The sequence below is a fragment of the uncultured Polaribacter sp. genome (genome assembly GCF_947500975.1).
Taxonomy (GTDB): Bacteria; Bacteroidota; Bacteroidia; order Flavobacteriales; family Flavobacteriaceae; genus Polaribacter.
On sequence record NZ_CANMUE010000007.1, the window covers coordinates 1 to 57,671 of the forward strand.

The following is a 57,671-nucleotide window of genomic DNA, read 5'->3' on the forward strand; positions in this document are numbered from 1 at the left end:
TCGTTACCATCACAATTGTCATCAAAGCCATTATTCGCAATTTCAGTAGCGTTAGGATTTATGTTTGCGTTGGTATCGTCACAATCTGTATTATCTGAAACATAACCTGTAGGCTGAGATTCTGCATCCATGGTTTGATTAGGATTTCCAAAACCGTCACCATCAGCATCTTGATAGAAAGTGGTGGTGATTAATTCGTTACCATCACAATTGTCATCAAAGCCATTATTCGCAATTTCAGTAGCGTTAGGATTTATGTTTGCGTTGGTATCGTCACAATCTGTATCAGCATAGCTGCCATCACCATCCTCATCTATTTGAGAATTGGCACAACCTGTTTCGTTAACTGTTTCTCCTTGGGGTGTGTCAGGACATTGGTCTAAGCTGTTTGGTACGCCGTCATTATCAGTATCCCCATCCAAAGTGTACGTATAACAAGTAGAAGTATCTGTACATCCGTTTGAAGTAACTACTTTAACGGCATAATTCCCTTCTGATTCCGGACTATAGCTTTGCGATGTTGCTCCTGTTAGTGCTGCATTATTGTTATCACAATCAATCCATTGGTAAGAAACAGCATCACTATAATCTGTACTAAGCGTATTTTCAGATTCTGTGATTGTTTGTGTGATTTCTAGGGTTTCAAAGGTGTAATTATTTCTATATTGATTTCTACCTATTGCCATTGCTTCATCAGTATCTAAGGCGGTAACCCCTCTTGTTAACCCGTTGTTAAAAGCAACCATTAGTTCGTATTGAAAAACATCTAAAGTGTTAATATCTTCTTCTTTTAACTCTAAATCAAAATATCCATCTTCATCTGTTTCAATAGCAAAGGATTTATTCCAATAGCCACCAGCGTCTGAGATACTGTTATGTCCGAAGCGAACCACAACATGATGGAAGTCTACTTCTTCTGTTACAACTTTTCCTCTCAGATGAGCTATTCCGGTAGAACAATCTACTGTAAATAAATCATTATCCCCCATAATTTTTTCTATTCGTAAATTTTTGTTACGAACTTCTCTATAATCATAAGCTTCTCCTCTAAAAATTGGATGATAGGCTAATATTGCTGCAGTATAATCAGAAAGTCTTACATCGGCTGTTGTAATACCTACAACTTTCTCATAAGTGCTATTTATAGGTCCCATCATAGTGTTAAATTCTGTATTGTCTCTTTTTGGACCTACATGAGCAATTGTTAAGGCGTGACCAAGTTCGTGGTGGATAGCCTTTAAATTTATATCCGAATGATAATCTGTTTCTGCTATATGACTATTAAAATCTATAGCACCAACGGCATCTTTTAATTGAAATTTCATTGATCCATTATTGGCATTACCACCACCAGTAAAACCGCCGCCATCTAAAAAATGTACAATGGCAAAAACACTATTTAATGTTGTTAGATCTGTGTATTTTTCTATAGCTAATTCTCTACCAGTTGTAGTAATACCATCTCCACTATCAATAGCTTCCATAGTGTCTGTAGAAGTTACATGGTAAATTAATATTTCTCCATCTGTATTTCTTGCAAACATATTAGTATTTGCAAGGGTATATCCTTTTGTTGTAAGCTGATTTACATAAAAATTTTCTATATACTGCCCAATATCTTTAAGCCTATTTATATGATCTTGTGTAACCGTAACATCTGAAGGATCTATTACAACTATTCTTACTCTTGGTTCGCTAATGGGGGTACTGTCTTCAGTATCGTTGTTAACTATTTGAGAATATAATGAGTTTTGAAAACTTAAAGTTAATAGAAATATAATATAGATCTTTTTCATAATTAATTGAATTTATTGAGTTGTATTATCTTTAGATAAGATATTAGGGTGTTGTAAATATAAAAGATTTAAGATTTTCAAAAAAATAATTTTGGTTGTTTTATATTCTTAAAATAGTATCTTTTAAACTTTTGTAAAGGAGTAACATAATACTTATAAAGTAAATATTAATCCAAGATTATTTAAGAGATCTTTTTATTTCTATGTTTTATAAATTTAATATGAAATTAAGAAGTTATAGAATAGAGGGTATTAATTTTTAAAACTAGATAACTTTTTTGTATAAGTAAAGTGGTGTTGTTTTAGTAGTAGACAATAACTAATAAAGAAAGTTAGTTAGAATTTTTACAAATGAGAATAAAGTCGAAATAAAGTTTATTTAGCATTTTTCGCTTTTATTTTTCTATTACTTAATATGTTTTTCATACTTCTCTTTGGTATTTACATAACCAATTTCATAGTAATTATTATTGTCTTTAGACCAAGATGAATTCAGAATTTTATCAGGACTTTTAGGGTAACTTTTAGTTGGGAGTATTTCAAATGATTTTAAATCAATATTTTCAATTAAATGATGATGATAAAATATGTTTTTACCATCTGTAGAATAATTTCTGTTTATTATTTTAAAAGTATTTGGTTTTGCTTTAACTATTTTTTTGCCATGTAAATAAACGTTGCGGTCATCTTTAGCATAGCCCAATCCTAAACTTTGTAATAAATGAGGGTTTTTACAAGGTTTTATTTTTACCGCGTGTTGTGTTGAAGTAGATTCGTCAAAATAGTAAGCAAATTGGTTGTCTATTGCATATCCACATTTAGATCCATCAATTTCAGATGAAAATAGACTTGGCATTAAGCCTTTATCAAGAACTTTAAAGGTTTTTGGATTTTCAACTTTAGCTTTTCCGTAAAGAGTTAAAATAATATTATCATTTCCGGAAAAGAGAATATTATGTATTTTAAAATTTGTACTTGTGATACCTCTAACAAGTCGCCCATCTTTAAAAACTTTTTTTGAATTGATAGCATAATTTTTATTTAATACTTGATAATCGATTACTTTCCCTTTTAAGATAGAAATTGCATTTTCATATGCTCTGCTATAAGTACTATAATAGAATATTACATCTTTAGAAGCATAATAATTGGATGGTGTATTTTCTTTTGATTTTATGTTGTAGTATTCATTAAAGTCCACTTTTATTTTTTCGATAATACTTGTTCCAAAATCATTTCCAATACCAATATTTAATTTAAAATCAACAGAAACGATTCCTTTTTTATTTTTAATAAAGCATAATTCTATAGGTTGGTTATAGTTATAGAAAATAGTTTTATTAGGTTCTAAGATATTATCAGATTTATATTTCTCAAAGCTTTCTTTACCAGATGTACTTTCTTTAAAATTTTCATTAAAATGAGGCGTATAAGAAAAGAGTCTTGGTATAATAATTTTATTAGAAGTGTTATTTTCTATTGCTATCTGAATTTTTAAACTTTCAAATGGTTTTAACTTCTTATTTTTTATAGAGATATTGATTTTCATTTTTGTAATGTTATTTATCAAATATATTGCGAAGTTTTTGAGTAAAGAATGAATCAAATAATAAAATATACATGTTGTTATGGTAAGTTATTTTTCCCCATTAATATCATCTTTGGTTTTTAAAATTCCGTCTTTTCCTTTAGAAAGTAGTAAATAATCTTTTCCATTTTCTAACTGTTCATAATAAAATTCATTTTTCCAATAGTCCATAGTTATATTTTTTCTTAAAGGATTATTACGAATTATAGTATTCAGTTTTTCGGGATAAACTCCGAATATTTTTTTTTCATCTTCAAGAATCTGTTTGATTTTAGCAATTTTTTTCTTTGTTATTAACTCTTCATTATTAGAATGGAATAAATTTCCAAACAATATTCTAACAGTCAAAATTAAGATTAGAAATATTCCTAAAAACTTCAAATAAGGATGAATAATTACCTTTTTTGGTAGATTATTTTCCTTTTCAAATTTTCTCCTAGCTTTTTTCTTTTTCCAGAATTTCAATTCATAAAAAATATCAGTAATTGAAAGAAAAAAATCTAATATATTTTCTATCATTGGATTAGGTTTCTAATTTTACATAATTAGTAATGCTTTTATCTTGTTATAATTCCAATTCCTGACCACTTTTCAATATTGTTTTTGGCATTTTCAAAGTAATTTTTAAAGTCTTTTTCAAATTTAGACTGAGTTAAATCTCCAAGTTTATTGACATATTTTAGACAATCATGAAAAAGCTTTACTTCGTCTTTATGTGCTGGTTCAAAATTATTCCATTCTTGATGTCGTTTGTCAAACTGAGCATCCCAGGCATTAAAAATTAAATTATATTGATGATTTTCAGCATCTTCATCATAGATATTCTTTTTGTCAATTTCCAATGGTTTTCTTCCTCCAAACTTAGGGTTTGGTGATCGAAGTGCTGTAAAACTCATTTTTTCTTTTTTATTCATTTCTAAAATAATCAAACCAGGATTCCATTCAACAATCCAATATAAATTTTCATTAAATAAAATATAGCTAGATTTTGCAAGAGTATGTAATAAAGCTGAAAAGCCCTCTATATATTTTATCTCGTTTATGGGCTTTAAATTAGACAAAATATAATCTTTAAAGTATTTTTTATCAAGTATAGAAACTTGAGCCGTTAGTGGATTATTCTCTTTATCCCAAATAATATATTTCATTCTTCTTTTTTAATATTAACTGACTTATTATTGATATTTTTGGTTTTAATAACTTATACTAAGTCGTTAGCTAAATTAGATTTTTCCAATCAGAAAGACAAATAGATATCACAACCTTGATTTAAACAAAAAAAACCTCACTAAAAGTGAGGTTTTAATATTGTAAAATAAATTTAAATTATTTTTTTGCTTCAGCTTTATCAACAATAATTCTGTTTTCTCTGTTTGCAAGTTCCCAAGCAGTATGAAAAATTAAACGCGTTCTGTTTTCTAATAAATCATATTCAATTTTATCAGGTGTATCACTTGGTTGATGATAATCATCATGTGTACCATTAAAATAGAAAATTACAGGGATATTATTTTTTGCAAAGTTGTAATGATCAGATCTGTAGTAAAAACGATTAGGATCGTTTTCATCATTATAGGTATAATCTAATTCTACATTTGTGTATTTAGTATTTACCGCTTCAGAAATTTCGTGTAATTCTGTACTTAATTTATCACTACCAATTAAATAAATATAGTTTCTATCTCCTTCTTTTCTTTTAGGATCTGTTCTACCAATCATATCAACATTAAGGTCTGCAATTGTATTTGCTAATGGAAAAATAGGATCTATATCTGTATAATACTTAGAGCCTAACAATCCTTTTTCTTCACCAGTAACATGTAAAAATAAGATAGAGCGTTTTGGTGTATGCCCATTTTTAGCAGCCATTTGAAAAGCTTCAGCAATTTCTAATATTGCTACAGTACCAGAACCATCATCATCTGCACCGTTATAAACTTTACCATCTTTAATACCTTCATGGTCTAAATGTGCTGAGATTACTAAAATTTCATCAGGCTTTTCTGACCCTTTGATAAATGCAGCTACATTTTCAGAACTTAAATCTTTAGCACTTTCAGTATAAGTAAAGTTTAGGTTTGTTTTAATTATTTTAGAATCTTCATCAGAATCTATATTAGAGTATATTGCTTTTGCAACTGAGTTATTTACAAAAAAGTAATACATTTTTTCACCTGCATCTTTATCATTTTTTAAAGATATTCTACCAGAACTTTTTCCATAATAATTAGCAAACATATTATACATATTTGTGTCATAAAATAAAATTGCTTTAGCTCCTTTATCCATAGCCACTTTTCTTTTAGCACCATATTGTTGTCTTGTAGACCATTTACTAGCTTCTTTAGTTCCTGTAGCAGTATATGTATCACCATCTTTAGGTTCACCTGCTTTAATTAAAACTATTTTTCCTTTAACATCAATATTTTTGTAATTAGAGTATTTATCAGTTTCAATACCATAACTTACAAACGCAATTTCACTTTCACTAACAACTCCATTTTTTGCACTAGCAATAGAAACAAAATCTTTAACACCATTAAAATTAGCACCATTAACAGACATACTAAGTTCTGGTGCAGCAGCTTTAATTAATTCAACATTTTGAAAATAATTATTATCTGGTAATGCTGAAGGAATTTTTAACGATTTATATTCATTCATTAAATATTCCACAGCCATTTTTTGACCTTTTTCTCCAGTTTCTCTACCTTCAAATTTATCTGAAGCGTAAGTGTATAAATGCTCACTTAATTCTGCAGAAGTAATAGTGGCAGCATATTTTGCAGCTTGATCTACATTTGCATCTTCTTTAGATGTATTTTTACTAGTTCCGCAAGCTATAAAAACTAATGCGCTAGCTACATAAAGTATTTTTTTCATGAATTAATATGTATTAAAATTTTGATTTGAATTAACATCAAATGTAACAAAAAGTTACACTAGCTTCAAATTTAATTTTAGTTGATAACAAATTGTTGTAAAGTTTTATTAAAGTAAACCAGTTCATTTGGAAATAATTTCTCAAAAATTTCTTGATTAATAAGTTCTTTTGTAGTTCCAGAATAGATTTTTTTATCAGTCATAACAACTATTTCATCAGAAAGTTTAATAGATAAATTTACTTCATGTGTAGAAATAATTATTGTTTTAGAAGTCTCTTTAACTAATTTTTTTAATAAAGAAAATATTTTAATAGTGTGGTGTAAATCTAAATGAGCAGTAGGTTCATCTAAAATAATAATATCTGTGTCTTGAGCCAAAGCTCTTGCAATTAAAACCCGTTGTAATTGTCCATCACTTAATTCGTAAAAAAGTTTGTTTTTTAAATGCTGAATTTCTGTTTGTTTAATAGCCCAATTTACTTTTTCAATATCATCATTAGATAAAGTGTCAATCCAGTTTGTGTATGGTTGTCTACCAAGAGCAATAATTTCAAAGACAGTTAATTGACTCTCAGGAAGTTTTTCGGTTAAAACCAGACTTAAAGAAGAGGCTAACTCTTTATTTGTATATGTTTCTAAATTTTTTTGATTGATAAAAATGTTACCTTTTAATGAATTTTGAACTTTAGAAATTGTTCTTAATAAAGTTGATTTTCCAATACCATTTTTGCCTAAAACTGTTACTAATTTTCCTTTATTGATGGATAAATTAATGTTAGAAAAAATAATATTTTCTACCTTTTTAGATTGATAACCTATTGCTAGATTTTCAGTTTTAAGAACGATATTTTTAGGCTCTAGTTCGATTTTTTTTATATTTTTTTAATTTTTAATCTTTTTATACAAACACTTTCTTTTTTCTAATTAACAACCAAATAACAACTGGTGCACCAAATAAAGAGGTTATTGCATTTATTGGTAGCGTAAATTCACTTGTTGGGAGTTGTGCAATAACATCGCAAATTAATAAAATTATTGCGCCAAAAATGGCAACTCCTGGTATTAATATTTTATGATTTGAGGTAGAAAAAACTAATCTTGTAATATGAGGTACAGCCAAACCTATAAAAGCAATTGGGCCAGAAAAAGAGGTAATAACACCTGTTAATAAACTGGTAATTAATAAAATAATGTTTCTACTTTTTTTAATATTGATACCTAAACTTTTCGCATAATTTTCTCCTAATAAATAACTGTTTAAGGGTTTTATGATAGATAAAGTTGATATGATTCCAATGCAATAAATAATAATAAAAACAAGTAATTCATTCCAGCTTAAATTACCTAAACTTCCAAAACTCCAAAATAAATATTGTTTAATTTGAGTAGCTTCAGAAAAATAAGATAAAACACTTATGATTGCTGATGTTAAACTACCAAACATCAAACCAATAATTAAAATTGACATGGTATTTTTAACTCTATTTGCAGCAATAATTACAGCAGATAATACTAAAAAAGCACCTAAACTTGCTGCAATTGGCAAAGACCAATTAGATATTAAATTAGTTGCTAATAAACCTCCAAAAACAGAAGAGCCTAAAATTAAAATAGCAACACCTAAACTTGCCCCAGAAGAAATACCCAAAACAAATGGACCAGCTAAAGGATTTTTAAATAAAGTTTGCATTAATAAACCACAAATTGATAATCCTGAGCCCACTAACACTGCTGTAATTGCCTTTGGTAATCTAAAATTTAGAATAATAGTTTCCCAACTTTCTTTTGAGGATGTGCCTCCAGTTATGGTGTTTATTATTTCTTTAAGAGGAATATTTACAGAACCGAAACTAATGTTCACAAAAAACAAAACAACTAGTAAAATTGATAAAAAAATAAAGTGTTTTGTGTATGATTTGTTTTCCATTCTGTCATTCCAGCCAAGGCAAGAATTTATTTTTGTTTATAATTCTTCAAAAATTCAACTAATTTCTGAATTGCAATGCCTCTATGAGAAATTTTATTTTTTTCTTCTGAAGTCATTTCGGAAAAAGAGATATTATATCCTTCAGGTTTAAAAATAGGGTCGTAACCAAAACCTTTTTCACCTTGCTTTTTAGTAAGAATTTCACCTTTACAAATTCCTTCAAAAATAAATTGTTTGTCATTTAAATTTAAACAAATTGCAGTTCTAAATTGTGCTTTTCTATTTGTTTTATTTTTTAATTCAGACAATAGTTTTTGTATATTCTTTTCAGAATTAGAAGGTTCGCCAGCAAAACGTGCAGAATAAACTCCAGGCTTTCCATCTAAGATTTCTACTTCTAAACCAGTATCATCTGTAAAACAATTGTAGTTAAATTTGTTTGTTATATAATTTGCTTTCAATTTTGCATTTCCTTCTAAAGTAGTTTCTGTTTCATCAATTTCATCAAAACAATTAATGTCTTTTAAACTCAGTAATTCTATTGAGTTTGTTAGCATTTCTTGTACTTCTTTGAGTTTGTTAAGATTGTTGGTTGCAAAAACGAGTTTCATTAAAATAAATTGATTTTTAACAAATGTAATCATTTTATTAATTTGGTTCTATAGTTTAGATTATATATAAAACCATAAATATGATGTAAATTGCAAAAAAATAAAAAACTCTAAATCTATTGTTATTATTGATTTGTCGTGGAAATGTCGGGTTAAAATAGCCTCAAAAAATTTGCTAACTTAATTAACTAGTTTAACATTGTATGGAATTTAAAAATCAGCATATTATGAAACAACCAGAATTAGGGTTAAAAATATTGTCTCTTAGAAAGCAAAAAGGATTTACACAAGAAGAATTAGTACAACAATGCAATATTAATGTTCGTACAATTCAAAGAATAGAAGCTGGAGATGTTTCACCAAGAAGTTATACAATAAAAACAATTTTAGAGGTTTTAGGTTTTGATTATGAAGAAATTTTTCAAAAAAAATATACTCCAGGAAAATTTGATACAATTTTATGCATCAACAAAAATAATATATACAAGCAATTAACTATTGCTATGGTATTTGGAATTATTTATTTTTTATCTGGATTTTTTGAAATTGGTGTTGATTTATTAAGTTTGGAAAAAAGTAGTTCTACTTTTAAAAGTATTTACATTGCTATTAAAACTATTTCCTTTTGTGCATTATTTTTATTTTTTAGAGGTTTTGCTATTGTTGGCGGTATTTATAACAACTATTTAATGCAAATTACTTCGTTTTTAATTATAGTTTTTACATTGTTTTTTTCTGTTTTAGACATTACTTCACTGTATGTTTGGGAAGATTTCTTGGGTATTTTTGGAATGTCTAAACTAATTGCTTTTGGTGTTTTAAGTATTATTATTGGAATTGCAATAAAACGTCTTGTAGATTATGGAGATTTAGCAAAATGGACAGGGATAATAGAAATTATTACAGGTGTTTGTTTATTGATGATTATTTCATCTCCAATTGCAGTTGTATCTCAATTTATTGTTGAGATTTTTGAAGTAATTTTATTATACAAAATAGCCACACAAATTAAAAATACAACGTCTTAATTACTCGTGATGATAAGGCTCATTTTTTAAAATTGTAAAGCCTCTATAAAGTTGTTCTACAATAAAAAGACGAATCATTTGATGCGAAAAAGTCATTTTTGATAGCGAAATTTCCCCTATTGATTTTTTATAAACAGCATCAGAAAAACCATAAGGTCCACCAATAACTAGTACTAATTGTTTAATTCCAGAATTCATTTTTTTTTGTAAATAATTAGAAAACTCAATAGAAGTATAATGCTTCCCTTTATCGTCTAACAAAACCAACTGATCTGTATTTTGAAGTTTCGCTAAAATTAAATTACCTTCTTTTTCTTTTTGTTGAATTTCGCTTAAATTCTTTACGTTTTTAATATCCGGAATAATTTCTAATTCAAACTTAATATAATGTCTTAAACGGTTTTGATATTCTTCAATCAATTTGATTAAGTTTTTATTATCCGTTTTTCCAATAGCGAGTAATTTAATTTTCATGGCTCAAAATTACGAATTATCAATTTAGGATAAAGAATTAATTGCTGTAATTCATACTTCGTAATTCATAATTAAAATACTATTTTTACATCAGAATAAAGAGAAATATGATATCAAAAGAACAATTTGAAAAAGAATTAGAGTTAATTATTGCCAATGCAATTAGAGAAGATATTGGAGATGGAGATCATACATCACTTTCTTGTATTCCTAATGAGGCTGTTGGAAAAGCAAAATTGTTGGTAAAAGATGAAGGAATTATTGCTGGAGTAGAATTTGCAAAACAAGTTTTTAGCTATGTTGATAAAGATTTACAAGTAGAAACTTTTATAAATGATGGTGATAAAGTAAAATACGGAGATATTGTTTTTCATGTTTCTGGTAAATCGCAATCTATTTTGATGGCAGAACGTTTGGTTTTAAATGCGATGCAAAGAATGAGTGCAATTGCAACCAAAACTGCTTTTTTTGCAGATTTGTTAAAAGGAACAAAAACCAAAGTTTTAGATACCAGAAAAACTACGCCAGGAATTAGAGCATTAGAAAAATGGGCGGTAAAAATTGGAGGAGGAGTAAACCATAGATTTGCTTTGTATGATATGGTTATGATTAAAGATAATCACATAGATTTTGCTGGTGGTATTACCGCAGCAATTACAAAAACTAAGCAATATTTAGCAGAAAAAAAACTAGATATTAAGATAATTGTAGAGGCAAGAAGTTTAGAAGAAATTAAAGAAATTCTTTCTAATAAAGGTGTTTACAGAATTTTAATTGATAATTTTAATTATGAAGATACTAAAAAAGCAGTTGCTTTAATTGGTGATACTTGTTTAACAGAATCTTCTGGTGGAATAAACGAAAAAACAATTAGAAAATATGCAGAATGTGGTGTCGATTTTATTTCTTCTGGTGCATTAACACACTCTGTATATAATTTAGATTTGAGTTTAAAAGCGGTTGATTAATGTCTAACAATTACTTTGATAGCGAAGAGTATTCAAAAATTGATTTTACTAAAGCAAAAATCAAAAAAGGAGAATATGATAATTGTACCTTTAGAAATTGTAATTTTGAAAACGTACATGCATCAAATATTCAGTTTTTAGAATGTGAATTTTTAGATTGTAATTTTAGCAATACTATTGTAAAAGATTCCGCTTTTAAAGATGTTAGTTTTATCGATTGTAAAATGATAGGTGTAAAGTTCAATGAAGTAAACCCATTTTTATTGCAGATGAGTTTTAAAGATTGCCAACTTAATTTTTCGTCTTTCTATCAATTAAAAATTCCAAAAACAAAATTTATAAACTGTAATTTAGAAGAAGTAGATTTTACAGAATCAGTTTTAACAGGTTCATTATTTGATAATTGCAATTTAAAGAACACTGTTTTTGATCAAACAAATATTGAAAAATCAGATTTTGAAACTTCGATTAATTTTAAAATTAATCCAGAAGAAAATAAGATAAAAGGAGCCAAATTTAGTAAAAATAATGTGTTAGGGCTTTTATCACAATATAAAATTGTTGTTGAATAATGTCAAAAGAAATAGAAGACAAACTTAATAAAATACCAATTATAAACATTTTGGTAGCTTTAGGAAAGAAAATTAAAATTCCTGGTTTAGAAGGCATGTCTTTGTATGATGTTGTAGAAATGTATATTTTAGGTATTGTAAAAGGTGCACTAACAACTAGAGCCGGAGGTATTGCCTTTAGTTTTTTTATGGCAGTTTTTCCATTTTTGTTATTCATTTTAACACTAATACCGTATATACATATTGATGGTTTTCAAGAAGGACTATTCTCATTTATTAAAGAAATTTTACCACCACAAACCTTTGAAGCTGTAAACGTTGTTATTGGTGATATCATTAACAATCAATATGGTGGGTTACTATCTTTTGGTTTTTTATTATCTATTTTTTTAATGACCAATGGTGTAAATGCAATTTTTAGTGGATTCGAATATTCTTATCATATTAAAGAGTTAAGAAATGCGTTTAAAAGTTATTTTGTTTCTTTAGGAGTTTCACTTTTAATGTCATTTTTTTTAATAATTACTGTTATTTTAATTCTTTTTTATCAAGTTGCACTAACAAAAATTGACGATTTAGGTTGGCTACAAACAGATGATTTAAACCTCTTTTATTATGGCCGTTTTTTAATTTTTTTAGTCATGATTTTTACCATTGTTTCTTTACTATTTAGGTATGGAACCAAACAAGGTAAAGAAACTAAATTCTTTTCTGCTGGCGCAATTTTAACTACTGTTGTATCATTATTTACATTTTATTTATTTGGAATTTATGTAACTAAATTTGCACAATACAATCAACTATATGGTTCAATTGGTACGCTTTTAATATTAATGTTATTTGTATGGTTAAATGCAATAATTCTTTTATTAGGTTTTGAATTAAATGCCTCATTATATTCTTTAAAGAGCATAAATAAAACCGATTTAACACCTGAAAATTTATAAGTTTTTCACGATATTTGCACTCGTAGAGCAATTTTGTTTTTCAGGTATTTGAAAAACAATATTGTGTAAAGTATGTCATTGCGAGTAACGAAATATTTTTTTGAGTTCTTATTTTAAGAGATTGCTTCGTTCCTCTAAGTGACAGTAAGAAATTAAACGTTTAAAACTCATAATTCATAATTATTTATATGAAACCAAGCATTCCAAAAGGAACAAGAGATTTTTCGCCAACAGAAGTAGCAAATCGTACTTATATTATGAATACGATTAAAACTGCGTTTGAAACTTTCGGATTTCAACCCATAGAAACTCCAAGTTTTGAAAATTCATCAACCTTAATGGGAAAATATGGTGATGAAGGAGATCGTTTGATTTTTAAAATTTTAAATTCTGGAGATTATTTATCTAAAGCTGATGATAAACTATTAGCTGAAAAAGATAGTTTAAAAGTAACTTCTCAAATTTCAGAAAAAGCACTTCGTTACGATTTAACAGTACCTTTTGCAAGATATGTTGTACAACATCAAAATGAAATTACGTTTCCATTTAAACGCTATCAAATTCAGCCAGTTTGGAGAGCAGATAGGCCGCAAAAAGGACGTTTTAGAGAGTTTTTTCAATGTGACGCAGATGTTGTGGGTAGCAAGTCTTTATGGCAAGAAGTTGAGTTTATAAAATTATATGACACTGTTTTTAGTCAGTTAGGTTTAGTTGGTACAACTATCAAAATAAATAACAGAAAAATATTATCTGGAATTGCAGAAGTTATTGGTGCTCAAGACAAACTTATCGATTTTACAGTAGCTTTAGATAAGTTAGATAAAATTGGGAAAGAGAAAGTAGAAACAGAAATGTTATCTAAAGGAATTACTAAAGAAGCCATACAAAAAGTACAACCTTTATTTTCTTTTGACGGAACAAATGAAGAGAATTTAGATGCTTTGGCCAACATGTTACAAACTTCTGAAGAAGGATCAAAAGGTGTAGAAGAGTTGCGATTTGTAATTAATTCAATTACAGAATTAGGTTTACAATCTGCTAATTTAGAAGTTGATGTTACTTTAGCAAGAGGTCTAAATTATTATACAGGTGCTATTTTTGAAGTAGCTGCGCCAAAAGGTGTAAAAATGGGTTCTATTGGTGGCGGTGGAAGATATGATGATTTAACAGGAATCTTTGGTTTAAAAGATGTTTCTGGTGTTGGAATTTCTTTTGGATTAGACAGAATTTATTTGGTCTTAGAAGAGTTAGGGTTGTTTAAATCTGTTAATTTACCAAAGCCCAAAGTAGTGTTTGTTAACTTTGGAGAAACGGAGGCTTTATACTGTATGAAAGCAATTTCTGAATTGAGAAAGCACAATATTAAATCAGAATTATTTCCTGATGCCGCAAAAATGAAAAAACAAATGAATTACGCTAACAAACGCGAAATTGAATTTGTAGTACTTGTAGGTTCTAGAGAAATTGAAAATAATGAGTTTACTTTAAAGAATATGATTTCTGGAGAGCAAATAAATTGCTCTTTATTAGAATTAGTAAATCAATTAGATAAATAATACTTAAATAAGTTTAATCTATTTATAAATTATAATAATACATTACAAACACGTAAATTTGCGTTTTATAATATAGTTTGAAATGTTTGAATTAAGCAGCAAAATGAATGACGAAAGAATTGAAGAAATAGGAGAAAACCACGTTGGTACATCTGCCAAGACTCCATTAAGAGCCGATGCTTTTGATATTTCTGACGAAGAAAAAATAAAAAGAATCCAAGAAAGTGTTAAAGATATTTTAGACACTTTAGGAATGGATTTAACAGATGATAGTTTACAAGGAACTCCAAAAAGAGTTGCTAAAGCTTTTGTAAATGAAATATTTATGGGATTAAATCCTAAAAATATGCCAAAAGCATCAACATTTGACAATAATTACAATTATGGTGAAATGTTGGTAGAAAAAAACATAGTTGTGTATTCTACTTGTGAGCATCATTTATTGCCAATTATTGGAAGAGCACATGTGGCTTATATTTCTGATGGTAAAGTAATTGGTTTATCTAAAATGAATAGAATTGTTGAGTATTTTGCAAAAAGACCTCAAGTTCAAGAGCGTTTAACAATGCAAGTTGTACAGGCAATGCAAGAAGCTTTAGGTACGCAAGATGTTGCATGTGTTATTGATGCAAAACATTTATGTGTAAATTCTAGAGGTATAAAAGATATTGAAAGTTCTACTGTTACTGCAGAGTTTGGTGGTAAATTTAAAGAGAAAGATACCAAAAGAGAATTTTTAGATTATCTAAAAATGGATACAGATTTCGATTAATATACCCTTAGTTTATTATTTGAAGTGTAAAATATATTTTATAAAATCGAGCTTTTGCTCGATTTTTGTTTTTAGTAAAATTTATATTAATAATCAATTAAATATATTTTTATACAACATTAGTTTTTCTATATTTGATATTGATGAAAAATATCAAAATCATAGAATGTCCAAGAGATGCAATGCAAGGAATAAAATCTCATTTTATTTCTACAGAAAAGAAGGCATTGTACATTAATTCTCTTTTAAAAGTAGGTTTTGATACTATAGATTTTGGAAGTTTTGTATCACCCAAAGCAATTCCTCAAATGAGAGATACTGCAGCTGTTTTATCAAAGTTAGATTTGTCTAAAACAGAAAGTAAACTATTAGCAATTATAGCAAATACAAGAGGTGCAAATGACGCTTCTCAGTTTGAAGAAATTGATTATTTAGGATATCCTTTTTCAATTTCAGAAAATTTTCAAATGAGAAATACTCACAAAACAATTTCTGAATCTTTAGAAACTTTAGAAGAAATTTTAAATATTGCTGATAAAACTAATAAAGAAGTAGTTGCATATTTATCTATGGGCTTTGGAAATCCTTATGGAGACCCCTGGAATGTTGATATTGTTGGGAATTGGACAGAAAAACTATCAAAAATGGGGGTGAAAATTTTATCACTTTCAGATACTATTGGTAGTTCAACTCCAGAAGTTATTGATTATTTATTTTCTAACTTAATTTCTAAATATCCAGAAATTGAATTCGGTGCTCATTTACACACAACACCAAATAAATGGCATGAAAAAGTAGATGCTGCTTATAAAGCTGGTTGTTTACGTTTTGATGGTGCCATTAAAGGTTATGGTGGTTGTCCAATGGCAAAAGATGAATTAACAGGTAATATGCCAACAGAAAAGTTAATAAGCTATTTTACAGCTCAAAAAGCAAATACAAATATTAAACCTATGAGTTTTGAAAGTGCTTATAATAAGGCTTTAGAGGTTTTTTAATAAACAACATTAGAGTTAAAACATTTTATGTTATTTTTAGAGTATTTTTTATAATTATAGAATTGCTTTTTTCATTTTTTTATTATGTGTAATAAATTTAATTATTTAAACAAAACTATTTACTTTTATCAGAAATATTTTAAAAATGAATAGCTTTAAAGTTTGTATTTGTATTCTGTCAATTTCTTTTTTATTTTCTTGTAAAAAGGATGATGGAAAAATAGATTTCACTTTTTTACAATTAAATGATGTTTATGAAATAGCACCTATTCAAGGTGGAGAATTTGGAGGAATGGCAAGAGTGGAAACTGTTCACAAAGAATTATTAAAAGAAAACAAGAATACCATGCTTTTTTTGGCTGGCGATTTTTTAAATCCGTCTTTATTAGGAACATTAAAAGTTGATGGAGAAAGAGTTCGTGGAAAACAAATGGTAGAAGTAATGAATGCAATGAATTTTGATGCAGTAGCTTTTGGAAACCATGAGTTTGATGTTTCGCAAAACGATTTGCAAAAAAGATTAAATGAAAGTAATTTTTCGTGGATTTCATCTAATGTAAAACTAAAAACAAAAGAGAAAGCTATTCCTTTTTATAAAGAGGTAAATGGGGTTATTATGCCTTTAAAAGAAACCTTTATCAAAGAGATTTCTGATGAAGATGGTACTAAAATTAAGGTAGGTTTTATTAGTGTTTGTATACCATCAAATCCAAAAGATTATGTAGAGTATGGTAATATGTTTGTAAAGGCAAGAGCGGCTTATGCTGCTATAAAAGATTCTGTAGATGTTGTTTTTGGGTTAACACATGTAAAGATCACTAATGATAAAAGGATTGCAAAATTAATTCCAAATTTGCCTTTAATTATGGGTGGGCATGAGCATACTAATTCTTTAGATAAAGTTGGAGATGTTATTATTGCAAAAGCAGATGCCAATGCTAAAACGGTGTTTATTCATAAAATTTCTTATGACAAAAAAAATAAAAAAACAATTGTAAAATCAGAATTAAAAGAAATAAATTCATCTATAAAGTCAGATGAAAAAGTGAGTAAAATTGTAGATAAATGGCAAAATATTTTATCAACAAAAATTAAAGATATCATAGCAAATCCTTATGAAATTATTTACACAGTTAAAATTCCTTTAGATGGAAGAGATACACCAATTAGGAGTAAACAAACTAATTTAGGAACAATAATTACAAAATCGATGTCTTTTGGTTTTGGAGATGAAGTGGATTGTGCAATTGTTAATGGAGGTTCAATTAGGATTGATGATCAATTAGAGGGAGAAATTAATGCGGTTGATATTTTTAGAGTTTTGCCATATGGCGGATCAATAGTAAAAGTAGAAATTAAAGGAAGATTATTAAAAAGAGTTTTAGATTATGGTTTTTTAGCAGGTGGAACAGGAGCTTATTTACAGCGCTTTAATGCTGATAAAGTAGGAGAGAAGTGGATGATAAAAAGTAAGGAATTAGACTTGAAAAAAAATTATAAAGTAGCTTTTTCTGATTATTTACTTAAAGGGTTTGATATCCCTTTTTTATCGCAAGAAAATAAAGAAGTTATATCTGTTTATAACCCAAAAGAAAATGAGTTAGCTTTTGATATTAGAAAAGCAGTTGTTGAGTATTTAAAAACACAATAAAAAAAAGCTTCACAATTTTGTGAAGCTTTTTTATAAATTTTATTTTCTATCTTTCTTTGCGTTTTCTTCCAAATCCACCAGACCTTCTTTCTCCACCGCTAGAGTTTCTATCTGGTCTATCAGAACTTCTTTCAGTTCTTCTTCTTCCTCCACCGTCACTTCTTCTAGATGAACCTTCAGAACTTCTACGCCTTCCAAATCCACCATCTTTTTTACCGAAAGGTTTTCTTCCGCCTCTTCTTCCTCCACCAGAACGCTCCTTTTTAGTAATTTCAATATTTACTGAACGACCACTAAAATCTGGCTGATTATCAGCAAAAGCAGTTAAGGTTTTTTCTTCAAAATTTTTGTCAATTTCAAAGAAAGAAAAAGTATCTAATATATCTATTGAGCCAATTTCAACTTTATCTCCAATATTTTGTTCGTTAATTAAGCCAATTAATTTACCAGGGTTCAAGTTATCTTTTCTACCAATATTGATAAAGAAACGAGTCATGTTTTCGTCTGTAGCTCTTGATCTTGAAGTTTCTCTACCTAAATCATTTAAATCTTTAGAGTTTTCATAATACTTAAGCATTGTGTTAAATTCTAAAGAAACAAATTTTTTGATTAATTCCTCTCTGTCTAAAGATGCTAACTTTTCGTAAATGCTAGGTAAAAATTCTTGCATTTCAGATTCATTTACTTCTGTATTTTGAACCTTATCAATTAAATTCATTAACTGATTTTGAACAATTTCTTTACCAGAAGGAACTTTACCTTCAATAAATTTCTTTTTAATAATTCTTTCTATCTGGCGTAATTTTCCTTTCTCTTTACCATTTACTAAAACAATAGAAACTCCTTTATTACCAGCTCTACCAGTTCTACCACTTCTGTGAGTGTAGTTTTCTATTTGGTCTGGTAACTTATGGTTTAATACGTGTGTTAATTCAGTAACATCTAATCCACGAGCAGCAACATCAGTAGCTACTAATATTTTAATTGTTTTTTTTCTGAATTTACCCATTACAGAATCACGTTGTCCTTGTGATAAATCTCCATGTAAAGAATCTGCACTATAACCGTCTCTAATTAAGTTGTCTGCAACTTCTTGTGTTTCTCTACGAGTTCTACAAAATATGATTGCATAAATATTTGGATTTAAATCTGCAATTCTTTTTAATGCAGGGTAACGTGTTCTTTCTGTAACTGAATAATACTCATGATTTACATTTTCTGAACCAGAATTTTTTTCACCAGAAGTAATTTCAACTGGTTTTGTCATATAGTTTCTTGCTATTGCTTCAACTTCTCTTGGAAATGTAGCAGAAAACAATAATGTTTGTTTTGTTTCTGGTGTAGCTTCTAAAACTTTATCAAGTTCATCTTTGAAACCCATATTTAACATTTCATCAGCTTCGTCTAAAACTAACCATTGAACGTTACCTAATTTTAAAGCTCTTCTTTTAATTAAATCTACAGTTCTACCTGGAGTTCCAACTACAATTTGAGAACCTCTTTTTAAAGATCTAATTTGATCCTCCATACTAGACCCCCCATAAACTGTAGTTACTTTTATACTTGGTAAATACTTACAAAAATCTTTTATATTGTTACCAATTTGTACAGCTAACTCTCTTGTTGGAGATAATATAATTGCTTGTACGTTTCCATTCTTTTCATCTAAAAGTTCTAATATTGGCAAACTAAAAGCAGCAGTTTTACCTGTACCAGTTTGCGCAAACGCCTTTAAATCGTCTGTTGAAGAAATAATTTGTGGAATTGCTTTTTCTTGAATAACAGTAGGTTTTTCGTAACCTAAATCCGTTAATGCTTTGTTAATAGGTTCTTTTAAACCTAATTCTAAAAATGTTGACATTACTGTGTTTTTGTAGATTCACAGAAAGCCCACCTGCAAATCAAATTATTAATTTCGACTTGATTTTAAATAAGTTAGACTCAAAATTAAAATCGCGCAAAGGTACATTAAATTAAATGAACTAAATTGTAAAATTAATTTATTTAATTTTTTGAAGTTCTTTAATGAAGTGATGAAGGTTACGTGATGAAATTGATGCATATCCATTTTCTACAACACCATTTTTATTTAATAAAATTACTCGCTGTATTTTACTTGTTAAAAAATTATGAGCAATACTATTTGAGTCTAGATAAAATTGATTTTTTATATCTAATTTATGAATTCTTTCAGCTTTATTTTTATCAATATTAATGAGAATAATTTTTAGTTTTGGGTATTTTAATGACAAAAATTTTATTCTAGACGAAATATAGTTAACTGGAATATACTCTGAGTTCCAAAAGAAAATTAATGAATTTTTATCCTTAGTAATAGTTTTTATTGATTTTTTAGAATTGGTAAAGTCAATAACATTAAAATCTTGCAGATCTTTATTTTTTTGGATTAAATTTGTGTCATTCATCAATTTTTTAACAAGACTTTTATCATCCTTATTTGAACTAAGTTCAAAGAATTTTTCAAAAGTTTTTAAATTAATTTCACAACTAGATTTTCTAAAAAAATGACTAATTAAAGTTTGTTTTAAAAAGGCATTTTTTGTGTGTTTAGATTTAATTTTAGAATCTATAATATTCATTAAGTCTATTGTGAAGTCTGATGAATATTTATTGTCTGTAGGAGTGTGACCTAAAGAATAAGTTTTATTATAAAGAAAGTTTCTAATGTATTGAGAGTAAGGTGGGTAATACATTAAAGAGTCATTGTTAATATTAATGTTTTTTCTATAATTATAAAAAGTATTATTTATTTTCGGAAACTCTTTTTTATCAGAATTATTTACATAAAGTATTGGATATTTCTCTATTCTAGCATAAGTAGGATAAGTTAACGCAACTTTTAAAATATTTTTAAAACCATTAGTTTCATCCAAATGAGATTCAACATAATCATTATATCTTTTTAACTTTCTGTTGGTAATTGAATCTGTTTTGTTTTTAAAACTTAAAGGTTTTAATTTATTGTATTTATTAAAAATTTTATTTTCTTTTTCATTTTCTAAGAAACAATCAATTAAAACATTATTTCTTTCTGCACCTTTACCCGCAAAAACCAAAGATTCATCAAAATCCCAAGTATTTAAGCGTAACATTAAACTATCTAGCGGTTCTAAATAAATATATTGATTTTCATTACCATGAATAAAATAATATAAACCTTCATTTAAATTATCAACTTTGCCAATAAATTTATTTTTAGCATCTAAGAAAAAAGTATCAATTACTTTTTCCATAGAATATAAAACTACATGGTTTGTTTTAGGATTTATTATTCTACCTCCAAAATAAGTGCTCTTATTTTCAGTATTTTTTTCACAACTAATTATAGAGATAATAAGTAAAAGAAGAAAAAAGTGTTTTTTTATTAGCATAAATATATTTAGTGTAGTGCTAACTACAAATTTAAGTATTCAATATTGCTGTTATTGTTAATAGGTTGTTAAAAAATGCACTTAAATTTTATATAATAATAGGTTCGTATTTTTTTAAAACCCAATTCAAATCTAGTTAAATAAAAGAAATCTATTTACTACTTTTGCACAAATTTAAATTTCAATTATGTTATCAGTTTCTAACCTATCAGTTCAATTTGGAAAACGAGTTTTATTTGATGAAGTAAACACAAAATTTCAGCAAGGCAATTGTTATGGAATTATTGGTGCAAATGGTGCAGGAAAATCTACTTTTCTTAAAATCATATCAGGTAAACAAGAACCAACATCTGGGCAGGTTCACTTAGAACCTGGAAAAAGAATGTCTGTTCTTACTCAAGATCATTATGCTTTTGATGAATTTCCTGTATTGGAAACTGTTGTAATGGGTAACAAAGATTTGTTTAAAATTAAAAAACAAATAGATGATTTGTATGCAGATTATACAGATGAAAATGCTGATAAAATTGGTGAACTTCAAATAATTTTTGAAGAGATGAATGGTTGGAATGCCGATTCGGATGCTGCTGCAATGCTATCAAACTTAGGTATTTCTGAAGATTTACATTATACTTTAATGAAAGATTTAGATGGTAAACAAAAAGTACGTGTGTTAATTGCGCAAGCTCTTTTTGGTAATCCTGATGTTTTAATTATGGATGAGCCAACCAATGATTTAGATTTTGAAACAATTGCTTGGTTAGAAAATTTTATTGCTAATTTTGATAATTGTGTAATTGTCGTTTCACATGATAGACACTTTTTAGATGCAGTTTGTACACATATTTCTGATATTGATTTTGGTAAAATAAATCATTATTCTGGTAATTATACTTTCTGGTATGAATCTAGTCAATTAGCAGCAAAACAGAGAGCACAACAAAACAAAAAAGCAGAAGATAAAAAGAAAGAATTAGAAGATTTTATTCGTCGTTTTTCAGCCAATGTTGCAAAATCTAAACAGGCTACTTCTCGTAAAAAAATGATTGATAAATTAAATGTTGAAGATATTAAACCTTCTAGTAGACGTTACCCTGCAATTATTTTTGATAGAGATAGAGAAGCTGGAGATCAAATTTTAAATATAGAAGGTTTAAGTAAAGAGTTTGAAGGAGAAAAATTATTTAATGATGTTCATATCAATTTAAATAAAGGAGATAAAGTTGCTATAATTTCTAGAAACTCGAGAGCCATTACCGCTTTTTATCAGATTATAACAGGTAATGAAAAAGCTGATTCAGGTAAATTTTCTTGGGGAGTTACTACAACGCAATCTTATTTACCCCTTGATAATTCGTCATTTTTTCAAGACGGAGAATTAAATTTAGTAGACTGGTTAAGACAATATGCGCAAACTGAAGAAGAACGTGAAGAAGTTTTTTTACGTGGATTTTTAGGGAAAATGATTTTTTCTGGAGAGGAAGCTTTAAAGAAGAGTAACGTTTTATCTGGTGGAGAAAAAGTACGTTGTATGCTTTCTAGAATGATGATGAAAAGAGCAAATATTTTAATTTTAGATGAGCCAACAAATCACTTAGACTTAGAATCTATTCAGTCTTTAAATAACTCATTAATCAATTTTAAAGGAACAGTATTATTATCAACTCACGATCATGAGTTTGCACAAACTGTTGCTAACAGAATTATAGAATTAACACCAAAGGGAGTTATTGATAGATATGCTACTTTTGACGATTATTTAACAGATCCCAAAATAAAAGAATTACGTGATAAAATGTATTCTTAGAAATAAATATTAATTTACTTCATAAAGAAAAACCTCTAAATTTTTAAATTTAGAGGTTTTTCTTTATCAGAATTTTTAATTAGTTAGTTTTGTGTATTCTAAATTAATTTTATCCTTTATTCAAAGGGCTAATAATTTTTACATCAGAAAAAGAAATTGCACCTCTAACAACACCATCAATAGTTTTCTTTAAAGCTTCTAAAAGTTGCATTTTTAATTGAGATTTATGATAAATTAAACTCACTTCTCTTGCAGGTGGAGGGTTTGTAAACTCACGTAAATGTTTTTTGTCAGTTTCATTTAAATCCAACGTGTGTAAATAAGGTAGAAGCGTCATTCCTAAACCTTCTTTAGATAATTTTATAAGTGTATTAAAACTTCCACTTTCTAACTGAAACCCTTTTTTGTTGTCAATTTTATGCGTTCTACATAAATTTATAACGCTATCTTTAAAACAATGTCCATCTTCTAACAACAAAATATCATCCATTTCTAGTTCATCAACAGTAATGTTTTGCTGTTTGTATAATCTATGATTTTGCGGAATTAATCCAACAAAAGGTTCATAGTATAAAGGTCTTTCTTTGATAGATTCATTTTCTAAAGGAGTAGCTGCAAGGGCAGCATCTATATGACCGTCAGTTAATTTTCTTACAATTTCTTCTGTAGTTAATTCTTCAATAATCAACTTTACTTTTGGGTATTTTTTTGTGAAATTTTGTAAGAACATTGGTAGTAAAGTTGGCATTACTGTAGGGATAATTCCTAACTTAAATTCGCCTCCAATAAAACCTTTTTGTTGATGAACGATGTCTAATATTCTGTTACTTTCATCAACAATAACTTTAGCTTGTTCTACTATTTTTTTTCCAACCTCTGTTAATTCAATCGGTTTTTTAGAACGATTAAACACTTTTACGCTTAACTCATCTTCAAGTTTTTGAATTTGCATGCTTAAAGTAGGTTGAGTTACAAAACTATGTTCAGCAGCAACCGTAAAATTTTGATATTCTGCTACTGAAAGCACATATTTTAATTGAGTAATTGTCATTAATAATAATTTTGATAAAGATAATAAAAGCCATCAGTATAATTGATAGTTTGTTTTTGTAAAATGAAAATATTTTTTTAATTTAAAAAAAAAGAATATCCAATTTCTAAACCTAAATTATTATATCCGTCATTAGGTTTTTGAAAATCTAAATTAGATACATGACCAAAGTTTGTTCCAATATATAAATAGTTGTATTTAAGTATTTTATATGAAAATCCTACAGAAAAATTTTCAATAAAAGTAAAGCCTTTAGCCAAGCGTTCACTTCTTGTATCAATGTAAGAAAATCCTAAACTTATTGTACCTTGTATATCAAGTTTTTTAGATATTTTTCTTTTTGCTGCAAAACCGAATTCAATAGCAAGTAAACTCATGTTTTTTACTTGCGTAAACTCAGCTCTTTTCTCCAAATAATTTTCGTCTTCGGGTGTTACAAATTGTTCGTTAATTAATTGATGTTTCAAAAACTGAATTTGTGGCTGAACAATCAATTCAAAATCAATTTTTTTAAAAGAACCAAGTTTGTAAAACGCTTGTAATTTATAAGTATTTGTAGAATAGGTATAATCTGGGTCATCAAAAACAAAGTTTTCATTAATGCCATAATTGTATAAAAAACCAATTTTAATAGGTTTTATAATATTCTTTTTTTCGTTTTGAGAAAATATAGATAAACAAATTATAAGAAAAATAAATAGGCTAAACTTCTTTTTCATGAATAGTCTTAGCTAAACATTTTAGATACTTTTTCAGCTTTTCTATTTTCTGAATAGTCATAAAAACCTTCACCAGATTTTACGCCTAATTTACCAGCCATTACCATGTTTACTAATAACGGGCAAGGTGCGTATTTAGGGTTCTTAAAGCCATCATACATAACATTTAAAATAGATAAACAAACATCTAAACCAATAAAATCAGCTAATTGTAAAGGCCCCATTGGATGTGCCATTCCTAACTTCATTACAGTATCAATTTCTGTAACTCCAGCAACACCATTATATAAAGTTTCAATAGATTCGTTTATCATTGGCATTAAAATTCTATTGGCAACAAAACCTGGGTAATCATTTACTTCAACTGGAATTTTATTAATTTTTTTAGATAAATCAACCGTAATATTCATCACTTCATCAGACGTGTTGTAACCTCTAATAATTTCAACCAACTTCATAATTGGCACAGGATTCATAAAATGCATTCCAATTACTTTTTCTGGCCTGTTGGTTACAGCGGCAATTTGAGTAATAGAAATTGATGATGTATTTGTGGACAAAATTGTGTTTTCTGGGCAAACTTCATCCAATTCTTTAAAAATTTTAGATTTTAAAACTGCATTTTCAGTAGCAGCCTCCACAACTAAATCTGCATTTTTTACACCCTCTTTTATAGACGTAAAAGTGGTAATATTTGCTAAAGTATTTGTTTTATCTGTCTCAGAAATTTTTTCTTTAGCAACCATTCTATCTAAATTTTTGATAATAGTTGCCATTCCTTTTTCAAGAGAAACTTCAGAAATATCAATTAATTGAACCTTGTAATTAAATTGCGCAAATGTATGTGCAATTCCGTTTCCCATAGTTCCAGCACCAATTACAGCTATATTTTTCATAAATATTTATTTAAATTATTTGGGCGTTTTAACAGGCTTTCACAACTCGCTTTTTTACGAAAAGTAAAAAGAACTCAAACAAATTATTCAATCCCTAACGCACTTATTTATAAGACTTGTTTTTAATCTAAAACTGAAAGTCAGTTTTTAAAACTTTTTTAACTTTAAAACTCTGTTACTTTAATTTAGAAACAATCCATTATTTGTTGAGCAACTCTTAAGTTTTCAGTTCCTTGTGTTAAAGTTACAACAGGTGTTGTATTATTGTTAATAGCATCAGCAAAAGATTCTAATTCATCTAAAATTGCATTGTTATTTTCAACTTCAGGATTATCAAAATAAATTTGTTTTTTCACACCCTCAGCATTTTGTAAAATCATAGCAAATTCATCAGGATTTTCAGGAACATCTTTCATCCTAACAATCTCAGATTTTTTTTCCAACATATCTACAGAAACATAAGCATCTTTCTGAAAAAACCGAGATTTACGCATGTTTTTCATAGAAATTCTACTAGCAGTTAAGTTGGCAACACAACCATTTTCAAATTCAATTCTAGCATTTGTAATATCTGGAGTTTCAGAAATTATAGCTACACCATTAGCATGTACGCTTTTTACTTTAGAGTTTACTACAGAAAGTATAATATCTATATCATGAATCATTAAATCTAAAACCACAGGTACATCTGTTCCTCTTGGATTAAACTCAGCTAATCTGTGGCATTCAATAAACATAGGATTGTTAATTTTATCTTTTACCGCTGTAAAGGCAGGATTAAATCTTTCTACGTGACCAACTTGCCCTTTTACATGAAATTGACTTGCCAAAGTTCTAATAGCTTCTGCTTCTAAAACTGTTTTGGTTATTGGTTTTTCAATAAAAATATGACATCCCTTTTGGATTGCGTTTTTAGCACATTCAAAATGAGATAGAGTAGGTGTTACAATATCAATAACTTCAACATCATTAATTAATGCATCAATAGTTGGGTAATTTTTATAACCATATTCTTTAGCAACTATATTTGCGTTTTCAGTATTTGGATCATAAAAACCAACTAATTCGTATTTTTGTGATTGTTCTAATAAACGTAAATGAATTTTTCCTAGATGGCCTGCACCTAAAACCCCAACTTTTAGCATAAATTATTGTTTTAAAGTATTTTCTGATTCTTTAAATCAGTTAAAACAAAGATACAATTTTATGAGAATGTAAATAGATTTATTACTATTTTTAGGTTTTATAAAAGAGACTATTTTTGAAAGACACCGTAAAACATCAAGGACTTAGAAATCAATTAGCTACTGTTTTAGAAGCAAAAGGAATTACAGATAAAAATGTATTAAGGGCTATAAAGAAAATTCCTCGTCATTTATTTATTGATAGTAGTTTTGAGTCTCATGCATATCAAGACAAAGCATTTCCTATTGCCGCAGAACAAACTATTTCTCAACCATATACAGTTGCATTTCAATCACAAACATTAGCTATTAAAGGGGGAGATAAAATATTAGAAATAGGTACAGGTTCGGGGTATCAAACAGCAGTTTTATTAGAGTTAAAAGCAGTAGTTTATTCTATTGAAAGACAACGTGAATTGTTTAAAAAAACTTCTTTGTTTTTACCAAAGTTGGGTTATAAACCAAAGAAATTTATCTTTGGTGATGGATATAAAGGTTTACCAGAACAAGCTCCTTTTGATAAAATTATAGTTACTGCAGGTGCTCCTTATGTGCCAAAACCATTGTTGGGGCAATTAAAAATAGGAGGTATGTTATTAATTCCTGTTGGAGATGAAACTCAAATTATGACTCTCTTTATTAGAAAATCTGCCAAAGAATTTGAAAAACACGAATTAGGTGATTTTGCTTTTGTACCAATGCTAGAAGAGAAAAATTAATTTTTATTCAGCCCTAGTCCAATAGGCAGTTTTACCAAGTAAAGCAAAACCAATATAGCCTCTAATTTTTAGTTTTTTATCACCTTCTAATTTGATAAAACATTTATAAACTTTACCATTTCTAGGGTCTAATATTTTTCCTCCAGACCATTCATCATTATCTTTTTCTAATCCAGTTAAGATATTCAAACCTAAAATTGGTTTGTTTTTATTTTTTCCTTCACATAAATTACAAACTGCATTTTTTCTTTCAGAATCTTTAATTTCAATAATTTTTGCATACGCTTTTCCATCTTTTTTATAGACTTCAATTACTGAGTCAATTTCACCAGTTACATCGTCTGTGGAATGCCACTTTCCAAAAATATCTTGCGCACTAATTGAAATGGTCAGAAGTAAAAGAGCAGATGTTAAAAGTATTTTTTTCATGTTTTGTATTTTAAAAATTATTTTTTGTTTAGAGAATGTTTCTAAATAATATCAATTAATATAAAATTTAATATGATGTTTGTCTTTCTTTTAAATAATTAAATAACCATATAATTTTTAGTCATATTTAGCATTAAAATTATTTTCCCATTTCCCTTGAACTCTTAAAATTTGTTCAATAACATCTCTTACACAACCTTCACCTCCTTTTTTGTACGAAATGTATTTAGAAATTGCTTGAATTTCTGGGGCTGCATCATTTGGGCAAGAAGGCAAACCTACTAATTCCATTACAGGAAAATCAGGAACATCATCTCCCATATACAACACGTTTTCTGGTTTTAAATTGTATTTTTCAACTAATTCATTGTATTGCTTAATTTTATTATGGGCACCTAAATAAATATCTTTAATACCTAAATTAGCCAAACGTGTTCTTACGCCTTCATTATTTCCTCCAGAAATAATACACACATTTAAACCTCTGTCAACAGCAGTTTTTAAAGCATAACCGTCTTTAATATTCATGTGTCTTATTAATTCTCCATTTGGCATGATTGTAACCATTCCGTTAGTAAGCACTCCGTCTACATCAAAAATTAATGTATTTATATTGGGTAATAATTGTTTATAGCTAATCTCCATTTTGGATTGATTTTGTTAAGATTTTATAAATTTGTTTTTGATTATTATTTAACAAATCTAAGTGGTTTTTTATTGTTTTTTTGTCGTTTCTAGTTGCTGGTCCGGTTTGTGCTTCTTTTGGCGATAAAGTTTTTATTTTATCGGCCGTTTCTTTTATCAAAGGATATAAGATTTCAAACGGAACATTATGTTGATTACAAATATCGTGCCCAATTTTGTATAAATGATTTGTAAAGTTATTTACAAAAACTGCAGCAACATGTAATGTTTTTCTTTGATCAGAATTTATGGCAAATATTTTTTTTCCAACTGATTTTGCTAAATTTTCTAATAGTAAATAATCTTCTTTATTTTCTGCTTCTAAACAAAAAGGAACCTCAGAAAAATGAACTTGCTTATCTTTAGAAAAAGTTTGTAGCATGTAAAAAACACCTTTTCTTTGTGGGTTTTTTAAATCATTTAAGGCAATACTACCAGAAGTATGCACCACAAAACTATTTTTAATTTTTAAAGAAACTTCTGCAATTGCATCATCAGAAACAGCAATAATAGTAACATCTGCTTCCGGAATATTTTTTAACTCTCTAGAGCTTATTTGAGTAACATTCACTTCATCAACGTTTAAGAAAACTTTATATAAATGACTTGCTACTTTTCCTTTTCCTATAAGTAAAACTGATATCATAAAAGCGAAGATATTGCTTTTTTTTAAAGCATTAGAAATGGATTTAGTAATTTAGCAAGAAATGTATTAAGCAAATGAAAGCAACAAAAAAACTAGGAACAAACACAACTTGTGTGCATATTGGAGAAGTAAAAGATGAGAAATTTAAAGGGGCAATTTCTCCTATTTATATGGCTACTTCTTATGCTTTTGATGGAGTTGATGTAAAACGTTATCCACGTTATTTAAACACGCCAAATCAAGAAATGCTTTGCAAAAAAATTGCAGCTTTAGAAAACACAGAAGATGCTTTAATTTTTAGTTCTGGTATGGCAGCAATTTCTGCGGCAATGTTGGCTTTCTTAAAAAGAGGCGATCATGTTATTATTCAGCAAGTAATTTATGGCGGAACTTATAATTTTGTAGTTTCTGAGTTTGATAAATATGGAATAGAATATTCTTTTACAGAAAGTGATAAAGTAGATGATTTTACTTATCTGATTAAAGAAAATACAAAGATTTTATATATTGAAACACCTTCCAATCCACTTTTAGGAATTACAGATATGGCAGCAATTGCTAATATTGCAAAAGACCATAATATCTTAACTATGATTGATAATACATTTGCGTCGCCTATTAATCAAAATCCAATTGATTATGGAATTGATATTATATTACATTCTGCAACAAAATATATGGGTGGGCATTCAGATATTTCTGCAGGAGCAGTTGCAGCTTCTAAAGAACATATTGAGCAAATTTGGAAAACTGCCATAAATTTTGGAGGTAATTTAAGTGAGCAAACTGTTTGGCTGTTAGAAAGAAGTTTAAAAACGTTGAACTTACGTGTAAAAGAACAAACAAAAAATGCTCAAATTATGGCAGAGTATTTTGTGAGCAGTCCTAATTTTGATAAAGTTTATTATCCTGGATTAAAAAGTCATCCGCAGTATAAAATTGCAAAAAAACAAATGAAAGGTTTTGGAGCTATGTTATCATTTGAATTAAAAGAAGGAATAGATGCAATGAAATTTCAAAATAATTTACAACTTATAAAACCCTCTATGAGTTTAGCAGGTGTAGAAAGTACAACTGTAAGCCCAACACAAACTACGCATGCCTTATTAACAGAAGAAGAACGTTTAGAAAGAGGAATTAAGGATGGATTAATTCGTTTTTCAGTTGGAATTGAAGAAACTGAAGATTTAATTGCAGATATTGAACAAGCATTAAAAAGTTTACTTTAAATTAGAGTAATAATTATACGATTCGATAAATAAACTAATACACTTTTAAAAATGAAATTAGATATATTGGCATTTGGAGCGCATCCAGATGATGTAGAACTTGGTTGTGGAGCAACTATTGCAAAAGAAATTTCTTTAGGAAAAAAAGTTGGAATTATAGATTTAACTAGAGGAGAATTAGGAACTAGAGGTTCTGCAGATTTAAGAGATATTGAAGCCGCCAATGCTGCAAATATTTTAGGAGTTTCGGTACGTGAAAATTTAGGTTTTGCTGATGGTTTTTTTGTGAATGATAAAAAGCATCAATTAGAAATTATAAAAATGATTCGTAAATATCAACCAGAAATTGTGTTGTGTAACGCTATTGATGATAGACATATAGATCATGGAAAAGGTAGTACATTAGTTTCCGATGCATGTTTTTTAAGCGGTTTGATGAAAATAGAAACAGAAATAGAAGGGGATACTCAAGAAAAATGGAGACCAAAATTAGTTTATCATTACATACAGTGGAAAAATATTAAACCAGATTTTGTAGTTGATGTTTCTGAATTCATAGAGAAAAAAATGAAAGCGGTTTATGCATATTCTTCTCAGTTTTATGATCCAAACAGTAAAGAGCCAGAAACACCTATAACTAGTAAAAATTTTACAGATAGTGTAGAATATAGGGCTAGAGATCTAGGAAGATTAATAGGTGTAAATTATGCAGAAGGTTTTACCACAGAGCGTTACGTTGCAATTGAAAATTTAGATAAATTAATTTAATTTTTTCTTTCCTAAGAAAAGAAAAAATATTTATATTTGCACCCGCAATTATATGGTGGTTGTAGCTCAGTTGGTTAGAGTATCGGTTTGTGGTACCGAGTGTCGCGGGTTCGAGTCCCGTCTTCCACCCAAAAAACAAAGTCTTTTCAGAAATGAAAAGACTTTTTTTGTATATGTAAACTTCTTATTTTAAGTTGCTTAGTATTTTAATTACTTCATTTTTCTTTCTTACTGAAACAGGAATGTTACTATTGTCATTTAAAATTAAGTAACCTCCGTCAGATTTTATAAATTCTTTTATATATTTTGAATTGATTAAATAACTTTGATGTACTCGTAAAAAGTTATGTTCTTTTAGCATATCAGCATAATACTTTAATGTTTTTGATACTAATATCTTTTTTTTGCTTTTTAAAAAGAATGTTGTGTAATTATTGTCGGATTTACAATAGATTATTTCTGACAATTCTATAACAATAATTTTTTCTGAAGTATATAAAGAAATTTTTTGCTTGTAATTTGTTGTTTTGTTAATAGAGTTCTGTAAAACAGTAAGTTGTTCTTTATTTGGTGTAATTTGTGCTTTTGCTTTTTTGATTGAAATTGCAAGATCCTCGTTAGAATAGGGTTTTAAAATATAATCTATAGCAGCAAATTTAAAAGCTTTAATAGCAAACTCATCACTAGCGGTAACAAAGATAATTTTAGACTGTAAATTTGGTACAATTTCTAAAATATCAAACCCAGTTCCATCTCCTAACATAATGTCTAAAAACAAAATATCTGGTTGTTTTTTTCTTAAAATTTTTGATGCCTCTACAACACTTTTTGCAGTGCCAATAACTTCAATTTCTGGATGATAAGTTTCAATGTCATACACCAACATATTTAATGCTTCTGGAATGTCATCTACTACAATTGATGTAAGTTTTTTCATTTAATAATCTGTTTTTAAAGGTATTTTAAACCAAATTTTTGTGCCTTTTACAATTTTGTTTTCTAATATTTCATTTATCTTAAAAGAGTTTAAACTTGAAATATTTTCAATTCTCTCTTTAGCTATTTTTAAAGCTACAGATTGATGTGCTGTGTTTTCTTTTTGCTTTTTTGATTGATTAATTCCAATACCATCATCAATAACGGTGCACTCTAAAAATTTGTTTTTTACTTCAAAAGAAACTGTTATTTTTCCTTTTTTAAGTGCTTTAAAGCCATGTTTAATACTATTCTCTATAAATGGTTGAATTAACATTGATGGAATTAATATTTCTTCAGGATCTATTGAATTTAAACTTGTAGTGATATCGTAGTTAAAAATTTTTGAACTCATTTTTTGTTCTAACTCAATGTAGTTTTTAAGCGAGTTAATTTCACTATGCAAACTAATTTCTTCTAAACGAGAGTTGTTTAAAATATTTCTAAGAAGTTTTGAAAATGATGATATTGTTGAATTTAATTCTTCTGTTTTACCTGAGTTTCCCAATGCTTTTATACTATTTAAAACATTAAATATAAAATGAGGATTCATTTGTAGTTGTAAAGCTTTTTGCTCTAAAGAAAGTAAATGGTTTTCTGATTGAAGTTTTTCTACTTTAGCTTTGTTTTTTTGATGTATACTTTTAATGTAGCTATCTAAAATGAAATAACCAATAACAAAAAATAATCCGATTAAAGCTAAAATAAATTCTATTTTTTTATAGAATACTTGGTCAATTATAAAGGAAAACGATTTTATATCACTTTTTTTTCCATTAACTGAAGATTGAATTTTAAAATTATATTTACCAGCTTTTAAATTTGCAAATTGAACTTCATTTTTTGTTGACCAAGAAGAAAAATTGTCATTTATTTTATAACGATATAAAATATTTTTAGGGTAAATTAAATTGATGGATTTAAACTTAAATAAAATATTGTTTTCTGATGGAGTAAATTTTACTTTTTTTTTGCTGTATAATAATGAATCAACATTTTGATGATTTACAACTAAGTTTTCAAAAAATATTTTTGAATTATTGTTTTTTTGTTTTTGTGTGTTTTTTAGACTGTATAAACCTTTATTTGTAGCTAACCAAACTGTATTTTCAATATCATTATAAACTTTTATAATTTTATTGGTTGCTATAGCGTTGTATTTGTTTATTTTGTGTTTAAAAGTAAAAGAAGGTAATGATAAAACTTCAATTCCATTATCATAAGAAGCTATCCAAATATCATTTTTAATTTTTTCAATTGATGAAATGTTTTTTAATGTTGAAATTTGTTTTTTTACAATATTATTATCAACTATTTGTAATCCATTATTTTTAGTAGCTACAATTATTTTTTTTTGAAATTTTGTTAAACATACTATATTATCATTTATAATTTTTTTAACTTTAATTGGATTATCTAAATCATTTAAAATCCACAAACCTTTATTTGTAGCAACATAAAAAGAATCATTTAAAAATATAATATCAGTTACTATAGAAAAATCAATCTGAGTATTTAAACGAAGTGGCTTGAGATAATCTTTATTATTTTTATAAATACCCTGAACCGTGGCTACATAAATATTATTTTTATAAGTATAAATTTTATTTACTTTTTTAGTTTCTAAAAATTGCTCATTATCTGTTTTTTTTATTATTAGCCCATTATTAGTCCCTAAAAAAATAGTATTATTTTTTGATAAAACACTGGTAGCTTTTTGCTTATTGATTAAAACGAAATCATTACCATCAAATTTTACAACACCTTTATCAGTTGTAACCCATAAATAGCCAATTTGATCTTGAGTAATATCAATAATTTGATTGCTTGGTAAACCGTTTTCAATTTTATAAAGCTGTAAGCTGTTTTGCTGAGAAAACATATTTACCATTATAAAAAAGAAAAAAATAATAAGATTTTTTCTAAAAATTACCATATTACAAACATACTAATTTAATACATTATTATTTTTTGAAGTTATATAGTTCGTTTAAAACTTAATTACATTTTCTATTTTACCAAAATCTATTTTTTTTAAAAAAAACCTTTAAATTATTCTTAAAAGAAAATTTAAAGGTTTTTGTAAAAATAACTTTGGGGGGAAATTATTTTGCTTTCTTAAATTTAAACCTTTTTTATTCTGAATTTTATATAATGTTGTGAATACTAGTGATTTTGATGTAAACTTTTTTTTTTTTGTTGTTAAACAACATTTTTTATAAAATGCCACTATATTAAGTATTTATATAATGGCATTTATTGAGTTCCCCCCAACTCTAATTTTTATTTCATTGCGTATAACCTTTTGTTTTTGGTGTCTGGTTTAATATGCTTCAGTTTTCCGTAAGGTTTTATTAATGGTTTTAAAACTACTAATCCTGTTGTTTTTCCTTGTATTATTAAAGCACTATTTTTAATTTTCCAACTCCATCTAAATTTTTCTAGTGGAATATTTAGTTTTTTAATTTTGGTATATAATACTTCTTCATTTTCTATAAAATCCATTACTTCTTCTTGTAATTTAAAAGTAGGTATTTCGTTATCAGAATTATGATAATCTAATTCAAACTTTACAGGTATTGTAAATTGAGTTGTATAAGCTTCTCCAATATATCTCTCTGCTTCGTTATGTAACGCATCATACCAATCTATATCTTGTTCTTTAGGGTACTTTTTTGCTATTTCTTTTGATAAATCTATTTTACCAGGAGAGTTAGCTGTAGGATAAAAGACGTAAAAAGGTTTTGCTAAATAATGATTGGTATGCTCTCCACTAAATATTGAATAATATGGAGAGGCAATTACATTGGGCAATTCATCTGTACAAAATGCGTCTTTAAATGCATTCATTAGTTCTATATTTTCTCCTAAGCCATTTGCATGAAAAATAATATTTGAATTGCTATTTACACAATTAGTTAATATTGGTAAGGTTCCTTTAATAATATTTTCTCTTAAAGATTCTGACGTAATTTTTTCACCATTAATAACGGTTTCTAAGTTCATTCCTTTATACGGATTACTTTTATTTACAATATGTATATCTCCATAAATACTATCATTGGCATTTTTATTTAACCAATTTATAATTTCTTCTAATGAATATTGATCTTCAATAATTTTAAATTTTTTTTCATCAAAATAATCTCTTGCATCAGTATAAAATAGTTCGTCAGTTTTATCATAGCCTGTAATAAATACTATTGGCTTTTTTGTTGTAATGTTTTCTGTTGTATTAGTATCAATATTTTTTTTGATTGATAAATTTTTAGCAACTTTTGTAGTGTTTGTTTTTTGTTTATTACAACTAATAAACAAGCTTGTAGTTATTGTTAGTATTGCTGTTAATGCTGTGCTTTTAATTAATGTTTTCATGATTTCTACTTTTTAGGTGTTAATATGTAGTAAAGATAGAAGTGAAGTGGAAGTAAATTTTGGATAGTTTAGAATTCGTTAAAATAGATTTAGAATTCGACAAGTATAAAGTATTTTTTTTTTGAGGTCTAAAAAAAAACACCTTTTCTTAAATAAGAAAAGGTGTTATATACTATAGAATATTGTGGGGAATAATCTATTTTAAATATAATGATTTAAAATTAAAACATTATTTATGCTGTTTTAATTTTATGTTGTGTAATGTTCATTTTTGTTTGTAAAACGACAAAAAATTGTTATTTTTAAATATTAAGAGTAATATTATTAAGTAAAATTTTTATGGCAACATTTTTTTTATTAAAATTAAATCTTTTCTAGATTTAGTTTTTAAATTTAAAACTTATGTCCATACCTTTTTCTGAATCTATGATAGCATCATCTCCAAGTTGGTTTACAAGCCTTAATATTAGATTCATTCCTATAGATTTAGAATAGTCAAAATTTTTTATTAAAAACCCTTTTCCATTATCTTTATAATTGAAATAAAATAAATTATTTTGCTGAATAATAGATATAGTAATTAAGTTAGTATCATTTTTATCAAAAGCATACTTAAAAGTATTAGTAATTAATTCATTAATTATTAAGCCTAAAGTAATTTTTTTATCTACGGTAATGTAAATTCCTTTTGTTACATCAATGTCAAAATTTACATTAATTTCTGGGTTAATTAATGAGCTAACTAAATAGTCTTTTAAAGTAGTTATATAGTTTAATAAATCAATCTCATTATTACCTTTATTTGTATATAGACTATTATGTATTTTAGATAAAACTTTAATTCTATTAATACTATACGTGAAATATTTTTTAGAAGAATTAGTATCCGATATTTTATTTGCTTGTAAAGATAAAACACTACTTACCATTTGTAAATTGTTTTTTACTCTATGGTTTAATTCTTTTAATAAAATTTTATTCTTATTTAAAGAAGTTTCTAGTTCTGTTTTCTGCTTTAAAATTAATTTTTGATTTTTGTTTTTTTCCAGATAATAATATAGAAGTAAGAAAAATGTAATTAAAATAAATACAGAAAGAAAAGACACAACCTTAATTTTAACTGAATTAAAACTTTCTTGCTCTTCTAAATCAGAAATTTTTATTTTACTTGAAATTAAATCATCTTCTAAACTTAAAAAAGATATTAAATCAATTTTTTCTTGTTTACTTTTATTAGTGTAAATAGAATCTGAAAACTTAACATATTTATCAGTAAAATAAAAAAGTGAATCTTTATTGTTATAATACAGATAAAATTTACTTTTTAGTTTGTAGTAGTATTGTTTATAATCTTTTAGTTTATTTATATAAATATTTGCTTTTTCTTTTTGATTAGTTTCTAAATAAGATGTAGCCAAATCATTCCAAACCTTTTCAACACCTGTAAATTTTTTTTCATTATAAAGTATTTCGGATTCTTTTAATTCTTCATAAAACAATGGTATTGCTTCATTATATTTTCCTTTTTTCACATAGCAACTTCCAATATTTCCACTAACTAACCCATGCCAAAAGCTAACGTGATCACTCAAAAAAGTACTATCTATTGCTTTTTGTTTTTTTATTAACTGAAGAGATGTTTTATAATAATATAATGCGGAATCAATTTTTTCATCATACATGTGATAAACACCAAAGTTGTTATATATTTTAGCTTTTTCAAATATATTTTTTTTATCAAACTCCTTGGTTCCGAAAAGGCTGTTTTTCTTATAGTTTTTAAGCGCTAAATCATATAAACCCATTTTAAAATATATGTTATAAAAAAGAATTTGATCTGGATTGCAATTTTTTAGTTTTTCTTTGTTTATAAGTATTAAACCTACGCTATTTCCACTTGTTAAATAACCGTTTTCTAACAGTATTAATAAATGACAAAGGTCATCTTTGTTAATAATTTGTTCATTTTTTTTATAGGATTTTAAACCCAATTTTAAAGCATCCTCAATTCTATTAGCACTTAAATAATAACCAACTAAAATAAAATCTATATAAAAAATTTCATCATTATTTTCATTTGAATATTTTAAGTTTTCAAAATAAGCTGTCCATTTTTTATTGGATATTAATTTTTTATTTTCAAAATGTATAGAATCTATAAAAAAGTAGTGCTTTTCTTTTAAGCTTATTATTCTATCTAATTTAGAAATTTTTTTGTTTAACGTTTCTTTATTGGGTTTAAATATAGAGGTTTGGCTAAATGTATTATTAGAAATAAGTATAAAAAAAAATATACCTACATAAAATTTAATTACAAAGTTTAATATTTTCATTAATTAAGCTCTTTTAATTTTGAATTTAATTATATATTAATTTAAGCACTAATTTAAGTTGTTAAAATAATTAAAACTGTTGTAAAATAAACGTTTTAAGTTATGTTACTTTAATAGTGATTTTAAATATGGTTTAAATTCTTTAGAAACTGATATCTGTGTGTTGTTAATAAAAACATAATTTAAATTAAAAGTATTTACTTTATTGATATTGATAATATATGACTTATTACATTTAAAAAAGTTATTTGGTAAACTTTTAAAAAAGTCTTTTAATGTACTTCTAAGTAAAAATTTTTCATTGTTTTCAGTATGTATTTCTAAATAAATATTATCAGATTTTATAAAGGTAATATCACCAATTTTTACTTTGTAATATAAATTATTTTTCTTTAGATAGAGGTGGTCAACTTGGGTCTTTTTCTCTAATCTATTGTTTGTAAATCCTGTTAAAGCAACCTCAATAGAGGTGTAAATTGTGTTATTATCAAAAGGTTTTACTAAATAAGCTGAAGGAAAAGTATTAGCAGCTTCACTAACAGTATCATCGTCTAAGTTTGAAGATAAAAATATAAATGGGAGGTGTAAATTTAAATTAATGTATTTAGCTAAATCTATACCCGTTTTTTCAGTTGCCAAGTTAATATCAATTAAAACTAAATCAATATTATTGTTATTTGTTAAAGTTTCTACAGCTTTTTCGTAAGAAATAACATTACCCAAAACTCTATACCCAAAACTTTCTATAATTTGTTGTAAATCATCTGCAATTATAACATTGTCTTCAACAATAAGTATGTTAAATTTGTTTGGCATTTTTTGTTTTTTTTATTTAAAATAGATTTTGTTAACCAATTATAATTTTTCTTTTAAGTAAGTTGATGTAAGTGAGGCTTTATTTTTAATTAAATCTTCAGGTATTCCTTCAAACATTAAGTTACCACCTTTTTTTCCGCCTTCTAAACCTAAATCAATAATATAATCTGCACATTTTATCAGTTCTATATTATGTTCAATTACAATAATAGAATGACCTTTTTCTATTAAAGCATTAAATGATTTTAATAATTTCTGAATATCGTGAAAATGTAAACCGGTTGTTGGTTCATCAAAAATAAATAAAGCCTTGTCTTTAGTGTTTCCTTTAACTAAAAAGGACGCTAATTTTATTCTTTGTGCTTCTCCACCAGAAAGTGTAGAAGAAGATTGACCAAGAGTTACATACCCCAAACCAACATCTTGTAGAGGTTTTAGTTTTTGCGCAATTTTTGTTACCAAATTTTCTGAGAAAAACTCTACAGCATCATCAATTGTTAAATTTAAAATATCATCAATAGATTTATCTTCAAATTTAACTTCTAAAACTTCTTTCTTAAATCTTTTTCCATTACAAACGTCGCATTCTAAATGTACATCAGCCATAAATTGCATTTCAATTGTAACTTCACCTTCTCCTTTACAAATTTCACAGCGTCCACCTTCTACATTAAATGAAAAGTGCTTTGGCTTGTAGTTTCTAATTTTTGCTAATTTTTGATTAGAAAATAATGCTCTAATATCATCATAAGCTTTAATATAAGTTACTGGGTTAGAACGTGAAGAACGCCCAATAGGATTTTGATCTATAAATTCTACATGTTTTATATTTTCATAACTTCCTGTAATTTCTGTATGTTGTCCTATTTTATCACCATAACCATTCAATTTTTTCTGCATTGCAGGATATAAAATTTTCTTGACCAACGTACTTTTACCTGAACCAGAAACACCAGTAATTACTGCCAAAGAGTTTAATGGGAAAGTAACATCTATATTTTGTAAATTATGTTCTCTAGCACCAATTATTTTAATATAGTTTTTTGAAGTTCTTCTTTTTTTAGGAACTTCAATTTTTAAATCTTCATTTAAATATTTAGCTGTTAAAGATTCTGATTTTAAAATATCATTAAAATTTCCTTCAGCAACAACATTTCCTCCATATGTACCAGCTTCAGGGCCAATATCAATTATATAGTCGGCCTCTTTCATAATGTCTTCATCATGTTCAACTACAATAACTGTGTTGCCTAAATCTCTTAAATTTTTTAAAACTTCAATTAAACGTTCTGTATCTTTTGGATGTAAACCAATACTAGGTTCATCTAAAATATACATAGATCCAACTAAAGAACTACCTAATGATGTTGCTAAATTTATTCTTTGACTTTCTCCACCAGAAAGTGTGTTTGAAGTTCTATTTATAGTTAAATAACTTAAACCAACATCAGTTAAAAACTGTAAACGATTGTTGATTTCTGTAAGTAAACGTTTTCCAATTTTTTCTTCAAATTTATTTAGTTTAATATTTTTAAAAAATACAGAAAGTTCATCTAACGGAAGTGTAACTAAATCAGAAATTGTTTTTTCGTTTATTTTTACATAATTGGTTTCTTGGCGCAAACGTTTGCCATTACAGGTTGTACATTTTGTTTTTCCTCGATAACGAGAAAGCATAACTCTATTTTGAATTTTATAACTTTTTTCTTCTAAAGTTGTAAAGAAATGGTGAATTCCATTAAAAGATTTGTTTCCATTCCAAACTAGCTCTTTTTGTTTGTCAGAAAGTTCAAACCAAGGTTTGTGAATTGGAATATCAAATTGATATGCAACAGAAATTAAATCTTCTTTATAATGAATATAAGACGGTGTTTTAAATGGAAAAATACAATCTTCAAAAATAGACAAACCTGTATTAGGAATGACTAAATTTTCATCAATACCAATTACATTTCCATATCCTTCACAAGTAGGGCAAGCTCCATAAGGATTATTAAAGCTGAATAAATGTGTGTTGGGTTCTAAAAAAGACATTCCGTCTAAATCAAACTTATTACTAAATTCAGTAACTTTATGATCCGCTAAATTTTCAATGAAACAAATTCCTTTTCCTTCAAAAAAAGCAGTTTGAATTGCATCTGCTAATCTGTTATAAAAATCTTCTTCATTTTTGGTGATAATTCTATCAACAACTAAAAACAAATCTTCGTTTTTAAATTTATCTTGTGGTAAATCGGAAATTCTATAAACAGTATCCTTCCATTTTAAACGCGCATAACCTTGTTGTTCTAAAACTTGTAAAACCGTTTTTAAATCTCGATTTTCATCAATAATAATTGGAGCTAATAATAATAACTTTGTTCGTTCATCAAACTCTTTTACAAAATTAACAACATCAGAAACGGTATCTTTTTTTACTTCTTTGCCAGAAATAGGGGAGAAGGTTCTACCGATTCTTGCATATAGTAATTTTATATAATCATAAATTTCTGTTGATGTACCAACAGTTGATCTCGGATTAGTAGAGTTTACTTTTTGTTCAATAGCAATTGCAGGTGCAATACCTTTTATATAATCTACTTTTGGTTTGTGTAATTTTCCTAAAAACTGACGAGCATAAGAACTTAAACTTTCTACGTATCGCCTTTGTCCTTCAGCGTATAAAGTGTCAAAAGCCAAAGAAGATTTTCCAGAGCCAGAAAGTCCGGTAATAACAACTAACTTATTTCTTGGTATAACAACATTAATGTTTTTTAGATTGTGCAGTTTTGCACCTTTAATAATTATATTTTCTTTGGGGTTTACTGTAGAAATGTCAGTCATAGTTTTTCTGAAAAATAAACTATAAAAATACACTTTTTTTAAATTGTTTGATTAAGAAATTAAAACGATTTGTATTAATTTATTTGTTTGATTCAAAAAAAATATTCATATTTGATGTTCATTAAACGCATAAAATAGAACTTATAGAATAAAATTACTTTTTAAATTTTTAACAAAATAAAAAAGATTGACCAATTTGGTTTTTCATAAAAGGTAATATTATGCGTACAAATTCAATAACTGACAGTGTTCTAGTTAGTGATTATATTAAAGGAAATGAGGCTGCTTTAGCTATTTTAATAAAAAAACACCAACAACGTTTATATAGTTTTATTTATAGTAAAATTAAAGACAAAGATCTTACAGAAGATATTTTTCAGGATACTTTTATTAAAGTAATTAAAACATTAAAAAAAGGAACTTATAATGAAGAAGGTAAGTTTTTACCTTGGGTTATGCGTATTTCTCATAATTTAATTATCGATTATTTTAGAAAAAATAATAGGATGCCAAAATTTAATAATACAGATGAATTTGATATCTTTTCTGTTATTGGTGATGGAAATTTAAATGCTGAAAAAAAAATTATTAAAGAGCAGATTCATGATGATGTTAGAGAATTAGTTAATGAACTTCCAGAAGAACAAAGAGAAGTTTTGGTTATGAGAATTTATAAAGACATGAGTTTTAAAGAAATTAGTGAAAACACAGGTGTAAGTATTAATACAGCTTTAGGTAGAATGAGATATTCATTAATAAATATGCGTAAATTAATTGAAAAACATAAAATTATTTTAATGGATTAACAATATAAGTAAAAAACCTTCGTTACCTATTTATAACCAATATATTAAATAGCGTATATGATGCAACTTTACTCAAAAAAGTCATCTGATTTTCAGATGCAACCTAAAAAAGAAACAGTTCAATTTTTGATTAATTTTTCCAAATCGCTAACTATTGTAAAAACCAAATCAAAAAAATTCATTGAATTGAATTTGAATTAAGAGTGGAAAAAGCTTCAACAAATGTTGAGGCTTTTTTTATGTTTTCAGTTCTGCTAAACTTTTTTTTGTACTTGGTTAATTTATTTACCATTTTTTATAATTTATTATTTTGTCTTTAAAATGTATTGAAATATGATTTATCGATATATTTTTAACTTAATTTAAGTGTTATGTTTAAAATTTTGTTAATTTTATTGTGTTATTTTTATTTTATTATTATATATTTGAAAAATATAAGGTTTGGTAACTTATAAATATAACAGTATTAAAAAGTAAATCCCCCTCATCCCCCTCATTCCCCCTCATTCCCTTTCATTATAATTCATTGTCCCACATTTTAACTAATCATATTTGATTATTTATTTTGAATTAGAGCAATCATTAACAATTAAAATGAATTATAAAATGAAAAAAACATTATTTTTATTAACCTTACTAACCTCTTGGCTTTGTGTCTCGCAAATACAACCTATAGTTTATAATACAACTTTTGACGATTCAGCTTGTGCTTGTACATCATGGATAAATAAAGATATTGCGGATCAGGGAGAATCCTCAACAACAGGTAGTAGTGAGGTTTTAAAGTTTGATGATTTAGAATCGGATGGTATTTATCAAGAAATTGCAATAGAAGCAAACAGTAATTATACATTAAATTTTAGTTATATATTTAGTTCTTTTTCATCAAATATTAATAATCTAGAAATTTATGTTTTAAAAGGTAGTGGGTATGAGTCAGGTTATACACCTGCTTATCCAGCAACAACTGAAACAGATTTGGGTTATAGAACTATTGCAGATGTAGAAACTGCAACAAATCAAATTTCTACCTTATTTTTATCACCTCCAACACATACAAGTGCATCAATAGCTTCATTATCATTTGATACAGGAGCAGAAACAAGTATTGCAATTTTTGTAAGATCTGTTGGTCCTTTTGATGATAATCTTCATGCAGAAGGAACACAATTAGCAAGTAATAAAAATAAAGGTTGGATGAATGGAAATGCTGAGGTTAGAATTGACAATTTTTCTTTAGTAAATAATGGATTAACTGTTTCTTATTTGCCAGTACAACCTACAGTTTATAATACAACTTTTGACGATTCAGCTTGTGCTTGTACATCATGGATAAATAAAGATATTGCGGATCAGGGTGAAACTTCAACAACAGGTAGTAGTGAGGTTTTAAAGTTTGATGATTTAGAATCGGATGGTATTTATCAAGAAATTGCAGTAGAAGCAAACAGTAATTATACATTAAATTTTAGTTACATATTTAGTTCTTTTTCATCAAATATTAATAATCTAGAAATTTATGTTTTAAAAGGGAGTGGGTATGAGTCAGGCTATATACCTGCTTATTCAGCAACAACTGAAACAGATTTGGGTTATAGAACTATTGCAGATGTAGAAACTGCAACAAATCAAATTTCTACCTTACTTTTATCACCTCCAACACATACAAGTGCATCAATAGCTTCATTATCATTTGATACAGGAGCAGAAACAAGTATTGCAATTTTTGTAAGATCTGTTGGTCCTTTTGATGATAATCTTCATGCAGAAGGAACACAATTAGCAAGTAATAAAAATAAAGGTTGGATGAATGGAAATGCTGAGGTTAGAATTGACAATCTTTCTTTGGTAAATAATGGGTATTCAAATAATGTATGGCAAGGTGGTTCATCTGATTGGGCAACAGATTCTAATTGGGGGTTATCAACAATACCAACAGCGTTTAATAGAGTTGTAGTAGCTAATACTGGAACAAATCCAATAATTGACGCTACAACAGGGGTAAGAGCATATAGTTTAAATGTCAATTCAGCAGCGGCATTAAGTATTAATTCTGGCGGTTCTTTAATTGTTACAGATACTTCTGTTGGAGATGTAACTTATAATATTGCAGTGACAGATACAAATTGGCATTTAGCAACTTCACCAGTTTCAGGAGAAGATTATGATGATGCTTGGGTTACTGCTAATTCAATTGCTTCAGGAACTACAAGTGCGGCAAATAGAGGAATTGCTACTTACCAAAATGGAACAGCAGATGCAACAACTGGAAACTGGGTTTATATGCAAGGTGGTGCAAGTGGAACTTTTGATGATGGGGTGGGTTATTCGATATTAAGTAGCTCTGGTGTAGGAAACATTTCTTTTACAGGTAAAGTAAATACCTCAAGTATTACACCAGTTATAAGTCAAAGTGTTAATAATTGGAACCTGATTGGTAATTCGTACACATCTTATTTAGATGTTGCAGCATTTATTACAGTAAATACAACTAATTTTGATAGTTCTTTTCAAGCAGTTTATGTTTGGAACGGAAGTGCTTATGTAGAAACAATTAGTGGTTATGTTCATCCAGGACAAGCATTTTTTGTAAGTGCAAGTTCCACTGGAACAGCAGCTTCTTTTACAATGGAAATGCAAAGTCATCAAACAGGAACTACTTTTCTTAAGAATTCTAATACTGATACTTCTATTGAGTTAAATATAACAGATGGAACAAGTAATAAAATTACTAAAATTAATTATTTAGAAGGAAAAACACTAGGATTAGATCCAGGTTTTGATATTGGGATGTTTACAGGTGTTTCTTCAGATTTAAGTCTTTATACTCAATTGGTAAATGATAATGAAGGAATTGCATTTGCAAGACAAGCATTACCAAATTCTGATATAGAAACCAGTGTTATTCCTTTAGGTATGAAAGCAGCAGCAGGCAAAGAAATTACTTTTTTTGCAGAGTCATTAAATTTACCCACTGGAATTAAAGTGTTTTTAGAAGATAGGTTCGATAACGTTTATACACGTTTAGACGAAGCAAACACTAGCTATAAAATTACTTTAACAGAGGCTGTTGATGGAGTAGGACGTTTTTATTTACATACTTCTTCTAAATCTTCTTTAAGTATTGATAATAATGTAATTATAGATGACATAAGTATTTTTAAATCAGATGCCTCAACTTTAAGAATTGTTGGTTTACAACAAGGAAATATAAGTATAAAATTATTTAATATTCTTGGAAAACAAATGATGAGTTCTTCTTTTTATGCAAATGGGGTTAAAGATTTAGCTTTACCAAATTTAGCAAATGGAGTTTATATTGTTCAGTTAGTAACTGAATCGGGTAAACTGAATAAGAAGATTATTTTAGAATAATAACTAACTTTTAAAAAAGAATTCATCATGAAAAAAGATATAAAAAAATCAGAAGATATTACTCGTAAAGATGCCATCAAAAAAATTGGAAACTATGGTAAGTACGCAGCATTAACTGCTTTGGGTACTTATATGATTCTAAACCCACAAAAAGCTCAAGCAGCTTCACCAGAAGCTCCAGGTACAGGTTTTTAATAAAATAAATTAATATTAAAAATCCGTTTAGAAATTTTCTAAACGGATTTTTTATTTATGTAAAACAAATGAACTTGTATTTTAGTAATAATGTACTATTTGTTTACTAATACCCATTCTCCTTTTTCAATTAAAGGAATAGCTTGTTTAAATTTCACTTCTTTTTCTTCGCCACTCATTACATTTTTAATAGTAACTTTTTCATTTCTACCAATTTTTGGCTGCTCTCTAACAACAGTTTCTATTGGTTCTGATGATTGCTGACGAGAATTTTGAATGGCTTGTTCAGTTGAATTTTGAACGTCAGCTTTACTTGTACTTAAATTTTGTCTTTTTTGTTGACGAGCTTCAGAAATCTGATTAGATTGCTGTGGTAATTCTCCTTTAAATAAGAATGATAATACTTCTTTATTAATTTCATCAACCGTTAATTTGAATAATTCAAAAGCTTCAAACTTATAAATTAATAATGGATCCTTTTGCTCATAAGATGCATTTTGAACTGACTGTTTTAAATCATCCATTTTACGTAAATGATCTTTCCAGTTTTCATCTATAATTGCTAAAGTGATGTTTTTTTCAAAATCAGTAATCAAACTTTTTCCTTCGCTTTCATAAGCATCTTTTAAGTTGGTAACAACTTGTAGAGATTTAATTCCGTCAGTAAAAGGTACCACAATTCTTTCATAACGATCACCTTCGTTTTCGTAAACATCTTTAATAACGGGATATGCTAAAATGGCGTTTCTTTCAATCTTATTTTTATAATGTTCAGAAACAATTTCATATAATTTATCAGTTAATTCTTTTTCTGATAGTTTTTCGAAATCTTCTTGAGAGAAAGGAGAGGTCATTGATGAAAAACGAATCAATTCAAACTCAAAATTTTGAAAATCTTTTACAGATTTGTTGCTGTTAATAATAGATTCGCAAGTATCATAAATCATATTTGCAATATCAACCTGTAAACGTTTACCATCTAAAGCATGACGTCTTCTTTTATAAACAAACTCACGTTGAGCGTTCATAATATCATCATATTCTAACAAACGTTTTCTGATACCAAAGTTGTTTTCTTCTACTTTCTTTTGAGCTCTTTCAATAGATTTAGAAATCATAGAATGCTGAATTACTTCACCTTCTTTTAACCCCATTCTATCCATCATTTTAGCAATTCTATCAGAACCAAATAAACGCATTAAATTATCATCTAAAGCAACGTAAAATTGAGAAGAACCAACATCACCTTGTCTTCCTGCACGTCCTCTAAGTTGTCTATCTACACGTCTAGAATCATGTCTTTCTGTTCCAATAATAGCTAAACCTCCAGCTTCTTTAACTTCGTTAGAAAGTTTAATATCTGTTCCACGTCCAGCCATATTTGTTGCAATTGTAACAACTCCAGGATTACCAGCTTGCGCAACAACGTCTGCTTCACGTTTATGTAATTTTGCATTTAAAATATTATGAGGAATTTTACGCATTTGTAACATTCTACCTAATAATTCTGATATTTCTACTGATGTTGTACCTACTAAAACAGGGCGTTTTTCTTCAACCAATTTTACAATATCATCAATAACTGCGTTGTATTTTTCTCGAGCAGTTTTATAGATTAGATCTTCTTTATCATCTCTTTGAATTGGTTTGTTTGTAGGTATTTCTACCACATCTAACTTGTAGATTTCCCATAATTCACCAGCTTCAGTAATTGCAGTTCCTGTCATTCCAGACAGTTTTCTGTACATTCTAAAGTAATTTTGTAATGTAACTGTTGCAAAAGTTTGAGTGGCGTCTTCAATTTTTACATTTTCTTTTGCTTCAATTGCTTGGTGTAATCCATCAGAATAACGACGACCGTCCATAATACGTCCAGTCTGTTCATCAACAATCATTACTTTATTATCCATCACAACGTATTCAACATCTTTTTCAAAAACAGTATATGCTTTTAAAAGTTGGTTCATTGTGTGAATACGTTCACTTTTTACACTAAAATCTTTGTATAATTCTTCTTTTTGTGAAGTTTTTTCTTCAGTTGTAGCATCTGAACTATCAATTTCACCAATTTTTACACCAATATCTGGTAATACAAAGAAACTATCATTTTTTGTTTTTTCTGATAAATGGGCAATACCTTTATCGGTTAAATCAATTTGATTGTTTTTTTCTTCAATAACAAACCATAAAGCTTCGTCTATCTCTGGCATCAACTTATTGTTGTCTGCCATATAGTAGTTTTCTGTTTTCTGAAGAATTTGTTTGATTCCTTCTTGAGACAAAAATTTAATTAAAGCTTTATTTTTTGGTAAACCTCTATAAACTCTTAGTAATTGAAATCCTCCTTCTTTATCATTACCTGCAGCAATTAATTTTTTAGCTTCTGCCAAAACACCAATTAAGTATTTACTCTGTATTCCTACTAAATCAGAGACTAAAGGTTTTAACTCGTTAAATTCATGTCTGTCTCCTTGTGGAACTGGTCCTGAAATAATTAACGGCGTTCTTGCATCATCAATTAAAACAGAATCTACTTCATCAATAATGGCATAATTAGGAGCTCTTTGAACTAAATCGTCTTTAGAGCTAGCCATATTATCACGTAAATAATCGAAACCAAATTCATTGTTAGTACCATAGGTAATATCTGCATTGTAGGCTTTTCTACGTGCATCTGAATTGGGTTGATGATAATCTATACAATCTGTAGAAAGTCCGTGAAACTCAAAAATAGGAGCCATCCACGCTCTATCACGCTTTGCTAAGTAGTCATTTACAGTTACTAAATGTACGCCTTTACCTGTTAAAGCATTTAGGTATACTGGTAAAGTAGAAACTAAGGTTTTACCTTCACCAGTCATCATTTCTGCAACTTTACCTTGGTGTAAAACAGAACCTCCAATTAATTGAACATTATAATGAATCATGTCCCAAGTAACAGGTTTACCAGCGGCATCCCAAGAATTTGCCCAAAAAGCTTTGTCACCTTCTAAAGTTACATTGTCTCTATCTGCAGATAATTCTCTGTCAAAAGGAGTTGCTGTAACTTCTATTTCATTGTTTTCTACAAAACGTTTTGCTGTTTCTTTAACAACAGCAAAAGCTTCTGGCATGATTTGTAAAAGTGTAGCTTCTGATAATTGATAAGCTTCATCTTTTAAAGTATCAATTTCTGAATAAATATCTTCTTGTCTATCTATATCTGCATTTTTAGCTTCTTCTTCTAAAGAGGAAATTTTATCATCAAGTTCTTTAGTTGCTTCGTTTAATCTTGCTTTAAATTCAAAAGTTTTTGCACGTAATTCATCATGTGAAAGTTTAGAAAACGAAGCTTCAAATTTCTTTACATCATCTACAACGGGTTGTAAATTTTTTAAATCTTTTTGTTGTTTATCACCCACAAAAAGTTTGATAACGGAGTTTAATATGCTCATTATGTGTATGTTTTTAAGCTATTTAGTTAGCTGTATTGTTTTGTTTTATAAGCTAGCTTTATAGGCTAGGAAAAATAGTATTTTCTCAATTAAAAGAAAAACAAAAAAAAAGCCTCTTTAGAGACTTTTTATATTTTAATTATTTAATTTAGTATTCATCCTCATTCCAAAGATAATCATCTTCTGTAGGATAGTCAGGCCAAATTTCAATAATAGAATCATAAGCATCACCTTCGTCTTCAATATCTTGTAGATTTTCAACTACTTCAAGAGGAGATCCTGTTCTAATAGCATAATCTATTAATTCGTCTTTGGTTGCTGGCCAAGGTGCATCTGCTAAATAAGATGCTAATTCTAATGTCCAATACATTTCTTAATGTTTAATTTTGTGCAAAAATAATTTTTTTACGCAATTATGCAAGTCTTTTTTAAGAAATTTCTATTCAATAAATAAAGAACTTACGATTTTTTTTCAGGAACCCATTTAATTTCCTCTACTGATAAGTCTTTAGACAACTTTCGTGCCAATACAAAAAGGTAGTCAGAAAGTCTGTTTAAATATTTTAAGATGTCATTATTAATAGTTTCTAGATCATTTAATTCTACAGAAAGACGTTCTGCTCGTCTGCAAACGCATCTAGCTATGTGACAGAATGACACAGCTTGATGCCCACCAGGCAAAATAAAATGTGTCATCTGAGGTAATTCTTCATCCATTGTATCAATTCCCTTTTCTAAAAATAGGATAGAAACTTTATCAATTTTTGGGATATTTAATCGTTCTTTTCCGCTTTTTAATGTTTTTTTTTCAGGTGGAGTTGCCAACATAGCACCTAGAGTGAACAATTCAGTTTGAATTTGTAATAAAGTATCTTTTATTTCTTGGCTGATTTCTTGATCTTTAATTAATCCAATATACGAGTTTAGCTCATCTACTGTTCCATAGCTTTCTATACGTAAATTGTATTTTTTTACTCTTGTACCACCAAATAAAGCAGTAGTTCCTTTATCGCCAGTTTTTGTATATATTTTCATAATTTATAATTCAATGTTTTGAAATTTAAATTCATAGTTACGATGTTTAAACTCTTATTGTAAAATGCTCTTTTTGTTGTTCTTTTCTGAAGAAAATTAAGCCCAAATAAAACAAATCAATTGTTACTGTAGCTTGATTATTTTTAATGAGTTTTTTCCAAATATTGTATGTTTTTTTGTCTCTATGAATTTTATTAATAACGATAAAATAATTATTTTGATCTTTAAGAAATGGTTTTAAGATTAAGTTGTTTATAAATAGAATTTTACAGTCGCTACTTAAACTTTTACTTAATGTTTTTAAGTCGAAATAAATTTCATCGATATTAAAATAATTAACTATTTTTAAAACGACTTTTTGTTCTTTTTTTGATAGACATTTTAACTCAGTATAATTATTAAGAATATTGTTTTTTACAACTTTTTGATACAATCCTTTCGTTACAAAATCATATACAAAAGGAGAATGTACTCCGTGTTGATTTGTAGATTTTACCAAGAATTTTAAATATGAAATAGCTCTAAAAAACATTAAATTTTATTTCCATTTATATACACCTTATCAATTAAATTAGAACCAAAACTATAAGGTATAAAATTATAAGAAGGTATTTCTTTTGTGATGATAAAATTGGCTAATTTTCCCTTTGTGATACTTCCAACTTTATCTGATAGATTCATTGCAAAAGCAGCATTAATAGTTGCGGCATTTATGGCTTCCTCTGGTGTCATTTTCATTTTAATACAAGCTGTTGCAACTACAAAATTCATGTTTCCAGAAGGTGTAGAGCCAGGGTTATAATCTGTTGCCAATGCCAAAGGTAAATTTGCATCAATAATTTTTCTTGCTGGTGTGTAAGGTATTCCTAAGAAAAAAGAACAGGAGGGAAGTGCAACAGGCATAGTGTTGGAAGTTTGCAAGCTTGTAATATCTTTATCTGTTAAAATTTCTAAATGGTCTACAGATAAAGCTTTATGTTTTGTAGCAATTTGGATTCCTCCAATGGCATTAAACTGATTTACATGAACTTTAGGTGTTAAATTATATTGTTTTGCTGAGCCTAGAATTCTGTCTGTATCTTCCACAGTAAAATATCCTTTTTCACAAAAAACATCTATAAAATCGGCTAGATTTTCGGCAGCAATTTTGGGTAGCATTTTATCAATAATTAAATTAATATACCCTTCTTTATTATTTTTATATTCAGCAGGAACTGCATGAGCACCTAAAAAAGTTGCTTTGATAGGAATTTTATAGTTCTCTTTGAGTTTTTTAATTACTCTTAGTATTTTTAACTCAGCATCAACGGTTAACCCATAACCAGATTTTATTTCTATAGCACCTGTTCCCAAAGCTATTACTTCGTCTAATCTTTTTTTAGATTGATTATATAAATCTTTTTCTAAAGTTTCTTGAAGTTTTTTGGCAGAATTTAAAATTCCACCACCGTTATTAGCAATTTCTTCATAAGATAAACCATTAATTCTATCCACAAATTCTTGTTCTCTATGACCAGCAAAAACAATGTGTGTATGAGAATCGCACCAAGTTGGTAATATTATTTTACCAGAACAGTCTATGATTTTATCAATAGAAAAAGTTGGTGCTTCATTCATCAAACCAAAATCAGCAATTAAATCATTTTTAATTAATAAATAAGCATTTTTTATTGTTGGTAAAATACTCATTTCTTTACCAGAAACTTTATGTAAAGAAGTATCTCTAACTTGAATAAGTTCTTTTATATTGATGAATAATTTGGTCATAAAATGATTAAATTAACTATAACAAACATACATAAATCTATTGAAATGATAACAGAAAACGAATATGCTTCTTATTATAAGTAATACATTCTCTAATACTGATGATTCAGAATCTAGTGATAGTGATTTACCAGTTAAAAATTCAGTCTTTCAAATCTCTATAGGGTATAAGTATTAATCATTATAAATGTAAAATACTAAAAAAAAGCTTGTGATTTTTTCATAAGCTTTTTTTTAGTATAGAAGTATATTTAAATTTTATTTTAAACTTCCAGTCATTTCTTCTGGCTTTACCCATTCATCGTATTGTTCTGGTGTTACATAACCTAAACGAACAGCTTCTTCTTTTAAGGTAGTACCGTTTTCGTGAGCGGTATTTGCAATTTCAGCAGCTTTATAATATCCAATTTTGGTATTTAAAGCAGTAACTAACATTAAAGAATTATTTACTAATTCTGTAATTCTAGTATGATTTGGCTCAATACCGGCAGCACAATTTTCATCAAAAGAAACACATGCATCACCAATTAATTGAGCAGATTGCAATACGTTAGCAGCCATCATAGGTTTAAAAACATTTAGTTCATAATGCCCTTGTGTGCCACCAACTGTAACAGCAACATCATTACCCATAACTTGTGCACAAACCATTGTCATAGCTTCTGCTTGTGTAGGGTTTACTTTTCCTGGCATAATTGAAGAACCAGGTTCGTTTGCAGGTATAATTATTTCTCCTATTCCAGACCTTGGTCCAGAAGCCATCATTCTAATATCGTTTGCAATTTTATTTAAAGAAACGGCTATTTGTTTTAATGCTCCATGAGTTTCTACAAGTGCATCATGTGCAGCTAAAGCTTCAAATTTATTTTGTGCTGTGATAAAAGGTAAATTTGTAAATTCTGCAATATATTTTGCTACTAAAACATCATAACCAGCAGGTGTATTTAAACCTGTACCAACAGCTGTTCCTCCTAAAGCTAATTGAGCTAAGTGTTCTAATGTGTTTTTTAAAGCTTTAATACCAAAGTTTAATTGTGCTACGTAACCAGAAAATTCTTGTCCTAAGGTTAGGGGAGTAGCATCCATTAAATGCGTTCTACCTATTTTTACAACATCACTAAATGCTTCTGATTTTGCTTTTAAAGTATCTCTTAATTGCTCAATACCAGGAATTGTATTTTCTACAATTTTCTTGTAAGCGGCAATATGCATTCCTGTAGGAAATGTATCATTTGATGATTGCGATTTGTTTACATCATCATTTGGTTGGATGGTTTTATCACCTTCACCAATTACTTTACCAGTTATTTCATGGGCTCTATTGGCAATAACTTCATTTACATTCATATTGGATTGTGTACCAGAACCAGTTTGCCAAATTACCAAAGGAAATTGGTCATCTAATTTACCCGCTAAAATTTCGTCACAAACTTGCGCAATTAAATCTCTTTTTTCAGAGGTTAAAACGCCTAATTCACAATTTGTAAACGCTGCTGCTTTTTTAAGATATGCAAAACCATAAACAATTTCTAATGGCATAGAACCAGCTGTGCCAATTTTAAAATTGTTTCTAGAACGCTCAGTTTGAGCACCCCAATATTTATCTGCAGGTACATTTACATTACCCATTGTGTCTTTTTCGATTCTGTATTTTGTCATTTTGAATGTAATTTTTAGTACAACAAATTTACAAAAAGAATGATGAAAAATTTATAAATGATAGTTGAAATATAAGTGGTATAATTATATATTTAGTTTTTTAAAAAACTTTTTATTTTGATAGTATAATTTTAAAAAATAAATATTATTTTCGCATAACGAACAATTACTATTATAAATACAAATTAATGTTAGATTTTTCAGAATTTTCAGGTTTAGTTTTATTCATGTTTATTTTTACAGCTGGTTTTTGGTTGTTAATATTCTTGTTAACTTTTGTAGTGCCTTATTGGATTGGAGGAACAATTTGGGAAAATATGAAATTAAAAAAAGAAGCAAAAAAAGCTGCTCAAGGAAAGTAGTTTCTTAAAATATTATATAAAAAAGGTTCGCTATTTGCGAGCCTTTTTTTATGGGTTTGAGTGAATGCGTTAGGGATTGTAACGGAAATCCTTTTTTATGTTTTTAAATAAGTGTTATTACGAGTTTACGAAGTAATCTTTTTTATAAGTGAGATTATCTCAATACATAAAACGTAAATTTAGTAATAACAGCATATAAAAAAGATTGTATTGGAAAGCCCGTTAAAACGCCCAAATAAAATAGGTAAATTTAAAACTCGCCACCATCATCTTCTCTTTGACCAGAGTTTCTTTTTCTTTGGTTTTTCTTTTGATTGAATCTGTAAGTGAAATTTAATGATATTTGACGCATTCTTCTTTGAAAAGTTTGGTCTGTAATATTTGTAGGGTTTTCTCTACTCGGAGTAAAACCTGTGACTTGATATTTTCTTGAATTAAAAAGGTCACTTACATTTAAAACTAAAGTTCCTTTATCTTTTAAAATATCTTTGCTAAAAGCTAAGTTTAAAGATAAAATTCCTTCAACATCACTTTGAGCTTCATTTCTTGGTCCTCTATAAAAAAGCCTTGTTTGTGATTGTATGTCCCATGGGAGGGTAATCCTAGCATCAAAACGTGTAAACCAAGAATTATTTTTTGCATCAAAGTTCTGTGTAATTGAAGATACTGTATTTGTACTTTGATCTGTAATATTATATGTGTAATCTCCTTTTGTTTCAAACTGAAAAAAGTTAAAACTTCCAGAAAATTTTACTTTTCTATTTAGATTATAATTAGCTGTAAACTCAAAACCAGCTCTGTTTTCTGAAGCTAAATTTATAGGTTGTCTTACCAAAATATTGGTTTCTATTCCATTTATAAATCTAATTTCTTGGCTATTAACTCTTTCAATTGCATTTATTGAATGTTGATAATAGATAGATGAGTTTAAGGTTAATTTATCCCATTTTTTTAAATATCCTAAATCGAAAGAATTTGTATATGTAGGGTCTAAATCTACATTTCCCTTAGAAATTACGGTTTCACTTGCTCTACTTTCAAATGGATTTAAAAATCTAGAACGTGGTCTTCTTAAACGTTTGCTATAACCTAAAGTAAAACTTTGACTTTCAGATAATTCATATCCTAAATTTACTGTTGGAAAAAAATCTGTATATTTTTTCTTGAAGTTTTCATTAGTATTAATAAGATTTACACTAATATTTGTCATTTCTGTTCTTAAACCCAATAGGTAAGAAAACTTGTTTATCTTACTTCCAAATTGTGTATAAAATGCATTTATGTTTTGTGTAAATTCTAAATTATTAGAAGGGTTGTATTCTGCTTCTAAATTAGGTGCAACTACTAAATAATCCGAAGTTAAATCTTGAAAACTTCCACGGTAACCCAATTCAAATTGAGCGTTTTTACCAATAGGTAAAACATAATCTGCTTGAATTAAATTATCTATAGAAAGTTCATTGGTAGCGTTCGTTTCAGGAAAAACATCTGTAATAATTGCTGCCTCATTTTCTTTGCTAGCACTATGTTGTAGGTCTATTGTAAACTTATGACCTTTATCATTAATATTATTTGTATAATTTAAAGAAAACTGAAGTGTTTGATCTACTTCGGTTTCATCTTGTATTCTTGTTGAATTAAACAAATTATTACCTGCATTGTCAAAAGAACTAATATTATTTATTGATACATTTTCTCCATCAGAATCTCTTAAGAAAATTGTACCTGTTATATAGCTTTTTTTGTTGATAAAATACTCTAAACCAACATTTCCGTTAAACCCTTTTCTATTTCTTTGATTATCTCTATTCTCAATTCTTGTGCTATCTAAAATTCCACTTGTTAGGTAAGAAATTGTTGAATTATAAACACCCGGACTTCCACCGTCATTATAACCAAAGTTTGAAAAAAGATTAATTTTTTCTGAACGTGAATTTAAATTTACAGAGATTTGATTGTTTTTTGGAGTTGCAACATTCACATTTACAGACCCATTAAAACCTGTAGCTTTCCCTTTTCTTAATATTATGTTTAAAATACCAGCTGTTCCTTCAGAGTCGTACCTTGCAGATGGAGAGGTTATTACTTCAACTCTTTCAATAGCATCAGAAGGTAATTGTTTTAAAGCATCTGTACTACTTAAACCTACTAATGCTGATGGCTTACCATCAATTAAAATTCTAACATTTTCACTACCTCTTAAACTTACAGTACCTTCAGCATCAACATCAACAGATGGTACATTGTCTAAAACATCAGAAGCTGTTCCTCCTTTTACAGTCATATCTTTACCAACATTGTATATTTTTTTATCTAGCCTTATATCAACTGAAGATTTTTCTGCAATCACAACAATTTCATTTAAACTATCAGAATCTTCTTGTAGTTTAATTGTACCAAAATTTTTGTTAGATATAATTTTTTGTGATGGAAATTCTTTAGTTTTAAAGGAAATAAATTCGACTCTTATTTCATAAGTTCCTTTTGGAGTTTTAATATTGAAATTACCATTTATATCTGTAATTCCACCAGAAACTTTTAAGTTTTTAGTATTTTTTAGAATAATAGTTGCATATTCTAATGGTTGATTTGTATTAGCATCTATTACTTTTCCCGTAATTGAAATATTGCTGGAACTTGATTTTTTTTGTGAAAACAAAAATGTTGCTGATAAAAGACAGCATAAAAGTAGCGTTATTTTTTTTGTCAAAATTTGCAGTTGATTTAGTTCTTTTTTTAGACTACAAAGTTCTTGTTAAGTTTAACTTAAATAAGTTAAAGAAATGTTAAAGAAAAAAGTAAAAAATAATAATCTAAATAATAGTATTAATTTTTTCTGTAGGTCTACCAATTACAGCTTTGTTATTATTGATAATAATTGGTCTTTCTATTAATTTAGGATTTTCAATCATTGCTTTAATAATTTCTGAATCAGTTAATTCTTTGCCTTTATAATTTTCTTTCCAAACTTTCTCGTTTTTTCTAACTAACTCAATAGGAGAGATGCCTAATAATTTAATGATCTCAGTTAATTCTTTTTCCGTAGGAATAGTATCTAAATATTTAACAATCTCAAATTCTTTACCAGAGTTTTCTAAAATTGATAATCCTTGTCTAGATTTTGTACATCTAGGATTGTGATATATTTTTATCATTTTTAATAAAATTTTAAATACTATTAGTTATTCTCTTTTTTCTGTCCGTTTAACATTAAATAAGATTTTAAAAACGGATTGATACTTCCATCCATAACAGCATCTACATTACCCGTTTCATGAGCCGTTCTTACATCTTTCACTAATTTATAAGGATGCATTACATAATTTCTTATTTGACTTCCCCATTCGTTTTTTAACTTCCCAGATTCAATTTCATCTCTTGTAGCTTGTTGTTTTTGCAGCTCAATTTCATACAATTGA

At 27.6% G+C, this 57,671-nt stretch carries 49 protein-coding genes and 1 tRNA gene (1 of these 50 running past the window's edge); 17 read left to right on the forward strand and 33 right to left on the reverse strand.

The window, feature by feature from the left end:
* The 8 genes from Q0733_RS08720 to Q0733_RS08755 all read right to left on the reverse strand — a co-directional run.
* Positions 1-1,796: putative metal-binding motif-containing protein (locus Q0733_RS08720; RefSeq protein ID WP_298781414.1), on the reverse strand; the 1,796-nt coding region annotated here is incomplete at its 3' end.
* A 406-nt stretch (positions 1,797-2,202) separates the two neighbouring features.
* The gene (locus Q0733_RS08725) at positions 2,203-3,345 is read right to left on the reverse strand and encodes a DKNYY domain-containing protein (RefSeq protein WP_298781417.1); all 1,143 of its coding nucleotides are present in this window, start codon (positions 3,343-3,345) and stop codon (positions 2,203-2,205) included.
* A gap of 87 nt (positions 3,346-3,432) precedes the next feature.
* Positions 3,433-3,903, reverse strand: a complete 471-nt coding sequence (locus Q0733_RS08730; RefSeq protein ID WP_298781420.1) for a hypothetical protein — start codon at positions 3,901-3,903, stop codon at positions 3,433-3,435.
* Positions 3,904-3,941: 38 nt separating this feature from the next.
* Positions 3,942-4,532 (reverse strand): hypothetical protein, encoded by a 591-nt coding sequence (locus Q0733_RS08735; protein WP_298781422.1) that lies wholly within the window; start codon positions 4,530-4,532, stop codon positions 3,942-3,944.
* A 178-nt stretch (positions 4,533-4,710) separates the two neighbouring features.
* The gene (locus tag Q0733_RS08740) at positions 4,711-6,267 is read right to left on the reverse strand and encodes a M28 family peptidase (protein ID WP_298781424.1); all 1,557 of its coding nucleotides are present in this window, start codon (positions 6,265-6,267) and stop codon (positions 4,711-4,713) included.
* A 77-nt stretch (positions 6,268-6,344) separates the two neighbouring features.
* Positions 6,345-7,145, reverse strand: a complete 801-nt coding sequence (locus Q0733_RS08745) for an ABC transporter ATP-binding protein (protein ID WP_367276308.1) — start codon at positions 7,143-7,145, stop codon at positions 6,345-6,347.
* A gap of 22 nt (positions 7,146-7,167) precedes the next feature.
* Positions 7,168-8,196: an iron ABC transporter permease gene (locus Q0733_RS08750; protein ID WP_298781426.1), complete on the reverse strand. Its 1,029-nt coding sequence runs from the start codon at positions 8,194-8,196 to the stop codon at positions 7,168-7,170.
* 26 nt (positions 8,197-8,222) lie between these two features.
* Positions 8,223-8,807, reverse strand: coding sequence for a non-canonical purine NTP diphosphatase (locus tag Q0733_RS08755; RefSeq protein WP_298781893.1), 585 nt, complete (start codon positions 8,805-8,807; stop codon positions 8,223-8,225).
* A 227-nt stretch (positions 8,808-9,034) separates the two neighbouring features.
* On the opposite strand from Q0733_RS08755, the gene Q0733_RS08760 reads away from it, so the two are divergent.
* Entirely contained in the window at positions 9,035-9,835 is an 801-nt protein-coding gene (locus Q0733_RS08760) for a helix-turn-helix transcriptional regulator (protein ID WP_298781430.1), read from the forward strand.
* On the opposite strand, the gene rlmH is transcribed toward Q0733_RS08760, so the two are convergent.
* Positions 9,836-10,309: a 23S rRNA (pseudouridine(1915)-N(3))-methyltransferase RlmH gene (rlmH, locus tag Q0733_RS08765; RefSeq protein ID WP_298781432.1), complete on the reverse strand. Its 474-nt coding sequence runs from the start codon at positions 10,307-10,309 to the stop codon at positions 9,836-9,838.
* A 107-nt stretch (positions 10,310-10,416) separates the two neighbouring features.
* Here rlmH and nadC point away from each other — a divergent pair, with 107 nt between their 5' ends.
* From nadC to Q0733_RS08800, 7 genes are all read left to right on the forward strand, one after another.
* The gene (nadC, locus tag Q0733_RS08770; RefSeq protein WP_298781435.1) at positions 10,417-11,277 is read left to right on the forward strand and encodes a carboxylating nicotinate-nucleotide diphosphorylase; all 861 of its coding nucleotides are present in this window, start codon (positions 10,417-10,419) and stop codon (positions 11,275-11,277) included.
* Positions 11,277-11,849: a pentapeptide repeat-containing protein gene (locus Q0733_RS08775; RefSeq protein ID WP_298781438.1), complete on the forward strand. Its 573-nt coding sequence runs from the start codon at positions 11,277-11,279 to the stop codon at positions 11,847-11,849. Before nadC ends, Q0733_RS08775 begins: the two co-directional genes overlap by 1 nt.
* A complete protein-coding gene (locus tag Q0733_RS08780) occupies positions 11,849-12,796 on the forward strand; it encodes a YihY/virulence factor BrkB family protein (RefSeq protein WP_298781440.1) in 948 nt (315 codons plus the stop codon). The genes Q0733_RS08775 and Q0733_RS08780 overlap by 1 nt, the downstream gene beginning before the upstream one ends.
* A 188-nt stretch (positions 12,797-12,984) precedes the next feature.
* Entirely contained in the window at positions 12,985-14,352 is a 1,368-nt protein-coding gene (hisS, locus tag Q0733_RS08785; protein WP_298781442.1) for a histidine--tRNA ligase, read from the forward strand.
* 103 nt (positions 14,353-14,455) lie between these two features.
* Positions 14,456-15,124: a GTP cyclohydrolase I FolE gene (gene folE / locus Q0733_RS08790; RefSeq protein ID WP_298781444.1), complete on the forward strand. Its 669-nt coding sequence runs from the start codon at positions 14,456-14,458 to the stop codon at positions 15,122-15,124.
* Positions 15,125-15,267: 143 nt separating this feature from the next.
* The gene (locus tag Q0733_RS08795) at positions 15,268-16,122 is read left to right on the forward strand and encodes a hydroxymethylglutaryl-CoA lyase (protein WP_298781446.1); all 855 of its coding nucleotides are present in this window, start codon (positions 15,268-15,270) and stop codon (positions 16,120-16,122) included.
* A gap of 145 nt (positions 16,123-16,267) precedes the next feature.
* A complete protein-coding gene (locus Q0733_RS08800; protein WP_298781450.1) occupies positions 16,268-17,773 on the forward strand; it encodes a bifunctional metallophosphatase/5'-nucleotidase in 1,506 nt (501 codons plus the stop codon).
* Between the two features lie 46 nt (positions 17,774-17,819).
* On the opposite strand, the gene Q0733_RS08805 is transcribed toward Q0733_RS08800, so the two are convergent.
* Together Q0733_RS08805 and Q0733_RS08810 are read right to left on the reverse strand one after the other, a co-directional pair.
* The gene (locus tag Q0733_RS08805; RefSeq protein WP_298781453.1) at positions 17,820-19,634 is read right to left on the reverse strand and encodes a DEAD/DEAH box helicase; all 1,815 of its coding nucleotides are present in this window, start codon (positions 19,632-19,634) and stop codon (positions 17,820-17,822) included.
* A gap of 139 nt (positions 19,635-19,773) precedes the next feature.
* Entirely contained in the window at positions 19,774-21,165 is a 1,392-nt protein-coding gene (locus tag Q0733_RS08810) for a hypothetical protein (protein ID WP_298781455.1), read from the reverse strand.
* A gap of 187 nt (positions 21,166-21,352) precedes the next feature.
* On the opposite strand from Q0733_RS08810, the gene Q0733_RS08815 reads away from it, so the two are divergent.
* On the forward strand, positions 21,353-22,972 hold the full coding sequence (locus Q0733_RS08815) for an ABC-F family ATP-binding cassette domain-containing protein (RefSeq protein ID WP_298781458.1): 1,620 nt from the start codon (positions 21,353-21,355) through the stop codon (positions 22,970-22,972).
* Positions 22,973-23,081: 109 nt separating this feature from the next.
* Here the strand turns inward: Q0733_RS08815 and Q0733_RS08820 are convergent, their stop codons facing one another.
* The 4 genes from Q0733_RS08820 to Q0733_RS08835 form a co-directional block, all read right to left on the reverse strand.
* Complete coding sequence (locus Q0733_RS08820; protein ID WP_298781461.1) at positions 23,082-24,023, reverse strand: hydrogen peroxide-inducible genes activator; 942 nt, start codon at positions 24,021-24,023, stop codon at positions 23,082-23,084.
* A gap of 77 nt (positions 24,024-24,100) precedes the next feature.
* A complete protein-coding gene (locus Q0733_RS08825) occupies positions 24,101-24,742 on the reverse strand; it encodes an acyloxyacyl hydrolase (protein WP_298781463.1) in 642 nt (213 codons plus the stop codon).
* A gap of 8 nt (positions 24,743-24,750) precedes the next feature.
* Positions 24,751-25,638, reverse strand: coding sequence for a 3-hydroxyacyl-CoA dehydrogenase family protein (locus Q0733_RS08830; protein WP_298781466.1), 888 nt, complete (start codon positions 25,636-25,638; stop codon positions 24,751-24,753).
* A 185-nt stretch (positions 25,639-25,823) separates the two neighbouring features.
* A complete protein-coding gene (locus Q0733_RS08835) occupies positions 25,824-26,783 on the reverse strand; it encodes a Gfo/Idh/MocA family oxidoreductase (protein WP_298781468.1) in 960 nt (319 codons plus the stop codon).
* A gap of 116 nt (positions 26,784-26,899) precedes the next feature.
* Between Q0733_RS08835 and Q0733_RS08840 the strand changes: the two genes are divergently transcribed.
* A complete protein-coding gene (locus Q0733_RS08840) occupies positions 26,900-27,541 on the forward strand; it encodes a protein-L-isoaspartate(D-aspartate) O-methyltransferase (RefSeq protein WP_298781470.1) in 642 nt (213 codons plus the stop codon).
* 3 nt (positions 27,542-27,544) lie between these two features.
* Here Q0733_RS08840 and Q0733_RS08845 read toward each other — a convergent pair whose 3' ends face one another.
* The 3 genes from Q0733_RS08845 to Q0733_RS08855 all read right to left on the reverse strand — a co-directional run bounded on the left by Q0733_RS08845 (position 27,545) and on the right by Q0733_RS08855 (position 29,300).
* Positions 27,545-27,970 (reverse strand): DUF2147 domain-containing protein, encoded by a 426-nt coding sequence (locus Q0733_RS08845; protein ID WP_298781472.1) that lies wholly within the window; start codon positions 27,968-27,970, stop codon positions 27,545-27,547.
* Between the two features lie 117 nt (positions 27,971-28,087).
* Positions 28,088-28,615, reverse strand: coding sequence for an HAD family hydrolase (locus Q0733_RS08850; RefSeq protein ID WP_298781474.1), 528 nt, complete (start codon positions 28,613-28,615; stop codon positions 28,088-28,090).
* Entirely contained in the window at positions 28,605-29,300 is a 696-nt protein-coding gene (locus Q0733_RS08855) for a Rossmann-like and DUF2520 domain-containing protein (RefSeq protein ID WP_298781476.1), read from the reverse strand. Before Q0733_RS08855 ends, Q0733_RS08850 begins: the two co-directional genes overlap by 11 nt.
* Positions 29,301-29,374: 74 nt before the next feature.
* Between Q0733_RS08855 and Q0733_RS08860 the strand changes: the two genes are divergently transcribed.
* The 3 genes from Q0733_RS08860 (at position 29,375) to Q0733_RS08870 (ending at position 31,427) form a co-directional block, all read left to right on the forward strand.
* The gene (locus tag Q0733_RS08860; RefSeq protein ID WP_298781478.1) at positions 29,375-30,529 is read left to right on the forward strand and encodes a PLP-dependent aspartate aminotransferase family protein; all 1,155 of its coding nucleotides are present in this window, start codon (positions 29,375-29,377) and stop codon (positions 30,527-30,529) included.
* A 51-nt stretch (positions 30,530-30,580) separates the two neighbouring features.
* Positions 30,581-31,297 carry a bacillithiol biosynthesis deacetylase BshB1 gene (bshB1, locus tag Q0733_RS08865; protein WP_298781480.1) on the forward strand — a complete coding sequence of 239 codons (717 nt, stop codon included), beginning with the start codon at positions 30,581-30,583 and terminating at the stop codon, positions 31,295-31,297.
* Positions 31,298-31,351: 54 nt separating this feature from the next.
* Positions 31,352-31,427, forward strand: a tRNA-His gene (locus Q0733_RS08870).
* 54 nt (positions 31,428-31,481) lie between these two features.
* Here the strand turns inward: Q0733_RS08870 and Q0733_RS08875 are convergent.
* The 6 genes from Q0733_RS08875 to uvrA all read right to left on the reverse strand — a co-directional run bounded on the left by Q0733_RS08875 (position 31,482) and on the right by uvrA (position 41,619).
* The gene (locus Q0733_RS08875; RefSeq protein ID WP_298781482.1) at positions 31,482-32,234 is read right to left on the reverse strand and encodes a LytTR family DNA-binding domain-containing protein; all 753 of its coding nucleotides are present in this window, start codon (positions 32,232-32,234) and stop codon (positions 31,482-31,484) included.
* Positions 32,235-34,154 carry a sensor histidine kinase gene (locus tag Q0733_RS08880; protein ID WP_298781485.1) on the reverse strand — a complete coding sequence of 640 codons (1,920 nt, stop codon included), beginning with the start codon at positions 34,152-34,154 and terminating at the stop codon, positions 32,235-32,237.
* Positions 34,155-34,555: 401 nt separating this feature from the next.
* Complete coding sequence (locus Q0733_RS08885) at positions 34,556-35,647, reverse strand: hypothetical protein (protein WP_298781487.1); 1,092 nt, start codon at positions 35,645-35,647, stop codon at positions 34,556-34,558.
* Positions 35,648-36,027: 380 nt separating this feature from the next.
* On the reverse strand, positions 36,028-37,980 hold the full coding sequence (locus Q0733_RS08890) for a histidine kinase dimerization/phosphoacceptor domain -containing protein (protein WP_298781490.1): 1,953 nt from the start codon (positions 37,978-37,980) through the stop codon (positions 36,028-36,030).
* A 105-nt stretch (positions 37,981-38,085) separates the two neighbouring features.
* Positions 38,086-38,796: a LytTR family transcriptional regulator DNA-binding domain-containing protein gene (locus Q0733_RS08895; protein WP_298781492.1), complete on the reverse strand. Its 711-nt coding sequence runs from the start codon at positions 38,794-38,796 to the stop codon at positions 38,086-38,088.
* A gap of 39 nt (positions 38,797-38,835) precedes the next feature.
* Positions 38,836-41,619 carry an excinuclease ABC subunit UvrA gene (uvrA, locus tag Q0733_RS08900; protein WP_298781494.1) on the reverse strand — a complete coding sequence of 928 codons (2,784 nt, stop codon included), beginning with the start codon at positions 41,617-41,619 and terminating at the stop codon, positions 38,836-38,838.
* A gap of 221 nt (positions 41,620-41,840) precedes the next feature.
* Between uvrA and Q0733_RS08905 the strand changes: the two genes are divergently transcribed.
* The 3 genes from Q0733_RS08905 to Q0733_RS08915 all read left to right on the forward strand — a co-directional run bounded on the left by Q0733_RS08905 (position 41,841) and on the right by Q0733_RS08915 (position 45,995).
* Positions 41,841-42,425, forward strand: coding sequence for a sigma-70 family RNA polymerase sigma factor (locus Q0733_RS08905; protein WP_298781497.1), 585 nt, complete (start codon positions 41,841-41,843; stop codon positions 42,423-42,425).
* A 606-nt stretch (positions 42,426-43,031) separates the two neighbouring features.
* Entirely contained in the window at positions 43,032-45,800 is a 2,769-nt protein-coding gene (locus tag Q0733_RS08910; RefSeq protein ID WP_298781499.1) for a T9SS type A sorting domain-containing protein, read from the forward strand.
* Positions 45,801-45,827: 27 nt separating this feature from the next.
* Positions 45,828-45,995: a hypothetical protein gene (locus tag Q0733_RS08915; RefSeq protein ID WP_298781501.1), complete on the forward strand. Its 168-nt coding sequence runs from the start codon at positions 45,828-45,830 to the stop codon at positions 45,993-45,995.
* Between the two features lie 95 nt (positions 45,996-46,090).
* On the opposite strand, the gene secA is transcribed toward Q0733_RS08915, so the two are convergent.
* The 6 genes from secA to fumC all read right to left on the reverse strand — a co-directional run bounded on the left by secA (position 46,091) and on the right by fumC (position 53,890).
* Positions 46,091-49,429 carry a preprotein translocase subunit SecA gene (gene secA / locus Q0733_RS08920; RefSeq protein WP_298781504.1) on the reverse strand — a complete coding sequence of 1,113 codons (3,339 nt, stop codon included), beginning with the start codon at positions 49,427-49,429 and terminating at the stop codon, positions 46,091-46,093.
* Between the two features lie 148 nt (positions 49,430-49,577).
* The gene (locus Q0733_RS08925) at positions 49,578-49,799 is read right to left on the reverse strand and encodes a DUF2795 domain-containing protein (protein WP_077809574.1); all 222 of its coding nucleotides are present in this window, start codon (positions 49,797-49,799) and stop codon (positions 49,578-49,580) included.
* An 89-nt stretch (positions 49,800-49,888) separates the two neighbouring features.
* Positions 49,889-50,464 (reverse strand): cob(I)yrinic acid a,c-diamide adenosyltransferase, encoded by a 576-nt coding sequence (locus Q0733_RS08930; protein ID WP_298781521.1) that lies wholly within the window; start codon positions 50,462-50,464, stop codon positions 49,889-49,891.
* Positions 50,465-50,510: 46 nt separating this feature from the next.
* A complete protein-coding gene (locus Q0733_RS08935; protein ID WP_298781524.1) occupies positions 50,511-50,996 on the reverse strand; it encodes a hypothetical protein in 486 nt (161 codons plus the stop codon).
* Positions 50,996-52,231, reverse strand: coding sequence for an imidazolonepropionase (hutI, locus tag Q0733_RS08940; RefSeq protein WP_298781526.1), 1,236 nt, complete (start codon positions 52,229-52,231; stop codon positions 50,996-50,998). Before hutI ends, Q0733_RS08935 begins: the two co-directional genes overlap by 1 nt.
* 258 nt (positions 52,232-52,489) lie before the next feature.
* The gene (gene fumC, locus Q0733_RS08945; protein ID WP_298781529.1) at positions 52,490-53,890 is read right to left on the reverse strand and encodes a class II fumarate hydratase; all 1,401 of its coding nucleotides are present in this window, start codon (positions 53,888-53,890) and stop codon (positions 52,490-52,492) included.
* Between the two features lie 188 nt (positions 53,891-54,078).
* Here fumC and Q0733_RS08950 point away from each other — a divergent pair, with 188 nt between their 5' ends.
* A complete protein-coding gene (locus Q0733_RS08950; RefSeq protein ID WP_298781531.1) occupies positions 54,079-54,252 on the forward strand; it encodes a hypothetical protein in 174 nt (57 codons plus the stop codon).
* A gap of 250 nt (positions 54,253-54,502) precedes the next feature.
* On the opposite strand, the gene Q0733_RS08955 is transcribed toward Q0733_RS08950, so the two are convergent.
* From Q0733_RS08955 to prfB, 3 genes are all read right to left on the reverse strand, one after another.
* Complete coding sequence (locus Q0733_RS08955) at positions 54,503-56,962, reverse strand: TonB-dependent receptor (protein WP_298781533.1); 2,460 nt, start codon at positions 56,960-56,962, stop codon at positions 54,503-54,505.
* A gap of 103 nt (positions 56,963-57,065) precedes the next feature.
* Positions 57,066-57,407: an arsenate reductase (glutaredoxin) gene (arsC, locus tag Q0733_RS08960; protein ID WP_298781535.1), complete on the reverse strand. Its 342-nt coding sequence runs from the start codon at positions 57,405-57,407 to the stop codon at positions 57,066-57,068.
* A gap of 23 nt (positions 57,408-57,430) precedes the next feature.
* Positions 57,431-57,671, reverse strand: the 3' end of a protein-coding gene (gene prfB, locus Q0733_RS08965; protein ID WP_298781539.1) for a peptide chain release factor 2. It continues 860 nt past the right edge of the window; only the last 241 of its 1,101 coding nucleotides appear in the window; its start codon lies beyond the right edge, outside the window; it ends in the stop codon at positions 57,431-57,433.

Bases quoted from the DNA above. Each gene is read 5' to 3' on its own strand.
- secA (WP_298781504.1), bottom strand. From the start codon at position 49,429: ATGAGCATATTAAACTCCGTTATCAAACTTTTTGTGGGTGATAAACAA.
- folE (WP_298781444.1), top strand. From the start codon at position 14,456: ATGAATGACGAAAGAATTGAAGAAATAGGAGAAAACCACGTTGGTACA.
- Q0733_RS08935 (WP_298781524.1), bottom strand. From the start codon at position 50,996: ATGTTTTTTAGAGCTATTTCATATTTAAAATTCTTGGTAAAATCTACA.
- Q0733_RS08925 (WP_077809574.1), bottom strand. From the start codon at position 49,799: ATGTATTGGACATTAGAATTAGCATCTTATTTAGCAGATGCACCTTGG.
- Q0733_RS08890 (WP_298781490.1), bottom strand. From the start codon at position 37,980: ATGAAAATATTAAACTTTGTAATTAAATTTTATGTAGGTATATTTTTT.
- nadC (WP_298781435.1), top strand. From the start codon at position 10,417: ATGATATCAAAAGAACAATTTGAAAAAGAATTAGAGTTAATTATTGCC.
- Q0733_RS08805 (WP_298781453.1), bottom strand. From the start codon at position 19,634: ATGTCAACATTTTTAGAATTAGGTTTAAAAGAACCTATTAACAAAGCA.
- Q0733_RS08815 (WP_298781458.1), top strand. From the start codon at position 21,353: ATGTTATCAGTTTCTAACCTATCAGTTCAATTTGGAAAACGAGTTTTA.
- Q0733_RS08725 (WP_298781417.1), bottom strand. From the start codon at position 3,345: ATGAAAATCAATATCTCTATAAAAAATAAGAAGTTAAAACCATTTGAA.
- hutI (WP_298781526.1), bottom strand. From the start codon at position 52,231: ATGACCAAATTATTCATCAATATAAAAGAACTTATTCAAGTTAGAGAT.
- Q0733_RS08830 (WP_298781466.1), bottom strand. From the start codon at position 25,638: ATGAAAAATATAGCTGTAATTGGTGCTGGAACTATGGGAAACGGAATT.
- uvrA (WP_298781494.1), bottom strand. From the start codon at position 41,619: ATGACTGACATTTCTACAGTAAACCCCAAAGAAAATATAATTATTAAA.
- Q0733_RS08855 (WP_298781476.1), bottom strand. From the start codon at position 29,300: ATGATATCAGTTTTACTTATAGGAAAAGGAAAAGTAGCAAGTCATTTA.
- arsC (WP_298781535.1), bottom strand. From the start codon at position 57,407: ATGATAAAAATATATCACAATCCTAGATGTACAAAATCTAGACAAGGA.
- Q0733_RS08750 (WP_298781426.1), bottom strand. From the start codon at position 8,196: ATGGAAAACAAATCATACACAAAACACTTTATTTTTTTATCAATTTTA.
- Q0733_RS08910 (WP_298781499.1), top strand. From the start codon at position 43,032: ATGAAAAAAACATTATTTTTATTAACCTTACTAACCTCTTGGCTTTGT.
- Q0733_RS08905 (WP_298781497.1), top strand. From the start codon at position 41,841: ATGCGTACAAATTCAATAACTGACAGTGTTCTAGTTAGTGATTATATT.
- Q0733_RS08915 (WP_298781501.1), top strand. From the start codon at position 45,828: ATGAAAAAAGATATAAAAAAATCAGAAGATATTACTCGTAAAGATGCC.
- Q0733_RS08730 (WP_298781420.1), bottom strand. From the start codon at position 3,903: ATGATAGAAAATATATTAGATTTTTTTCTTTCAATTACTGATATTTTT.
- fumC (WP_298781529.1), bottom strand. From the start codon at position 53,890: ATGACAAAATACAGAATCGAAAAAGACACAATGGGTAATGTAAATGTA.
- Q0733_RS08795 (WP_298781446.1), top strand. From the start codon at position 15,268: ATGAAAAATATCAAAATCATAGAATGTCCAAGAGATGCAATGCAAGGA.
- bshB1 (WP_298781480.1), top strand. From the start codon at position 30,581: ATGAAATTAGATATATTGGCATTTGGAGCGCATCCAGATGATGTAGAA.
- Q0733_RS08760 (WP_298781430.1), top strand. From the start codon at position 9,035: ATGAAACAACCAGAATTAGGGTTAAAAATATTGTCTCTTAGAAAGCAA.
- Q0733_RS08775 (WP_298781438.1), top strand. From the start codon at position 11,277: ATGTCTAACAATTACTTTGATAGCGAAGAGTATTCAAAAATTGATTTT.
- Q0733_RS08895 (WP_298781492.1), bottom strand. From the start codon at position 38,796: ATGCCAAACAAATTTAACATACTTATTGTTGAAGACAATGTTATAATT.
- Q0733_RS08845 (WP_298781472.1), bottom strand. From the start codon at position 27,970: ATGAAAAAAATACTTTTAACATCTGCTCTTTTACTTCTGACCATTTCA.
- Q0733_RS08885 (WP_298781487.1), bottom strand. From the start codon at position 35,647: ATGAAAACATTAATTAAAAGCACAGCATTAACAGCAATACTAACAATA.
- Q0733_RS08740 (WP_298781424.1), bottom strand. From the start codon at position 6,267: ATGAAAAAAATACTTTATGTAGCTAGCGCATTAGTTTTTATAGCTTGC.
- Q0733_RS08850 (WP_298781474.1), bottom strand. From the start codon at position 28,615: ATGGAGATTAGCTATAAACAATTATTACCCAATATAAATACATTAATT.
- Q0733_RS08755 (WP_298781893.1), bottom strand. From the start codon at position 8,807: ATGAAACTCGTTTTTGCAACCAACAATCTTAACAAACTCAAAGAAGTA.
- Q0733_RS08800 (WP_298781450.1), top strand. From the start codon at position 16,268: ATGAATAGCTTTAAAGTTTGTATTTGTATTCTGTCAATTTCTTTTTTA.
- Q0733_RS08875 (WP_298781482.1), bottom strand. From the start codon at position 32,234: ATGAAAAAACTTACATCAATTGTAGTAGATGACATTCCAGAAGCATTA.
- Q0733_RS08930 (WP_298781521.1), bottom strand. From the start codon at position 50,464: ATGAAAATATATACAAAAACTGGCGATAAAGGAACTACTGCTTTATTT.
- rlmH (WP_298781432.1), bottom strand. From the start codon at position 10,309: ATGAAAATTAAATTACTCGCTATTGGAAAAACGGATAATAAAAACTTA.
- Q0733_RS08810 (WP_298781455.1), bottom strand. From the start codon at position 21,165: ATGCTAATAAAAAAACACTTTTTTCTTCTTTTACTTATTATCTCTATA.
- Q0733_RS08950 (WP_298781531.1), top strand. From the start codon at position 54,079: ATGTTAGATTTTTCAGAATTTTCAGGTTTAGTTTTATTCATGTTTATT.
- Q0733_RS08880 (WP_298781485.1), bottom strand. From the start codon at position 34,154: ATGTTTTCTCAGCAAAACAGCTTACAGCTTTATAAAATTGAAAACGGT.
- Q0733_RS08860 (WP_298781478.1), top strand. From the start codon at position 29,375: ATGAAAGCAACAAAAAAACTAGGAACAAACACAACTTGTGTGCATATT.
- Q0733_RS08780 (WP_298781440.1), top strand. From the start codon at position 11,849: ATGTCAAAAGAAATAGAAGACAAACTTAATAAAATACCAATTATAAAC.
- Q0733_RS08820 (WP_298781461.1), bottom strand. From the start codon at position 24,023: ATGACAATTACTCAATTAAAATATGTGCTTTCAGTAGCAGAATATCAA.
- Q0733_RS08735 (WP_298781422.1), bottom strand. From the start codon at position 4,532: ATGAAATATATTATTTGGGATAAAGAGAATAATCCACTAACGGCTCAA.
- hisS (WP_298781442.1), top strand. From the start codon at position 12,985: ATGAAACCAAGCATTCCAAAAGGAACAAGAGATTTTTCGCCAACAGAA.
- Q0733_RS08825 (WP_298781463.1), bottom strand. From the start codon at position 24,742: ATGAAAAAGAAGTTTAGCCTATTTATTTTTCTTATAATTTGTTTATCT.
- Q0733_RS08835 (WP_298781468.1), bottom strand. From the start codon at position 26,783: ATGCTAAAAGTTGGGGTTTTAGGTGCAGGCCATCTAGGAAAAATTCAT.